Below are 57671 nucleotides of genomic sequence, written 5' to 3'. Positions count from 1 at the left end.
AATACTAATGACAATCAACTTATTGAATACATTAAAGAATCAGATTTTGCAAGTAAACAAATTGATGAAGGAAGAGATTATTGCTATTTTTTAGATAAAATTTATTACACAAGTGATGAGCAAAATAGTGAATATGCCTGCGTTGCCTATACTTTGAACGAACCTTCAAATCTGGAAAATGCATCTGTAATGGATGTTGTGGTGGAAGAAAATGAGACTTATATCATACACAGAATAAGCGTTTTAAGAGAAGGTGTTTTAATTGATAAAATTCCTGATACTAAAATTAAAGTGCTTGACAGTGAAAACCAAAGCGATGGCGGCGTTTTGAGCAGCAATAAAAAAATCAATATTACCATAAAAGATTTGCGCCTTTATGATGTTTTAATCATGGAGGATTCACGTGTAAAAGTTTTTACGGAACGTGACTTTTTGCGTAAGGAGTTTTCGAAGTTTGTTTGGGTTAGTCCAAGTACTTACTGGGCTTACGGAAGCTATAATTATACTTTTATCAATGATCGCAAAAATACGATTGCCTACAAAAAAACTTTTTTCAGAGATGAAGATGGAAATGTTTTGGCGCCGGAAATCAATTATTTAGAAAAAGGTCAAAGATTTACTATCCAAAAAGAAAACTATATCAATTTTGTAGACACCAATAGGGAAATTGCGCCTTTTATTGATTTTGCGACTAATAGTAACTGGATCGACTTATCAAATTATATTTCTCCTTTATATGAGGCTGTTTACAGCACATCATCTTTACAGGAATTCGCTCCTAATCTGGTTGAAAAACTGGATGCTATTACCAATAAAGATGAGCAGTTGCAATTTGCGATAGATTATGTGCAAAATCATGTTTATTACGTTTTTAATGCTGATGAAATGAATGGTCACAAACCGCAGGAACCAGCTATAACGTATCAAAATAAACAGGGAGACTGCAAAGCAAAATGTGTTTTACTGAAAGTGATTTTAGATTATATAAAGGTTGATTCATCTGTGGTTTTAGTGAATTTCAATACGGATCATTACCTTAAATATTATTTACCTTCATTATTGACTTTCAATCACGTAATTGTAAAAATTGATTATAAAGGTGAAACTTATTTTATTGACGCAACAAGTCGTGATGAATTTGGATTGATTGAAAATCGTGGATTTATTTATTTCATGCATTATCTGGAGGTGAAGCCAAATCAGGATTTACAAATTAAAAAAGCGCATAAATTTCCCTATTACGGTATTAATGAAAAAGCTGAATTTAACGTTGAAAATAATATCGGGAAGCTTTCATTAACGACAACTTACAAAGGAAATCGTGCCAATTATATGCGTAAGTATTTTAAAAACACGAACAAAAGAGAAATCATTGACAGCTGGAATAATTTCTTTTTTTATACGTTGAATTACAACAATGACAGAAACGGAACTGATGTTAGAAATATTTTCAAAGACGCAACAATTGAAACTGTAAGCGATGATAAACGATTGAATGAATACACAATTCAATATAAGTCAAATGTTGAAAACCCTTATTTTACAGATGCACAAAAGAATCGTTTTTTAATGTATTTTGATAGAAATGTAATTAAGAACAATGCACGTGATTTTTTACATACTGATATTGCTTTCTGGCACAATTTTGATAATGAAAAATATGAAATCAATCTTTATACCGATCAGAGAATTGATGTAGACGAAAAATATACGGTTCAGGAAAGCACAATCAAAAATCCGTATTTTGATTATACAAGCCGTAAAAAAGTAACTAAAAATGGTGCAACAATTAATGTTGATTTTACGCCTTTAGTCAATTTAGAAATTCCGCAAGCAGATTTTGAAGAATTCAGAAATGCGCATCATGAGGTTGCAGATAGTAATTTCGGACTTGGAATTGATATTATAGAACAAGGATTTATGAATTTGATGAAATTTAATTTCAAGAAACTGGTAAAGTAATTATACAAAAACGGAGCTAAAATTTAGCCCCGTTTTTTATTGTAAATTGTTTTTGCGATTATTTTCTAACACATAGAAACATAGATTTATATTCTTTAAAAAAGGCGTTTCACTTAGTTATAAGACTCATAGTTATATGTGAAAGAAATGTATTTCTTTTTGTATTACTGTTTACAACAATAATATCTATGTTTCTATGTGTTAGATATTTTTCTCGCAGATTTTGCAGATTGAGCAGATTTTTTTAAATCTACTAATTCTTTATTTGTGATTTTGGTTTAAAGCAATTCGAAATCAGATTTTAATTTGATATCTGCTGATGAAGCGCCAATCATCACTTCAAAATCTCCTGGTTCTGCAACAAATTCTAATTTATCATTGTAGAAAGAAAGTTTTTGTTTGTCAATTGTAAATTCAATTGTTTTAGATTCTCCTGCATTTAATTTTACTTTTTGGAAATCTCTTAATTCTAAAACGGGTCTTACCACAGATCCAAATTTATCTTTTAAATACAATTGCACCACATCTTCTCCGGCAACTTTCCCCACATTTGATAATTGAAAAGAAACTTTTATTGTTTCATTATTTTTCATTTTAACCGAAGACAATTTCAAACCTGAATAATCGAATTTCGTATAACTCAAACCATAACCGAAAGGGAATTTAGGAGAGTTTTTCAAGTCGATATAAGAAGAAACATATCCTGTTGAATTTTCGTTTGGAGCTGGTCTTCCTGTGCTAAAATGATTGTAATATATTGGCACTTGTCCCACTTCTCTCGGAAAAGTCATTGGCAATTTTCCTGACGGATTATAATCTCCAAATAATACATTTGCAATTGCATTTCCGGCTTCTGTGCCTAACCACCAGGTATATACAATTGCAGGAACATTATCTGCCGTCCAGTTAAAAATTAAAGGACGTCCGGCATTTACTAAAACCACAACGGGTTTTCCTGTTGCCTGAATTGCTTTTACCAGATCTTCCTGAACGCCTGGTAAACCAAGATTGCTGCGGCTTTTTGCTTCACCGCTCATGTCGCGTCTTTCACCAATACTTAAAATAACGACATCGGCTTGTTTTGCAGTTGCAACTGCTTCGGCAAAACCATCTTTATTGTCTCCATCCACTTCACAACCTTTGGCGTAAAGCAATTTTGTGTTTTTACCTACTTTATTTTGTAAACCATCCCATTGCGAAACTACCCATTTATCATAATCAACATCTGGTAATTCTACAGACCAAAATCCCATATTAGCTTTGTATTCTTTTACCATTGGTCCAATGAATGCAATAGTTTTCAGGTTTTTAGAAAGCGGTAATGTTTGGTTTTCATTCTTTAATAAAACAATACTTTTTTGCGCTACTTCAAGAGCTGCTTTTCTGTTTTCAGGATTACTCAACGCTTTTTCAGCTCGGTTTTCATCTGAATATTTATAAGGATCTTCAAATAATCCTAATTCATATTTTTTACGAAGAATTCTTTTTACGGCATCATCAATCAAAGTGACAGGTACTTTTCCTTCTTTCACCAATTCGGCTAAATGATATCGGTACGCATTACTTTCCATATCCATATCGCTTCCGGCTGTAATTGCAGAAAGTGAGGCCGCTTTAAGATCTTTAGAATATCCGTGCGCTACCATTTCACCAATCGATCCCCAATCTGAAACTACAAATCCCTGAAAATTCCATTTTCCTTTTAAGATATCACGTTGTAAATGTGCATTTCCGGTTGCAGGAATTCCGTTTAAATCATTAAATGAATTCATAAAAGTAGCTGCGCCGGCATCAAGAGCCGCTTTGAATGGTGGCAAATAGGTTTCCCACAACATTCTTTCGCTCATATCTACAGAGTTGTAATCTCTTCCGGCAACCGCTGCGCCATAAGCTGCAAAGTGTTTTACGCAAGCCATAACGGAATTTAAATCTCCCAGTTTATTTCCCTGAAAACCTTTTACTCTGGCATACGCAATTTTAGATCCCAGATACGTATCTTCTCCGGCACCTTCCATTACTCTTCCCCAACGAGGATCGCGACTAATATCAACCATTGGTGCAAATGTCCAGTGAATTCCGCTTGCAGAAGCTTCTGTTGCTGCAACTCTTGCCGCCAGTTCTATCGCTGCTAAATCCCAACTCGCAGCTTCGGCTAACGGAATTGGAAATGTAGTTTTGTAACCGTGTATAACGTCCTGACCAAATAACAACGGAATTTTTAAACGAGATTGCATCGCTAATTCCTGATATTGCCTGGTGTATTTTGTACCAACAATATTAAGCATTGAACCTACAATTCCGGCTTTTATTTCGGCTTGTTTATTTGGATTAATTGTGATTGGTCCGGTTGCAGAATTATCTCCTGTATATTGATTAAGCTGACCTATTTTTTCTTCGATAGTCATTTTTTTCAATAGAGCATTGACTTTCTGGTCTATTGTTTCTTGTTGTGCAATCGCAAAAAAGGACACCATCAACAAGGTTAATGTGGTTAATTTTTTCATTCTTTTTTAATTAATTTCTATTAAAACTGGTAAGTGATCTGATGGATATTTTAAATCTTTTGAATCACTTAAAACGGCATGTTTTTGAATTGTTAGTCCGCTATTTTTAGAGATAAAAATATAGTCTAATAACAAAGTCACTGGTTTATTATGTTTAAAATTATTGAATGTTCCTGATGGTCCAAAAGGTTTTTCTTTCGAAACTTCTTTAGTATCATCCATTACTTTTTTTATTGCAACAATTTGTTTTGTCTCAGGTTCTGAATTAAAATCTCCCATTAAAAAAACAGGATATTTTTTAGTGTTTATTTCGGATATTTTCGAAAGAACCAATTCTACTCCTTTTACTCTTGCCACTTCACCCATATGATCGAGATGCAGGTTAAAAACCCAAAATGTTTTTTTTGTTTTTAAATCTTTAAACAAACCATACGTACAAATTCTATTGCACGCTGCATCCCAGCCTTTTGAAACTATGTTTGGAGTTTCTGATAACCAAAATGTATTGGTTTCCTCTACCTCAAAACGATCTTTTTTATAGTAAATCGCACAAGCTTCTCCTGTTCCGTTTTCTTCTCTGCCAATCCCGAATTTATTATAATCCGGCAAAGCCAATGCGATATCAATAACCTGACCTGGTGTTGCTTCCTGAACTCCTAAAATATCCGGACTATAAAATTGTATTTGTGAATTAAAATAATCTTTGCGTTTTGGCCAGGCATTTTCTCCATCTGACGCAACATCCAAACGAACATTATAAGTCATGATTTTCAAATTCTGACCGTAAAATGGAGTACTAATAAAAAGCATTATTACCACTAAAAAAATTATATTTATCTTTTTCATTTTTAAAAAATTTAATTCTGTAAAGCTACGATTTCATTAGCCTCAAAGAAAAAAATTAACTTTAAAACAATGTTACTATATACGCGATTATTGTCAATATTAAGTTCATCATATTTATTAATCTTACCAACTTGTGTTAAATGAAACTTTATTTTTTACCTTATTTTTTAATTTCCGAAAAATCTAAATAATTCAAATTGAATCCTCCCTTTTCAAAAACAACTTTAATTTTATTGGTTCCTGCATTTAATGCTACGCCAGATAAAATAATGGTTTTCCATTTGTCATTTCCTCCGGTTACAGGAAGTGTAATTGCTTCAGATTTTTTTCCGCTTTCTGTTTCTAAGTGAATTTTTCCTTCAAGAGTTTCGCTTGAATACCGAATTGCAACTTTGTACGTTTTCTGTTTTGCAACTTCTGTTGTAAATTGTAACCATTCGCCATCTTCAATAAAGGAAACCTGATATCCGTTTGATCCTGCGTCTTTACATGGCAAAATATCTACACCATCATTTCGCATGGTATTTCCTTTGTTCCACTCATCAAATTTTCCGGTTTCAACTCGGTAGTTTATAAAATCTTTATCGAGATAAGCATATCCATTTGTTCCTAAATCATATTGTGTTGCCGCAATTTTTCCCGGAATTAAATGTTTTTTATATGGTTTTGTATCATTGGTTTTTACTTGCCTGAACATTGCATCAATTACATCTGGTTTAACGATTACGTTTTCCATTTTATAATTATCCGCTATTTTCATTAATGTTTTTTTCGCAAATTCAGCCGATGGTTTTTGACCGCCATCTTTCCAGTATTTTAATAAAATATCATATTCCGGAATTTTGGTTACTGATGTTACGCCGGCAATATTTTCAATTTTTTTCATTGGCCAGAAAGCCCAGCCTATATTATTAGTTTCAACCAATGTCAGCGCATCTTTGAACCAGACATTTGAGTTTTCTCCACTTTCCCCCAACCAAATTGGCACGTTGTATTTTGTTCTGTAATCCAGCATTTTCCGGATTGATTCTGTAGTATTATAATTCCAGTATTTATGAAAACTCAATGCCATATTTTCATCCCATAAAGGAAAAATTCCGTTGTAATTGTTTCCCCAGCAATTACCTTCAATAAAAATTAAATGATTAGTATCGACTTCGCGGATGGCTTTTGTAACCTTAACCATTAAATCTCTTAAAGGTCCGTTTGAGTTTTCGTCGCAGCCATTTTTATTAGTTCCTGTAAAATTCCAGTTGGGTTCGTTGATAATGTCGTAAGCACCAATCCAGGGATTATCTCTGTAACGAGAAGCGAGTTTTTGCCATAATGCAATCATTTTTTTCTGATTGGCATCACTTTCCCAAAGCGATGGTTTTGTGGTGTCATAATCAGAAATTGCCGCATCATTTCCTTGTCCGCCCGGAGCCGCATGCAAATCTAAAATTAGGTACATTTTATTTTCAGCACACCATTTCAGCAAATTATCTGTCATGGTAAAACCTTCTTCTATCCAGGTAATTTCTCCATTTTTTTCTTCCTGAATTGCTGGCGTGTAGAGATTATAATGCATTGGTAAACGAATAGAATTGAATCCCCATTTTGCCAGGGAATCAACATCTCTTTTGATTATTCCGTTTGCTTTATAAGCAGCATAAAATTCTTTTGTTCCTTGTTCTCCAATTACTTCTTCAATCTTTTGTCTGATGATATATTGCGGACTTGCAAAGGGTTGTGTTTGTAGCATATATCCTTCCTGAACCATCCAACCACCAACGCCTAATCCTCTTAATATTACGTTTTTTCCGTTGCCGTCAACAATGTTTTGTCCGTCCCTGTGCAGAAACACTTGTGCAGAAGCAGCTATTGAAAGCAACAATTGGAATATAATTACTAATTTTTTCATGCTGTTTTTTCTAAACTTAATCAACTTTCCTAAACTAAAAATTCCTGCAAGGTTTTCAAAACCTTCCAGGAATGAGTACTGTTTATCTTAATAGAAAATCTTTCTTTTGATTTGCTATCTGAATTGTGAATGTTCCTTTTTCAGCAATCCATTTTAGATCTTCGTTTACAAATTGAAGGTCTTTTTGGTTTAAAGTAAATTTTATTGTTTTGGTTTCGTTTGGCTCTAAACTGATTTTTTGGAATCTTTTTAAAGATTTAAATTCCGGTGTTATTGAAGCAAAATTGTCTGACAGATATAACAAAACAGATTCTTTTCCGGCTCTTTTTCCTGAATTTGTAACATCTACAGAAACGTTTATTTCATCTGTATTGTTGATTTCTGTTTTATCAATTTTTAGATTTGAATAAGAAAAAGTGGTATATGATAATCCGGTTCCAAACTCAAATTGCGGTAAATAACTTTTCTCGTAAGTTGCATCGTTATTTTGTTCTCCTTCAGAAATGCTTTCGGTATATTTTCTATTGTATTTTTCTAATGAATTTGGATATCTTGGATAATTATAAGGCAATCTTCCGCTTGGGTTTACATCTCCATACAAAATATCTACTAATGCTCTTCCACCTTCATTTCCTGGCAAATAGCATTGTACAACAGCACTCATTTTATCTTCAAAATCGCTAATTAATCTTGGTCTTCCTTCATTTAAAATCAGGATAATAGGTTTATTTAATTTTGATAAGGCCAAAGCTAATTTTATTTGAGACGGACTCATGTAAAGATTGCTGATGTCACCCGGAGTTTCGGTATAATTTTTCTCTCCTAAACACAAAACAATTTTTGAGGCATCTTTTGCCAGATCAACTGCTTTCTGAATTTCGGCATCATCTTCTTTTTCTAAATCGGCTCCGGCAGTGTACAATACATTTTCTTTGCCTAATTTATTTTGAAAAGCTTCAAGAATTGTCGATTTATCTGCGGCATAAGTATCTGAGTTTTCTCCTTGCCAGTTATAAGACCAGCCTCCGTTTAGGTATTTCATGCTATTTGCAGTTGCGCCTGTAACCAGAATTTTTTCAGTTTTGTTTAATGGTAAAACAGCTTCTTTATTTTTTAATAAAGTGATCGATTCAGCCGCTGTATTATAAGCTTCCTGAATGTGTTCTGCAGAACCAAATTTTGGATAATCTTTTAAATCTGCTACTGTATTCTGGAATAAATTCAACTCAAATTTCATTCTCAAAATTCTCGTTACCGCATCATCAATTCTGGACATTGGTACTTCACCACTTTGAACTAAATCTACTAAATCAGTATAAAAAGAAAATTCTTCTGGAACCATACTCATGTCAATTCCGGCCATAACTGCAATACGAACGGCGTCTCTTTTTGTTTCCGCTACTTTATGTCTCGTATTTAAATAGATAATATCTTTCCAGTCTGTTACTACCACTCCCTTAAAACCCAATTCTTTTTTAAGGATATCTGTAATTAAGTGTTTGCTTGCGTGTACGGGAGTTCCGTTTATTTCACCAGAACTTACCATTACACTTTTTGCTCCGGCTTTTATTGCTGCCTGATAAATGGTAAGGTCATATTGCCTTAAAACACGTTCAGGAATGATACTTGGTGTTCTGTCTTTTCCTGTTGTGGTGCTGCCATAACCAATGTAATGTTTCATGCAAGAAGCCACGCTGTATTTTGAACCTACATTGTTATTTCCTTCAAAACCGTTTACTAAAGCAACTGCCATTTGTGATGATAAATAAGCATCTTCTCCAAAAGATTCCCACATTCTTGACCATGCCGGATTTCTTGGAAAATCTAAATCAGGAGAAAAAACCCATGGAATTGAGGATGCTCTGGTTTCATAAGCTGAAATCTCGGCTCCGCGTTTTACTAAATTAGTATTGAAAGTTGCGGCTAATCCTATTTGCTGTGGAAACAATGTTGCGCCGGCGGTATAACTTGCGCCATGAATGGCATCTATACCATATAAAACCGGAATTTTAAGCCTGGATTTATTGGCTTCGTTAGAAATTGCTGTTAATGTTTCCTGCCATCTTTTTAGTGTTGGTGCTCCGGGATTTGGCACATTCAAAATAGAACCTATATGATAATCCTGAATTCCTTTTTTTAGTTTTGCAGCATCAAAATAACCGGGTTTTGAAGGATCTTCAAATATGGTTACGGTAATTTGAGTCATTTGACCTACTTTTTCTTCAAGGGTCATTTTAGATAACAGTTCATAAACTTTAGCATCAATATCTGATTTCTTATTCTTTGTTTCCTGACTCGATGCTGCTCCACAAATTAGGAAAGCAAGCATTAGCAATTTGGTCTTTTTCATTTTTAACTTTAATTTAAATTTCATAATTCAAACTCTAATATACAAGAGTCTGCATGGCGTGTGCCGGTATTGTTATGGTTGTTTTTTGGCTATTATTGGTGATGCTGTAAATCACTTCCTTATCAGATGAATTCATGATAATGGTGGCAATTTTTCCATCGGTATTTTTGAACGAAGTACTTAGCAATGTTTTATCGCTGATGATTGCTTCGATTCGTTTGGCATTTGGTCTGATGAATTTTGACAAATGACCAATATAGAAATACATAGGTGTGTAGATTAATTCGTCTTTTGAAGTATCAGCTTGAATGGGTGCAAAACAGAAATTACCAACATGGTTTGGACCTCCGTCTTGATCCAATAAGATGTTCCAATCTGTCCAGGCAACTGTTCCATTGTTGAAATCATTGATCATATTCAGTCCGTAACGTTCTGCATTTCCCCAGAACTGAAATTTAGTTGCGTCAAATTTTTCGATACAACCTTCGGTAAATATTAAGTTTTTGTCCGGAAAAGCTTTGTGAACCTCTCCAACCGACTCGAATTTTGGTGTTCCGCCATTCCAGGTTTCATACCAGTGAAATCCAATTCCCCATGCATATTTTGCAACTTCGGGATCTGAGAAAACAAGATTGGCCCGTTTTACTAACATATCTCCGCGATTGTGGTCCCAGATAATTATTTTTTTAGAACCAAGCCCTTCTTTTTCTAATGTTGGACCAAGAAAGTTTTTCAGGAAATCTCTTTCTGCTTCAGGTGTATAAATGCAGGATTCCCATCTTTGACTTGCCATTGGTTCGTTTTGAATGGTTAATCCCCAAATTGGAATTCCTTCTTTCTCGTAAGTTTTAATAAATTTCGCATAATAATTTGCCCATGATTGCGCAAATTCAGGCAATAAAACGCCGCCGTGCAAAATATCATTATTGTCTTTCATGAAAGCTGGGGGACTCCACGGACTAACAAATAAAGTTAATTTTCCGCCGGCTGTTTTAATTGCTTTTTTGATAAGTGGAATTCGGTATTTCTTATCGTGGTCAATATTGAAGGTTTTTAAATCTTTGTCGCCTTCCTGAATATAAGTATAACTTTCGCTGCTAAAATCACAGCTATGAATGTTGGTTCTAGCTAATGAATAACCAATTCCTTTGTTTTTATCGTAATAAGCGTTCAGAAATTCTTGTTGCTTTTTTAAAGATAATTTAGCAAATACTTCTGCGCTTGCATCTGTAATAGCACCTCCAATCCCCAGAAAAGTCTGGTATGTTTTTTTGGGATCTACGGTTATAGATACTGTCGAATTTATTTGTTTTGAAGCTACGATTAAATCATTAGATAGTGATAATCTTAAAGTAGTATTTTCGGCAGTTGTGTAAACATTTATTTTTGAATTTACTTTGGATTTTGCAACACCGGACTGCGCTGCAACCTTTGATGAAGAACAACTTAAGTGCAGAATTAATATTGGAATTATTAAAATTTTATGGGCTGATTTCATTGTGTTTTTAAATACTATTAAAAAAATAAGGGCTAAATAAATAGCCCTTAACTACTAAAAAAATAAATTAATACACTAGGGTTTGAATCGCGTGTGCCGGTATTTTTACTACTGTTTTTTGAGTAGCAATTATTAAATTATAAGTGATTTCGTTATCAGTATGATTCATGACTACGGTTGACATTTTGCCATCAGTATTTAAAAACGATGTGCTTTGTAAATAACTTCGGCTAACTGCTGTACTTACACGAACTGCATTTGGACGAATGAATTTTGAAAAATGTCCAATATAATAATACGACGGAGTATAAATTAATTCTCCGGTTGTAGTATCTGCGTGTATTGGAGCAAAACAAAAATTACCTACGTGATTTGGTCCTCCAAATTGGTCTAAAAGAATATTCCAGTCTGTCCAGGCAACGGTTCCGTTATTAAAATCGTTGATCATTGAGGTTCCGTATCTTTCGGCATTTGCCCAAAATTGATATTTGGCAGCATCAAATCTTTCTATACAACCTTCGGTAAACATAAGATTCTTGTCCGGATAAGCTTCATGAACTCTGGCAACATTATCAAACATTGGCTGTGCTCCTGTCCAGGTTTCGTACCAGTGAAATCCTATTCCCCAAACATATTTTGATGCTTCAGGATCTGAGAATATTACATTTGCTCTTTGTACCATTAAATCACGATTATGATCCCATGCAATAATTTTTATTCTTTCTAAACCTTCTTTTTTAAGTGTAGGTCCAAGATAGTTTTTCAGGAAATCTCTTTCATCTTCGGCTGTGTACAAACAAGATTCCCAGGTTTGTGTTGCCATTGGCTCATTTTGAACAGAAGTTCCCCAAATTGGGATTCCTTCTTTTTCATACGCTTTAATAAATTTTGCATAGAAGTTCGCCCAGGGCTGATAAAATTCCGGTAATAATGTTCCGCCTTTGAGAACGCTTTTATTGCTTTTCATAAAAGCATTTGGCGACCATGGTGTTGCATAAGTAACTAATTTTCCTCCAGCTGTTTTTATTGCTTGTTTTATTAACGGAATACGATATTGCCTGTCATGTTCTATCGAGAAAGTTTTTAAATCCTTATCACCTTCTTGTATATAGGAATAGCTGGCACTGCTAAAATCTGAACTTTGAATGGTTGTTCTTAGTAATGTGTATCCAATTCCTTTTTGAGTATCATAATAAGCATTTAAAAATTCGGCTTGTTTTTCTTTTGATAGTTTAGCAAAAATTTCAGCACTTGCATCTGTAACTGCGCCACCGATTCCCATAAAAGTCTGGAATTTTTTTGCCGGCTCAACAAAAACCGATATTTCAGTTTCTACTGGTTGTTTTGATGCTGTAAAAGATAGATTATCTGTAGGGGTTAACCTTAATTTTGTATTGTCAGCAGTAGTGTATACCGTGATCTTTTTGTTATTTGTAGTAAATGCCTGTTTTTGATTTTTCTGCTGTGAAAAAACAGCTATTGAAAAACATAAACAAGTAATAATAAAGCCGTTTTTTTTCATTGTATGTGTTTTAATAATTAAAACTATTCTGCAACTCCACTCAAAATGATTGATTTAAAAATAGCCCATAATCATAGTGAACATGGGCTATTTGACAACCAAACTTAACTTAAACTTACTTTAATATTCATTTGTTTAAAAGACTAAGATTTTGATCTTAGCCTTTCTAAAACAAATGCTAATTTTATTTTTACAGATTAATTGTAACCTGGATTTTGAACGATTTTTGTGTTATTGAATTCACTGTACGGAATTGGGAAAGCTTCGTTTTTACCTGCAGTAAATCCTTTGAAAGCTAATTTACTGGCAGCTTGACCAGTTCTTACTAAGTCGTACCAACGATGACCTTCTCCGGCAAGTTCTAATCTTCTTTCATTTTGAATAGCATCTAAAGAAACGGGAACAGATGGTAATCCTGCTCTTGTTCTTACAGCGTCTAAAAGTGCCTGGGCTCTTGCTCCTGTTCCTCCTAATGCTTCAGCTTCTAACAAATAAGTATCAGCCAAGCGAATGATATAGGTATTGATAGAAAAATTCAAGAAAGGATTTGCTGCTTTAATATCAGCATTAACAGGCATATATTTAATAAAATGGTATCCTGTCTCTTGATAACTATCTGTATAAGTTAAGTTGCCAGCAGCTTTTTGAGCTTTAACATCAATTATAGTAGAAGCAAAACGAGGATCACCTTGCAATGCAGTAGCTAATTGTGTAGTTACAACACAAAAACCCCATCCATTAATATAATCTGGTAACAGTGCTGCAATTCCAGCATCTGTTCTATGATAATCTCTTACTCCCATTAATTGAGCCGCTACGTTTCCTTCATCATTTCCAGTATTAAAATTACCCCAATCAGCATTTGATTTATCTGAATAACTAATTTCGAAAATAGACTCACTATTAAATTTGTTAGCATGATTCCACAAATCTGCAAAATGTGGCATCAATTTGTAACCAAAACTACTTGTACCACCCGGTGTTCCATTAACTAAAGCCAATTGTGTCACAGCTTCAGCTTTTTTGTTATCATACAAATAAACTTTACCCAAAAGTGCGGTTGCAGCACCTTTTGTAAAACGTCCTAATTCACTTGTTTGCAATGTAACTGGTAAATCATTGATTGCTTCTGCTAAATCTTTTTCGATTTGTGTATACACTAATCCAGGTGCCACTTGCAAGACATTTGGAACTTCAGACGCAGTTAGCGGTACTAATATCAACGGAATGTTCTTGAACATTCTAACAGCATCAAAATAGTAATAAGCTCTTAATGCTTTAACTTCGGCCGTAAATCTTGCCTTCTTAGCCTCATCCATTGGTACATTTGTAAGCTTTTGTAACATGATATTACATCTGAAAATACCTTGATAATAATTACTCCAAAATTCTGGCGGAATATTAGTAGGAGTTACACTGTAGTTTGATGCAACCTGAAGACCTGGTTGATCTCCTGATGTTGAACCACCTGCGTAGAAATCATCTGATGCAGAGTTTAAAAACAATAGTGCGCTTTGTGGATATGTTCCTGCAAATGTCCCTATTTTATCATATGCTGCTACTAAACCTGAATAGGCTTCTGTTTCATTTCTGTAAAAATTATTTTCCAGTACTACTCCATCACCTTTTACGTCTAATTTTTCATCGGTATCGCACGACCCAAGTGTAAATAACACTCCCAAGACGATTACTGACTGTTTAAAACTTATAAGTTTCATAATATTTTATTTTTTTGATTAAAATTGCAAATTAACTCCTAACATGTATGATTTAGCCTGAGGATAATAACCTCTGTCAACACCTTGCACGTTGTTTGCACCCGCAGTAGTTGTTCCTCCAATTTCTGGATCAAAACCTGAATATTTTGTGATAGTAAACATATTTTCTCCAGTTACATACAATCTTACTTTTTCTAATGAAATACTTTGTATCCATTCTTTTGGAAATGAATATCCAAGTTGAATTGTCTTGAATCTAAAATAATCACCTTTTTCTAAATTAAAATCAGATGGATTACTAAAGTTTTGATTACTATCTTGTGTTGTAACTCTTGGATAGCTATTAGTTGAACCTGGTCCGGTCCAACGGTCTAAAACACTTGTTTGATAATTTGCATTTACAATATCTAATCTTCTTAAACCTTGATAAATCATATTTCCACCAGCACCCTGACCAAAAACCAGTAAATCAAATCCTTTATAATCTAAGTTAATAGTAAGACCATAAGTGAATTTTGGTAATGAACTTCCAAGAAATTGTCTGTCATTTCCATCGATTTTTCCATCTGCATTTGTATCTGTCCAACGGAAATCACCTGGTTTTGCACCTGGCTGAATTACAGTACCAGTAGCACTTTTGTAATTATCAACATCTGCTTGTGTTTGAAAAATTCCATTTGTTTTAAAACCATAAAATGAGTTGTAAGCATGACCTACTTCTGTTCTGTTGATTTCATAAGCAGTTGACTGAACTTTTTCTGATCCGGGAAGATAACTAGTTGAAGGAGCCAGATAAGTAATTTCATTTTCTATATGTGAAAAATTACCATTTACAGAAAGATTTAATGCACCAATTTTTTTACGATATCCTAATTCAATATCAAAACCTTTATTTTGCATACTTGCCAAGTTAGCATAAGAACTTCCAGTTGCTCCAACATAACCAGGATTAGGAACCGGCATAATAATACCTTCTGTTTTTTTGTTGAATAAATCGAAACTTAAATTAAAGTCATGGAATAAGCCCATTTCAAAACCAACATTTGCTTGTTTTGTTTCTTCCCATTTTAAATCCGGGTTAGGAAGCGCATTTGGACTTTGTCCAGGAGTTGGCTCTCCACCAATGGTATAGTTTCTTTTGTTTCCAACAGTAGAAGCAAATAAAAAGTCTGGAGAAGAATCATTTCCTGTTACTCCGTAACCTCCTCTAATTTTTAAAGTGTTTACTATATCATTTTCTTTCCAGAAGCTTTCTTTTGAAGGTACCCATCCTAAAGATGCTGAAGGGAAAGTTCCGTATTTTTGATTTTCACCAAATCTTGTAGAACCGTCTCTACGAATAATTCCTGTAAAGATGTATTTTTCTTTATAATCGTAGTTTAATCTTGCAAATAAAGATTCAATTCTATGCTCATATGCCAAAGAATTGTAAGCATTAGCAATTTTATCAGCAATTGGCACATCCACATTAAATGAAGCTTCACTATGCGTCGTTGCAGGAACTCCATTGTAAGTAATATCATTACCAGATGTAATATTATCAACATACGTACCTTTACCTATCAAAACACTAAAACTATGATCTCCAAGTTTTTTGGTATAATTCAAAGTATTTTCCCAATTCCAGCTTAACGATTTTTGATAAGATCTGAATAATGAATTTTTATCTCTTTTTGTAGCTCCATTTAAGTAGTATACAGGAGTAAAAGTATCTGAGCCAAAGTAGGCCATTTTACCACCAAAAGCAGATTTAAATTTTAAACCCGGTAAAATTTCAGCTTCTAAATAAATATTTCCAACAAAATTGTCTGCGAAATTATTATTCCCTAATTGGGTTTTAGTGTAAGCCAATGGATTTGTTTCCTCCTGAGTTACATTAGTTGAAATTCCGTAGTAATTTCCGTTAGCATCTTTAATTGTATTAGGATTGCTTGCATAAATAGAACCCGGACCCGTTTTAGTAGGATCAGTTTCAACAACTGGTGTTAGTGGATCTAAATTAATTGCAGAAGATAATGGACCACCAAACTCGTTATTTGTATTACCAATACCAATCGTTTTTTCATGTGAGTAACCAAAAGTCTGTCCAACTTTAATATACTTTCCTAATTTGTGCGTTGAGTTTAATCGGAAGTTTTTTCTGGTATAGTTAGAAATATCAGTTGTAACAATACCTTCCTGGTCTAATAAACCGAAAGACATGTAAAATGTTGAAACATCATTACCACCGTTTAAACTAAATTCATGAGAAGATCTCTGTGCGTTATTATTAAAAATAGCATCTTGCCAGTTTGTACCTTTTCCATAATTTATTGGATTACCGTTAACATCTTTTGTAGCAAATTTTTCACCTGTTCCACCACCATTTTTGAAAGCTTCATTCATAATAGTTACATATTGAGAAGCATCTAACAAATCAAGTTTTTTAGCAGCCTGAGAGGTTCCGGCATAACCTGTATAACTAACAGATATTTTGCCAGATTTACCTTTTTTAGTTGTTACCAGAATAACCCCTGCAGCAGCACGAGAACCATATATTGCTCCAGAAGCACCATCTTTCAATACCTCAATAGACTCAATATCTGATTGATTTAAATATCCAATTCCTCCATTATCTACTATCACTCCATCAACAACCCATAAAGGATCATTATTGTTTAAAGTAGTAAAACCACGAATACGAATTGTAGAAGCTGAACCTGGTTGTCCAGCATTTGCAGCAATAGAAACACCGGAAACTCTACCTTGTAATGATTGCTCAATTCTTGTAACCGGAAGATTCTCTAAATCCTTAGCTTTAACACTGGAAATAGAACCTGTTACAACACTTTTCTTTTGAGTACCATATCCTACAACCACAACCTCATTTAAGGATTGAGATTCAGGACGCAATTTGATTTCAAGTTTTGTTCTTCCGTTTACTGGTTCCTGTACAGTTACGTATCCTACAAAGCTTACAGTTAATGTTCCGTTGGTTGGAACTGTTATTTGAAACTTACCGTCAAAGTCAGAAGCTGTCGCTTTACTTGTGCCCTTAATTAAAATTGTTGCCCCAGGGACGGGTAATCCACTTTCATCATTAATTGTTCCGTTCACCGTAACATCCTGTGCCATCGCGATAACTGAAAACAGTAGAGACGAAATACAAAAAATAAGTAATTTTGTTAATTTCATTTTTCTAAAAATTTTGGTTAATTAATTAGTAATTTGATGCAATAATAAAGTTAAATTTTTACTATTTGCAATAAATTTTCATTACAAAAACACATCAAAGCTTATTTTAATACTCTACAAAAACACATCAAATATTTTTTAAATCATTATGATACATTGCTTTACGTTAAATAATATATTGTTAGAGAAATGTTAAGTATAAAAATAAACACTACATTTATAAAATAATAACAATTTGATCATATATTCAAAAATATTGAAGTATTCGATCAAATTGCAAATAAATAATTAAAAAATAAAAGCGTTTATAAAACATTTCTAACAAAAATACATTATAAATTTTATGAAATTCATAAATACATTTTTTTTATCAATTATATTTATTTTCCTACAAAACAATATTTCGTCACAAGTAAAGAATATTGGATTGCCCGGAATTAAAAATTATAAAAGGGCAGATTACAGAGGCGGAACCCAAAACTGGAGTATAGATCAGGATAAAAACGGAAATATGTACTTTGCCAATAACAATGGACTGATTCAATTTGATGGTTCAAGCTGGCATAAATTTTCTCTTCCGACACAAACTGAAATCAGAAGTTTAAAAATTGATTCATCAGGAAAAATTTTTGTTGGAGGTAATAATGAGTTTGGATATTTTCAAAGTGATGAAAAAGGAAATCTGAAATATCATTCCGTTTCTGATTTAGTAGACAAAAAAGACAAACTCAACATAAACCTGATATGGAGGATACATATATTTAAAGGAGAAGTAATATTTCAATCGTTTACAAAGGTTTTTTTCTTAAAAAACAACAAACTCCGGTTTATTAATGCTCCCACAAAATTTCAATTCTCTTTTTTAGTCAATAATCATCTTTACTTTCAGGACAAATCTTTGGGAATTCTTGAATATAAAAATCAAAAGCTTCAACAAATAAAAGGAACAACTGTTTTCAACGATAAGGAGATCTGGTCCGTGTTTCCTCTTCCTCACAATAAAATGTTATTAGCAACTTTAGAAAAGGGATTATTTATATCTGATGGTAAAACTGTTCAGCCGTGGGAAACCGAAGCGAATGTCTTTATCAGAAAAAATACATCACTTGGAGGCTCTATAATAAAAGGAAGATTTATTGTTCTGAATTCCGTTTTAGACGGCGTTATTATTTGTGATTTGAATGGTAAAATAATTCAGCATTTAAATCGCCAAAAAGGACTACAAAATAACACTATATTAACGTCATTTATTGACAATAAAAACAACATTTGGCTGGGGCTTGATAATGGAATTACATTTATTAATGAAAACTCCCCTTTCTCTTATTTTGATTACAGTTATAATATAGGTACCGTTTATGCCTCGACTGTTTATAACGGAAATTTGTATGTAGCTACAAATCAGGGATTATTTTATCATTCCTGGAACAAACCTTTTACAGACAGTCCTTTTACAAGAGTTGAAGGAACGATTTCGCAAGCCTGGAATATTCAGGTTTTAAACGGAACGCTTATTTGCGCCAGTAATAGTGGCGCATTAGTAATTGACCAAAATAAAGTTTCTAAAAAATTGGACACAAAAGGATATTTTGGTTTTAAGAAAATTCCAAATCATGAAAATTACATTATCGGAGAAAGTTATAATGGTTTTTCGATATTTAAAAAAACAGCTTCCGGTTTTGAATATTCGCATCAGGTAGACGGATTTGATGCAACTACGAACACCTTCTCCATAGAGTTAGATGAAAATTATTTATGGCTTAAAAAAGATCGTTTTTTATATCAAATGAAATTATCTGATGATTTAAAAAAGTTTGTTTATATAAAAAAACACAAAGACATTTCTTCAAAATATTCCGGTATTGGAAGTTTACAAAATATAAACGGAAAAGTCTATTTTCAGACTAAAAATCATTTTTACAGATTTTCGAAAGAACAGGGAACATTTTTTGAAGACAAAAAGATAACCAATCTCTTTAAAGGTATTCTAGTAATTAATACTTTAATCGAAGATTCTGAAGGAAGTCTTTGGTATGCCTATAATGAATCCCTAGGTGTTTTAACAAAGAATCAAAACGGAACTTTCACCAAGAAAGAAGCTCCATTTTCTAATTTATCAGGCAATCTGGTAAACAATTACATCTCTGTAAATACGATAGATCCTCAAAACATTTTTATAGGATTAACGGATGGATTGACGCATTACGATTCTAAAATATCGCATACTTTTATAACGAAACCCAAAGTTTTTGTAGAAAGTTTCTCTTTTCCGGGTGATACTATATTAACGGGTAATATCACTAATAATCAACAGATATTTACTGTTCCTTATAGTTCAAATCACGTAAAATTTACGTTTTCTTCTCCTACTTATGAAAATCAGGAAAATGTAACGTATTCATACAAACTGGAACCCTTTGAAGAAAACTGGCGCAGTTGGTCTTCGCTTTCTATAAAAGAATATACGAATTTAAGAGAAGGTACTTATGTCATGAAACTTAAGGCTAAAAACAGTTACGGAATTGAATCTGACATTTCTGAAATTACATTTACAGTTTCCCCGCCATGGTACAGACATTTTTTAGCTTATCTCATTTATTTTATTTTTCTGATAACCGCAGTATATATTATTTCTAACAGAATCAAGCTGAAAATTAGAAAAAACAGGTATTATGAAACGATTGAACAAAGACGATTATATCTTGAAAAAGAATCAAAAATCAGACATGAACAACACGAACTTGAAAAAGAAATTGAAAAATTAAAAAGTGATAAACTGCAAATAAAAATTTTAGCAAAGGATAAAGAATTAGTAAATAACTCTTTGCAGGTTGTTAAGAAAAACAAGGTTTTAAACGGAATTATTCATAAACTAAAAGATATTGATACCAATATTTTAGATGATTCAACTAAATTTGAGTTTAACAAACTGCATAAAAGCATTGTAAAAGAAGTTAACACAGATAAAAGCTGGAAGGATCTTGAAAAACACATCAAAAATGTGCATTTTGAATTCCTGAAAAGATTAAAAGAAAAATATCCAACAATTTCTCCAAGAGAACTCGATTTATCGACTTACTTATTAATGAATATGTCGACAAAAGAAATAGCTGAGATTATGAACATTTCAACCGGCGGTGTGGAATTAGCAAGGTACCGATTACGAAAAAAACTTGGACTCAATAAAAAAGAAAACCTAATTGGTTTTTTAATGAGTATCTAAATAAAGCAAAAAATCCATCCGCCGCGGCGGATGGATTTTTTTGCTATTTAATATATTCTAATGTTCGTTCTAATGCCATTCCTCGGGAGCCTTTTATTAGAATGGTATTGTCTTTAAAGGTGATTGTTTTAATAAATGCTACAAAATCATCAAATGTTTCAAAAAACTTAACATAGTCTTTGTCAACCTTATTTTCATAAAAATACTTTCCAATCAAGTAACATACTGATTTGTCCTGATCTGATAAAGATTCAATAATTAGCTTGTGTTCCTGATGACTTTCATCACCAAGCTCAAACATATCACCTAAAATCATCACTTTATTTAGGTTTTCTAATTGCAGAAAATTAGTAATTGCAACTGCCATACTACTTGGATTCGCATTGTAAGCATCCAGAATAATCTGATTAGAGTCAATTCTCAGTAATTGCGATCTGTTATTTTCCGGTATATAATTTTCAATTGCCTGCTTTATATCTTCCTGATCAACTTTAAAATAATGCCCGATTGCTACAGCCGCATTAATATTATTTGCGTTGTAAAGACCAATTAAATGCGATTCTACACTAAATTTATCATATTGTATCGCAACAAAAGGATTTGCTTTTATATCCTTGATATTGATATCAGCTGTATTATTATTTACACCAAAAGTAAAAGATTTAATTCCTTTAGATTTCTCAAATTGTATCGAATCTTCAAGATTTACAAAAGCTACTTTATCATTCTTGGCAAGATATTGATACATTTCGCTTTTACCCTGAATTACACCTTCAACACCACCAAAACCTTCTAAATGTGCTTTTCCAAAATTGGTAATATAACCATAATCAGGCTGCGCAATTTCACATAAAAATTCAATTTCTTTTTTATGATTTGCTCCCATTTCTACAATTCCAATTTCCGTTTCTTTTGTAAAAGACAATAAGGTTAACGGAACTCCTATATGGTTGTTTAAATTTCCAACTGTAGCTTTAGTTTTGTATTTTTTAGAGATAACAACGTTAATAAGTTCCTTAGTTGTGGTTTTACCATTGCTTCCTGTAAGTGCAATAATTGGTAACTTTAAATATGCACGATGAAATTTTGCTAATTCCTGCAGTGTTTCTAAACTATTTTCAACCAGAATGGTTCTCTCGTCAACAGCAAAAGAGGCATTATCAATGATAACATATAGAGCACCTAATTCAAGTGCTTTAGCGGCAAATGTATTGGCATCGAAATTTTCACCTTTAATCGCAAAAAACATTGAATCCTTTTCGATTTTTCTTGTATCTATCGAAACTGATTTACATTGCAAAAACAAGTTATGAATGTCCTGAATATTCATTTATAAATTTATTTAAAATTAAAAACACAACAAAAAAAATTCCAAATTCCAAAAGCTGAATATTCAGTATGGAATTTGGAATTTTTTTGTTGATTTTATTAAAACTTAGTTTCTTGGTGATTTTCTTTTTTCAGCTTTAGCACCTACTCTAGACATTGCACATCTAAATCCTATATAATCTGTTGCCATATCTTGAGGGAAATATCTTCTTTGAGCAGGATCTAACCAATATGCTCTATCTCTCCAAGAACCACCTTTGTAAACTCTTACGTTATCATCGATAAACGTTGTACGTTTACTAGAGTTGTCATATTTTCTAACCATTTGACCTAAACTGTCTGTTGTTACATTATGCTTAGGAGAATTGTACATTGACTGATCTGTTTTTGATCCACCTTCCGGATCTCCAAAATCAAAATATTTAGAAGATTGTTTATCACCATCTCTATAATTGATATTATCACTTGTACTGAAATTTTGTCTCAAATAAGTTTCGTTTTCGTCCACTGGAACCTGAGCAATTTCTCCCGGTAAGCTTGTAGCAACTTTTTTACCGTTACTTAAAGTTTTGTATTGAATATTATCTTTCGTTACAATTTCAACTTTACCATCTTTACCAATTTTGTTTTTAGCATATTGATTTCCTCTAAAGTAGTTGAAATCATTTGCTTCATTATCAATAATAGGTCTGTAAACATCGGCAACCCATTCGGCTACGTTTCCAGCCATATCATATAATCCAAAATCATTGGCAGCATAGCTTTTTACAGCATTTGTAATATCTGCACCATCATCAGACCAACCTGCAATTCCACCGTAATCACCGTTTCCTTGTTTAAAGTTAGCCAATTGATCTCCTTTGTTTTTACGTTTAGATGAACGGGTATAATCTCCGGACCAAGGATATTTCTTTTGTCCTTTATATATATTGTATTCTCTTTGTCCAACATCAGCTGCAGCAGCATATTCCCATTCTGCTTCAGTAGGAAGTCTGTATTCTGGCAAGATAACTCCTGAAGAACGTTGTGCATAAACATTCTTTTCTTCCGGAACTACACCGTCTTTACCTGCTTTTGGTCTTTTCCCATTAGGATTTTTCTTCAATACAATTTCTTCGTTACCACCATAAGTAGTACTTGGAGAAGCAACATAAGCTTCTGTATTAAACAAACTTTCAGCACTAACGTCTTGTGTTTTAGCACCTTTTTTAAGATATCCGTTTTTTTCTAAAACTGCTTCGTTCACACGGTCAGTTCTCCATTTACTAAATTCAACTGCCTGAATCCAGTTAACACCCACTACTGGGTAGTTAGCATAAGATGGGTGTCTTAAATAGTTATTAGTCATCGTTTCGTTGTAACCTAAACGATTTCTCCATACTAAGGTATCCGGAGATGCTCCTTCGTAAATGTTTTTGTAATTTTCTTCAGTTGGAGGAAAAACCTTTTTCAACCACTCCAGGTATTCTAAGTACATACCATTTGTAACTTCGGTTTCATCCATATAGAATGATTGAACGTGCTGTTGAGTAGGTGTGTTATTCCAATCGTGCATAACATCATCTTGTACTTTACCCATAGTAAATGTACCTCCTTCAACAAAAACTAAACCAGGACCAGCCTGTTGTTTTTTTCCTGCATTTCTGGCAGCAGTTCCATTTTGACTATCTACATCCCAACCAGTAGCTCTGGAAGCGTGACTGGAACTCGATTTTTTGCTACAACTAGCCGTGCCTAACATCAATACCATTGACATCATTAATTGCAAGACTACAATTTTGTTTACTTTCATACTCATTCTTAGGTGATAAATTTAGGTGCTGCAATATAATAATTAACATTTAATTAGCAACATCTGTTCTAATAATTTTATTTAGCTGTTTTTTACCAGAAAATAACCTATAGTTACGAACGCAAAAATATACTTTTTATTATTTACTATAACATGAAATACTATATTTTTACTTACTAAAATAATTTTAATTTAAAACCGTTTTTTCAACTGATGAAACAAGTCATAATCTTCTATCTTTTTTTAACCTCTTTTATCTCATTTTCGCAGGTAAACAGGGACTTTACAATAGATTGGCAAAATAAAAAAGAGATGAGTTTCGGAACCTCAAAAATAAAAATCCCTTATTTCTCAGGAAGCGGTTTTAGATACGATACTACAAAAAAAAGCATAACATTGCTCCTTAACCTTAACGAATCTGGCTTTTCGAACAATAATTCTATTCAAATTACGAATGTGATTTACGAATCTGTATCAATAAGTGAATTAGGAGATTTGTTACTGGAAAACATTCCTGAAAAACCAAACGAAACGTTAAAAACGACTACTTCAAGAGATAAAAGGCAATTTTTTTTGTATTTGTCACCTATAATTAAGGAAGGAAACAGCTTTAAAAGAATAAGATCATTTTCTTACTCTACAACTATTTCAACAACACAAAATAACAGCTCATCTTCTTTCCAAAAATCTAATTTGGTGTCCAATTCTGTTTTAGCCTCAGGAGATTGGTACCGTTTTTACGTCGAAAAATCCGGTGTGTATAAAATTTCAAAGTCTTTTTTGCAAAGTCTGGGATTTGATCCTTCAAAAACAGATCCAAGAAGAATCAAGATTTATGGTAACGGCGGCAAAATGCTTCCATTAGCAAATAATACTTATTATCCTGAAGATTTAGCAGAAAATGCTATTCAGATTGTTGGTGAAAGTGACGGAGTTTTTAATAACGAAGATTATATTCTTTTTTATGGTGAAGGAGTTGAAAACTGGAGTGCTGAAAGTCAGACCAATCTTAATTTATATGATACTAAATCATATTATTACGTAACGGTTGTAGGCAATGAAGGAAAAAGAATTTCAAATATCAATCAGCCTTCCGGAAACAGTACTTTGGAGCTAACCACTTTTGACGACTATCAATTTCACGAAGTTGACAAAACTAACATTGCTCATTTAGGACGCCAATGGTATGGAGAATCCTTTGACATCACGCAGGAGCAGGAATTTGAATTTAATTTCCCCAACATTGATGCATCAACTCCTGTAAAAATAGAATTAAACGCTGCCTCTGCCGCCTTCACTCCTACTTCATTTGCAGTTGCTGCAAACGGACAAAACATTGGAACCATCAATTTCCAGACATTGTCAACAAGTTCTGACGAAAAATTCTACGACAGAAAACTGGCACCAAACAGCTCGTTTACAGGAGCCGAAAACATAAAAATAAAGCTTACCTATAATAATAATGGTGTTCCGGGATCAAAAGGATATCTGGATTACATTAATTTAATTGCCAAAAGAAAGCTTTTAGGAACGGGCAAACAATTTAAATTTCAATACAATTTAGCCGGTTCAACAGCAGGAATTGTAAATTATAGTATTGGTAACGCTGCAGGAATATCTCAAATTTGGGATGTTACAGACCTATATAATGTATCCAAAATAGAAAACAGCAATCAAAGTACTTTTAACTTTAAAGCCTCATTAGGTGAAATTAGAAAATATATCGCAATTGATGCCAGTGATTATTTTAATCCTTTAAAGGAAAGCCAGTCAAAAATTACGAATCAAAACTTAAAAGGAACTATTTTTAAAAACACCCAAAACAGCTTTCAGGATATTGATTATGTAATTGTAACGCCTAAAATTTTAGTTGCTCAGGCCGAAAAACTGGCAAATTTTCACAGAACATATTCAAACCTTAATGTAAAAGTAATTTCGTTAGAAAATATCTATCAGGAATTCTCTTCAGGAAAGCAAGACATAGCAGCTATTCGAAATTGCATTAAATACATTTATGACAATGCTTCTTCATCAGATAAAAGAATAAAATACCTGAATTTATTTGGAGATGCTTCGTTTGATTACAAAAACAGAATTACGAATAACAATAATATTGTACCTATATATCAATCTGTAATTAGCAACACAACCGGAGAAGCTTCATTTGCATCTGATGATTTTTACGGATTAATGGATTCAAACGAAGGCGTTGTGGTTTACCCTTATGGAGGAATTGATATTGCTGTGGGCAGAATGTTAGTTTCAGATAATGCGCAGGCTGCAGAAATGGTCAATAAAGTATTGGAATACCATGATACTAAATCATATGGAAACTGGCGAAATAACATTGTAATGGTAAGTGATGATTCTGATAAAGCATCAGATGCAACATTACAAACCTATCAAAACAATCTGGCGGATAATATATCAGCTCAAAAACCTTTTTTTAATATTGAAAAAATCATAATGGATTCCTATACGCAGGAAGCTTCTGCCGGAGGATCAAGATATCCTAAAGCCAGAACTGATTTATTTAATGCTTTTGAAAAAGGCGCTTTAATATTCAATTATTTAGGACATGGTGGTGAAGATGGTTTGGCAGCCGAAAGAATCTGGGAAAAATCAGATGGTCAAAACCTTAACAATCAATACAAATATCCTTTATTTATTACTATTACATGTGAATTTTCGCGTTTTGATGACCCAACAAGACCAACAGCGGGTGAATATACTTTCTGGAACCCAAAAGGCGGTGCAATTTCAATGTTGACCACAATTCGCGCCATCGGACAATTTAATGCGGAAGATTTTAATGACAGCCTTAGCAAAAACCTCCTTTCATTTGGATCAAACCAATATACAACTATTGCCGAAGCGCTTCGGATTTCTAAAAACGAAAATCCCAGTTCTGCCAGTAATGTTATTTTTTATTTAGGAGATCCTGCTTTAATGTTAGCAATCCCGAAACCGCGAATTAATTTAACAAAAATAAATGATATTGCAATTTCCCAAGCTATTCCGGATTTTAAATCTTTAGCAAAAATTAAAATTACCGGTGAAATTACAGATGAGAATAATACTCTTTTAAGCAATTATAATGGAGAATTAGCAACCGCAATTTTTGACAAATTCATCACTACCACAACCTTAAATAATGATGGATATAGTCCTGCAATGTCATTTAAAATTCTGGGAGAAACCATATTTAGAGGAAATGCTTCAGTAACAAATGGTCAATTTGAATTTAGTTTTGTGGTTCCCAGAGACATTCGCGTTCCTGTTGATTATGGACGAATTAGTTTTTATGCTAAAAAAAACCAGCTTTTTGAAAATCAATCCGGCCACAATACTGCCATTAAAATAGGTGGAATAAATGAAAATGCACCTCAGGACAATATAAGTCCGAAAGTTAAGTTATATATGAACGATGAAACTTTTGTATCAGGTGGAATTACAAACGAATCGCCATTTTTATTAGCGTTTCTTGAAGATGAAAACGGGATCAATACAGCAAGCGGAATCGGGCATGACATTGTAGCTATACTTGACGGAGACGTTAGTAATCCTTACGTTTTAAATGATTATTATCAGACAAAACTAGACGATTATACTAACGGAAATTTACGTTTTCCGTTAAGAAGTTTAGCCCCGGGAATGCACACAATAAGTTTTACGGCATGGGATGTTTATAATAATCCTGTCACCAGTGAAATACAATTTATAGTAGTTGGAGATGAATCGTTGACATTAACACACGTTCTTAATTACCCAAATCCTTTCTCGACTTATACACAATTCTGGTTTTCACACAACAGACCTTATGAACCCTTAGATGTTCAGGTTCAGGTGATGACCATTACCGGAAAAGTAGTCTGGACAAAAAATCAGGTCGTTACAACCGAAGGTTTTCTATCAAGAGAAATCACCTGGAACGGAAAAGACGATTTTGGAGACAGAATAGGAAAAGGGGTTTATATTTATAAACTTACGGTCAGATCTAATTTGACAAATAAAAAGGCAGAAAAATATGAAAAGCTTGTCATATTATAATAATATATATATTTGTATCACCAAAACAATTAAGTTCCATAAATGAAAAAAATATCACTACTTTTAATTTGTTCTTTTATTCTTTTTAAAGTACAGGCTCAGGAAAGTCGGCCAATTACGACAGGCGTTCCATTTCTATTAGTTGCAGCAGATGCCAGAGCAGCAGGTTTAGCTGATCAGGGTGTCGCAACATCAGCCGATGCATTCTCACAACAGTGGAATCCCGCAAAATATGCTTTTTCAGTAGACAAGCAAGGATTTTCAATCAGCTACACTCCTTATCTAACAGACTTAGCCAATGATATTTCTCTTGGACAAGTAACCTATTACAACAAAATTAATGACCGAAGTGCCTTTGCAGGAACTTTTCGTTATTTTGGATTTGGAGATATCGAATTGCGCACAACAGGCGATCCTAATGAAGCAGCAAGAATTGTATCCCCAAATGAATTTGCATTCGACGGATCCTATTCTTTAAAGTTAAGCGAAAAATTCTCGATGGCAGTTGCTGCGAGATATATTCGTTCAAATTTAAAAATTGCTTCAGAAGATGTTGACGCTTCAGCTGCCAGTACTTTTGCAGTAGATATCGCAGGTTTTTACCAATCTGAAGAAATTGCGTACTCAGACTTTAACGGAAGATGGAGAGGTGGTTTCAACATGCAAAACCTGGGTCAGAAGATAAGCTATGACAATGATGATTTAAGTTCTAACTTTTTACCTGCAAATCTTAGATTAGGTGGAGGATTTGATTTCATTTTAGACGATTATAATAAAGTAGCACTTAGCGTTGAATTTACTAAACTTTTAGTACCAACTCCTCCGGGACCCGGAACTCCGGTTGATGCTAATGGCGACGGTGATTATACTGATGTAGGCGATATTTCTCAAGAACAGGCAAATGCTACAAACTACAAAAACTACAACGAAATTGGCTGGGTATCGGGAATTTTCAAATCTTTTGGAGATGCACCGGGCGGTTTCAGCGAAGAATTAAAAGAAATCACTTATAGCGCAGCTGCTGAATATATGTACCAGGATGCTTTTGCTTTAAGAGCCGGATATTTTCACGAAAGCCCTGAAAAAGGAGCAAGACAATTTTTCTCTTTAGGAGCAGGATTTAAATATAACATTGTAAAAGTGGATGTTTCTTATTTATTTTCGACATCAAAAGTTAAAAATCCGTTAGAAAACACGCTTCGTTTTTCTTTAACCTTTAACTTTGGCGATAAATACGAAGTTTACTAGACAGAATCAAATAATAAAACAATACAATCCAAATTTCTATTTCTATAGGAATTTGGATTTTTTTTCCCTTAAAAAGAATGAAAGAAATAAGCATTACATCAACATTTACAACTTACGACACGCTACAAGAACTTTCGCAAGACATTCAGTACTTAATGAATCAGGCAGTAGAAGTTCGTAAAAACGCATACGCACCCTATTCTCAATTTAGAGTTGGCGCAGCATTATTATTAGATAACGGAAAAATTGTTTTAGGATCAAATCAGGAAAACGCTGCTTATCCATCAGGATTATGCGCAGAACGCGTCGCTATTTTTCACGCCGGAAGTATTTATCCTGAAGCCAAAATTTTAAAAATGGCTATTACAGCAGCTTCAAATACAAATCAAACTACAGCACCAATTCCGCCTTGTGGTTCTTGCAGACAATCTATTGCAGAATATGAAATCAAACAGGAAACCCCTATTGAAATCTTTTTTATGGGAGAAATAGGTGAAGTTTACAAATCAGCATCCCTGAAAAATTTGCTTCCTTTTATGTTTGATAAAAAGTTCTTGTAAAAAAAAGCCAAAAAGTCACGTTTAAATTTTACTTCTTAATAGGAATGTCTTATTTTTGCATCCCGACCTTTCGGGCGCAAATTTGTGGGAGGAAACTATTTTGCGTTATAGGCAACAATTGATAACACAAACAAACTTTAGCAAAAGAAAGAATTCAGATGAAAGAAGTTACAAAAGAAGTATATTTAAAGTGGTACGAAGACATGCTACTTTGGAGAAAGTTTGAAGACAAACTTGCAGCATTATACATTCAACAAAAAGTTAGAGGTTTTCTACACTTATATAATGGACAGGAAGCTGTATTAGCGGGTGCATTGCACGCTATGGACCTGACTAAAGATAAAATGATTACTGCTTACAGAAACCACGTACAGCCAATTGGTATGGGAGTTGATCCCAGACGAGTTATGGCTGAACTATTAGGAAAGGCAACAGGAACTTCTAAAGGTATGGGAGGTTCTATGCACATTTTCTCTAAAGAACACCGTTTTTATGGTGGACACGGTATTGTAGGTGGACAAATTCCGGTAGGAGCTGGTTTAGCTTTTGCTGATAAATATTTTGAAACTGGCGGAGTAACTATGACTTACTTTGGTGATGGTGCTGCCAGACAAGGTTCATTACACGAAGCTTTTAACATGGCTATGCTATGGAAATTGCCAGTAGTATTTATCGTTGAAAATAACGGTTATGCAATGGGAACTTCTGTTGAAAGAACTGCAAATCACACTGACATCTGGAAACTTGGTTTAGGATATGAAATGCCTTGTGGACCAGTTGACGGAATGAATCCTGTAAAAGTTGCCGAAGCTATGACTGAAGCAATTGACAGAGCACGTCGTGGAGACGGACCAACTTTCCTTGAAATGAAAACGTACCGTTACAGAGGACACTCTATGTCTGATGCACAATTATACCGTTCTAAAGAAGAGGTTGAAGAATACAAAAAAATTGACCCTATTACTCAGGTTTTAGATGTAATTAAGGATCAAAAATATGCTACAGACGAGGAAATTGAAGCAATTGACCAAAGAGTAAAAGATTTGGTTGAAGAATGTGTGAAATTCGCTGAAGAATCTCCATATCCTGAATTACAACAATTATATGATGTAGTATACGCACAAGAAGACTATCCATTTACACCTCATAAACTATAACATTATTATGGCGATAAAAGTAACAATGCCTCGTTTGAGCGATACTATGACGGAAGGAACGGTAGCGACTTGGTTAAAAAAAGTAGGCGACAAAATTAGCGAAGGTGATATCCTTGCTGAAATTGAAACAGATAAAGCAACAATGGAATTTGAGTCTTTCAACGAAGGAACTCTTTTACACATAGGAATCCAGGCTGGAGAAACTGCTCCGGTTGATTCATTATTAGCCATCATTGGTAACGAAGGAGAAGATATTTCTGCTCTTTTAGCTGGTGGTGATGCTCCTGCTGAAGCTCCAAAAGCTGATGCGGCTCCTGCTGCTGAAGCAAAAATAGAAGAAACTAAAACAGAAACTCCCGCTCCTGCTGCAAAAGCTGCAACTGAATTACCTAAAGGTGTCATAGTTGTAACTATGCCACGTTTGAGCGATACAATGACAGAAGGAACAGTAGCAACCTGGTTGAAAAAAGAAGGTGATGCTGTTGCAGAAGGTGATATTCTTGCTGAAATTGAAACTGACAAAGCGACTATGGAGTTTGAGTCTTTCAATGAAGGAACATTATTATACATAGGAATTCAGGAAGGAAACACAGCACCTGTTGATAGTTTATTAGCTATTATAGGACCTGCAGGAACTGATATTTCCGGAATTGCTGATAATTATACTTCCGGAGGAACTGCAACTGCAAGTGCTCCAGCAACCGAAGAAAAAGCTGCTCCTGCTGCTGAAAAAGCAACTGAAACTGTAGCTGAAACTTCAAACGGAGGAAGAATTTTAGCTTCGCCATTAGCGAAAAAAATTGCTTCTGACAAAGGAATCCAATTAACTCAGGTTAAAGGTTCTGGCGAAAACGGACGTATCGTAAAAAGCGATATTGAAAACTTTACTCCAGCTGCACAGGCAAAACCTGCTGCAACAACTACTGCTGCCGAAGCTCCAAAAGCTGACGCTGCACCTGCTGCGCCAAAAGTATTTGTTCCTGCCGGAGAAGTTTTCACAGAAGAGATCAAAAATTCTCAAATGCGTAAAATCATTGCAAAACGTCTTGCTGAATCATTGTTTACAGCGCCTCACTACAACTTAGTGATCGAAGTAAGCATGGACGATGCAATGGCTGCAAGAGCAACAATCAATAGCGTTCCGGATACAAAAGTATCTTTTAACGATATGGTAATTAAAGCTTGTGCTTTAGCATTGAAAAAACACCCGAAAATTAATTCTCAGTGGAAAGAAGATGTTATCATCATCAACCACCACGTTAACATTGGTGTTGCCGTAGCTGTTGAAGACGGATTAGTAGTTCCTGTATTGAAATTTACAGACGCTATGAGTTTATCTCAAATTGGTACTGCAGTAAGAGATCTTGCAGGAAGAGCAAAAAATAAAAAATTAGGACCACAGGAAATGGAAGGAAGTACTTTTACAGTATCTAACCTTGGAATGTTTGGTATTACTGAATTCAATTCAATTATCAACCAGCCAAACTCTGCTATCCTTTCTGTAGGTGCAATTGTTGAGAAACCGGTAGTTAAAAACGGCCAGATTGTAGTAGGAAACACAATGATGTTATCATTAGCGTGTGACCACAGAACGATTGATGGTGCAACCGGAGCTCAATTTTTACAAACATTAAAACAATACATCGAAAGCCCGGTTACAATGTTGGCATAATTTCGACGTTTATCCTGAGCGAAGTCGAAGCATCAGCCAGAACCAAGCTAAAGGTTACTTATAATAAAATCCCGTTTTGTTTATTCAAAACGGGATTTTTTGTTTAATTTTCCTCCACTAATTCAATATTCATAAAATGAAAAAACTAATCCTTGTGACTTTATTCCTGACAGCAATTGCCTGCCAGAAAAAAGATCAGACCGAGAAACCTACAACTGTTGCTGATGAACACACTTTTTCTAAAGCAAATTTAGCTGTTGTAAAACATTTAGATCTTGACATCAAAGTCGATTTTGATACACAAACTATTTCAGGAAAAGCCTCTTGGCAAATTGACAATATCAGCAAAGGGAACGAAATTATCTTTGACGAAAATACACTTGAAATCACTAAAGTAACTTTAGGTGATGACGAAAAAGAAACTAAATTCAAATTAGGCAATGAAGTTGAATTTCACGGAAAACCCCTTCATATTACTATTGAACCTAATACTACCAAGGTTAATATTTATTACAAAACTACCAAAGATGCAGTTGCATTACAATGGTTAACGCCACAACAAACCGCTGACAAAAAGAAACCTTTCTTGTTCTCACAAGGCGAAAGCGTTTGGTCCCGTACATGGATTCCGTGTCAGGATTCACCGGCAATTCGTTTTACTTATAATGCAAAAGTTACCGTTCCTAAAGATTTATTAGCCGTAATGAGTGCTGTAAATCCGCAAACTAAAAATAATACCGGAGTTTACACATTCAAACAAGACAAAGCAATTCCGTCTTATTTAATGGCAATTGCAGTTGGAGATATTGAATTTCAAGCTATTGATAACAGAACCGGAGTTTACGCAGAACCATCGATGCTAAAAAAATCGGCTTGGGAATTTGCTGAACTTGGAAAAATGGTTGTAGCTGCCGAAAAACTATATGGACCTTATCGTTGGGGACGTTATGATGTATTGGTTTTACCTCCAAGTTTCCCTTATGGCGGAATGGAAAATCCAAACTTAACATTCCTGACACCGGGAGTTATTGCAGGAGATCGTTCTTTAACGAGTTTATTGGCACACGAATTAGGTCACAGCTGGAGCGGAAATTTAGTTACAAACGCAACCTGGGATGATATCTGGTTAAACGAAGGTTTTACTACTTATGTAGAACACAGAATTGGTGAAGCAATTTTCGGCAAGAAAGAATTTGAAATGCAAAACGTAATTACACGTAAAGAATTAACAGACAATGTAGCCGAATTAGGAAATACAAATCCTGATACCCGCCTAAAAGTATCATTAACAGGAAGAAATCCAGATGACGGAATCAGCATGATTCCTTATGTAAAAGGATATGCTTTTTTAAGAGTAATTGAAAATGCTGTTGGACGCGAAAAATTTGATGTTTTCATTAAAAACTATTTTGACGCACACGCGTTTAAATCTATTACAACAGAAGATTTTGTAAAATACATTAATGAAAACCTTATCAAAGGAGACAAAACCCTTGCTGATAAGATAAAATTAGAAGACTGGATTTACAAACCGGGAATCCCATCAAATATAACTACAGTAAATTCTGCAGATTTTGATGCAATTGATAAAATCCAAAAAAGCTGGCGAGAAACCGGCGTTAAAGGTTTGAGTCAAAAAGTGACAACAACCAGCGAAAAACAATATTTTATTGATCATCTTCCAACGGATATTACACCAAAAGAAATGGAAGCTCTTGACACAGAATTTAATTTTACAAAAGGTGGTAATTTCATTATCAAACGCCAATGGTTTATTCCTTCTATTCGTTATAAATACACAGCTGCCTATCCTGCAATTGAACAATTTTTAATTTCAACGAGCAGAACTGGATCTGTAATGATGCTATATAAAGAAATGGCAAAAACTTCGGAAGGAAAAGTTTGGGCAAATAAAATCTTTGATAAAGCAAAATCTGGTTATCACGCTACAACCGTTCAGGCTGTTGAAGGTATTTTGAAATAGTTTTTAGTCGCAGTTTTCAGTCTCAGTCTCAGTCTCAGTTGACAGTTGCAGTAAACAGTTTGTGATTTTACAGTTAAGATCCCCGATTATCAGATAGATAAATCGGGGATTTTTTTATCCCGTAGGGGTTACAATAGGAATACTCCTCTATTCAAAAAATACCTCGGGAAAATTGTCCATCACATAGCGTTAATCCTCCATGTTATAAGATCTGTAATCGTCGCATCTTTGTAATGTCAAAAGACAATAACTATAATTAACATTAAAAATTAAATAAGATGACAAGATTAACAGCATTAAACCCGGAAGAAGTAACAGGAAAAACTAAAGATTTATTCAACGCTGTACAAGCTAAATTAGGAGTTGTTCCTAATATGATGAGAACAATGGGAAATTCTCCAGCGGTTCTTGAAGGATACTTACATTTAAGCGGCGCTTTGAGCCACGGAAAATTAAGTGCAAAAACCGGCGAATTATTAGCCTTAACAATTTCAGAAAAAAATTCTTGTGATTATTGCGTAGCAGCCCACACTTATATTGGAGAAAAATTATTAAAAGCAGACGCGCAAGTTTTACACGATGCAAGAACAGGAAATTCTGCAGATGCAAAAACTGAAGCTATTTTACAATTTGCTAAAACATTAGTTTCTAAAAACGGTTTAGTTAGCGATGAGGATGTAAACTCAGTTAAAAATGCAGGAGTTTCAGATGCTGAAATTGCAGAAACCGTAGCTCATGTAGCCTTGAATGTTTTAACCAATTATTTTAATAATACTGCTAATACAGAAATTGATTTTCCTGCAGTTCAAAGTTTAGAATTACAGAACTAATTTCAACAAAACAAGCTATAAAGATAGTTGTGAATCTCATTCATGACTATCTTTATATTTTAAAAAACCAGCCTTATTATGAGCAATCAAAATGTTTATACATTAATTAATCCGCAAACCGGGAATCTGGCTTTCAAACTGCTTCCGTTTGATAACAATAGCCATTTTGATCATTTGCAGCGTAATAATTATTTTTCATTAATTTGGGTAACCAAAGGAAAAGGGAAAGTAAAAGCTGATTTTGCCGAACATCAATTTGAGGAAAACTCGCTCCTCGCCTTTTCTCCCTATCAGCCTTTTATGCTTTGTGTAAACGAACCAATTGAAGGAATTGCAATTCATTTTCATCCTGATTTTTACTGTATTCATTATCATCAAAAGGAAGTTTCCTGCAATGGTGTTTTATTCAATAATGTATATCAACCACCATATACAATAATTCCAGAAGAAGCCGCATCAACTTTCAAAATGGTTGTGGACCAAATGAAAACCGAAATTCAAAATGCAGAATTAGCTCAATATGAATTATTGATTTCCTATTTAAAAATATTCCTGATCACCGCTTCGAGATTAAAAAATCAGCAATTAGAAGAAATGAAATCAATTCCGGATTCTAAAGAACCTTTTATCCTTCAAAACCTGAAAGATGCGATTGAACTTAATTTCAAGGTCAAACATTCTGCGGGACATTATGCAGAAATGCTTAATATTTCGGCGAAAGCCTTAGCCAAATTATCGAAGAATTATTTCAATAAAACCTTAACAGATTTAATTGCCGAAAGAATTATTATCGAAGCCAAAAGAGAATTATATATGACCAACAAAACGGTTAAAGAAATCGCTTATGAATTGGGTTATGATGATGAACACTACTTTAGCCGGTTTTTTAAAACCAACGCTGATGTTTCGCCACAATTATATCGTGAAACCGTAGGATTTGGAAAAATGGAAGCTTAATTTTTATTTTTAGCTTCAATCCATTTTGCCATATATTTTGTGCTTTTTACAGTGTGATACTGGAGTAGACTTCCCATAAAATTATGTAAACGATGATTTTCAGAATCATTCATTAACGAATTAATTCTTTCGATTAACAGTACCGAATATTTACTTTTTTGAAAACATTCATTTACAATTGTAATTCCGTTTTTTTGAGATTCTTTCCAGAGATTTTCATTCTGATATAAAGAAATTGCTTTTGTTGTAAATTCCTGAATATCATCTGTAATAAAACCGTTCCATGGTAAATTAGCATGCATGGCTTCAGAACCAATTGATGTAGTTACGCTTGGTGTTCCGCATTGCATAGCTTCTAATAATTTACCTTTTAAGCCTGCTCCAAAACGAATGGGAGCCACAACAACCCGTGAATTCTTAACTATTTCGTCAGCATCTACAGCCCTTCCCATAATAAAAAACCCATTTTTAGGCTGATGCAATTGCAGCACTTTTTGTGAAGGATATGCACCGTAAACTTCTAAAACAGCTTCGGGAAATTGCTTTTTAAGCAAAGGCCAAATCGTTTCTTTTAAATATTGAACAGTATTCCAATTGGGTTCATGAAGAAAATTTCCGATGAAAACAAAATTTTTCCTTTCTTCATAAGACGGCAATTTTTCTAAATCATTTTCACTCATTTCATCAACAAGAAATGGCAAATAATACAATAAACCCAAATCGATTTTGAAAACATCATTTAGAATTTTCATTTCAAATTCAGAAATAATGAAAGACAAATCACATCTTAAAACACTGGCAATCTCTCGTTTTGCCACTTCTTCAGATAATAAATTCCTGAATTCAAAATCTCTATTTTCTTTAAATGCTTTTTGTCGTGCCGTTCTCAAACAATGCAAATCTTCGGTATCTAATAATCTAATCGCTTTTGGGCAATTTTCAGAAACACGCCAGCCAAATTGTTCTTCGATCATGAAACGATCAAACAAAACGACATCAGGATTAAGATCTATTATAAAATCGTCAAAACTGGAATTATTCAGTTCAATTGATGTTTTCGTCACCCCAAATTCAGATAAGTCAACCATAAAATCACTGTCCAGAGCCGGACTTGCAAATGTGATTTCAAATCCATTTTCTCTAAAAATAGAAATCAGCTGCATCATCCTTCCGCCTGCTGCGGACGAATTTGGTTCAGGCCAGACAAAGCCTATAATTAGAAGTTTTTTTATCTGATTCATTTGATTTGTTTCAAGTTACAAAATAATACTATTTTGGGCGCATTTGCACCATATTTCCTGACTTTCAGCGATAAAAAACACTAATTTTGCAGTTAACTTTTTTCTATAAAAATTATGTTAGGATTAAAATTAGCCACAGACCCGCGTTGGGTAAATATAGTAGAGTCAAATATTGAAGAAATCTTGACTGATCACGCTTGGTGCGAGCAAAAAGCAGCTTCAAATGCGATTAGTTTAGTTACTTATAATTCTGAATTAGAAGAGTTAGTGACTGAAATGCTTGTGATTGCAAGAGAAGAATTAGAGCATTTACAAATGGTTCACGATATTATCAAAAAAAGAGGCCTGACTTTAGGACGCGAAAGAAAAGACCATTATGTAAATGAGCTTTTTAAATTTATGAAAAAAGACGGAAGCCGAAAAGATGCTCTTTGTGATCGTTTATTATTTTCTGCCATGATCGAAGCCAGAAGTTGTGAGCGTTTTAAAGTACTTTCGGAAAATATAAAAGACGAAGAATTAGCGAAATTCTACCGTGATTTAATGATTTCTGAAGCAGGTCATTATACTACATTTCTAGGATTTGCACGAAAATATACGGACAATATCGACATTGACAAGCGATGGAAAGAATGGATTGAATATGAAGGTTCAATTATTACCAATTATGGTAAAAACGAAACTGTTCACGGATAATTTATCCCTTAAATTCTATTTCATATTACTATAAATACCAAAATTGGTCATGTCAAAAAATAAAACGAAATCCATTTTAATAAAAACGGCTAAATACCTGGGAATAACTTTTGCCGTTATTATGGGATTATTGTTTTTGACTCCTATTGTTTTTGCAGATAAAATAAAGGAGCAGATTAAAAAAACAGCAAACGAAAAACTAAGCGCAGAATTGAATTATTCAGATGTTTCGGTTTCGTTTTTTCATCACTTTCCTTCATTAACCTTAACCTTAAATGATTTAAGTTTAAACGGATCAGCTCCGTATAAAAACGAGAAATTTATCACGGCAAAAGAGGTTTCTTTTGGAATCAACATTGCAAGTTTAATTTTTAGTAAAGAGGTAAAAATTGATCAGATTTATTTATCTGATTCCTTTATCAATGTAAAAGTAAACGCAAAAGGAGAGGCAAATTACAATGTTTACAAATCATCACAAGCTTCAGAATCTAAAGACAGCACAGAAACTGCCTTAAAACTGGAACGAATAGAAATTTTGAACAGTAAAATAATTTATGACGATTTATCCACTAAAGTTCATTTTGATGCTCTTGGATTTGATTATCTAGGAAAAGGAGACCTGAACAAAGCCGTTTTTGATTTGTATTCAAAAGCTAAAATCGAAAAATTAAATATTGTTTATGATGGCGAACCTTATTTAATGAATAAAAAAATCGATGCGGATTTGATTACCAAGGTAAACGTAAACTCATTATCTTTTTATTTCCAGCAAAACAACTTGAAAATCAATCAGCTTTTGGTAGATTTCAAAGGTAAGTTTGATTTCCTGAAAGAAGGTTATAATATGGATTTTGTCATTAAATCTGACAATAGTAATTTATACGATGTCTTTACAGCCTTTCCTCCCAAATACATTACATGGCTTTCTAAAACAGAATTAAAAGGGAATACAAATTTACTTTTCACTTTAAAAGGTGATTATATTGCTTCACAAAATATCGCTCCGGACCTTAATCTGGATATAAAAATAGATAACGGTTTTGTCAACTATGATAAAAGTGCTTTCCCTGTTTCAAACTTAAATCTGGATATTAAAACAAAAGTTCCATCTTTAAATCCTGATCTTTTAATTGTTGATGCTCAAAATGTTTCGTTAAACATCAACAAGGATTATTTAAAATCTAAGTTCTATGTCAAAGGAGCAAATACACCAGATATCAATGCAGATTTTAAAGCGAAAATTGATCTTGAAAAATTAACAAAAGCCTTGGGAATTCCTGATATTGTATTAAAAGGAAGCCTGACCGGAGATGTAAAAGCAAACGGAAAATTTGATCAGAAAAATAAACTTTTTCCGGTAACAAAAGGAATTATTGATTTAGAAAATGGTTATTTAAAAACCAAATATTATCCAAATCCTATTACGAATATTATTATCAAATCTAAAATTGACAACCAAAAAGGAACTTTTGATGACTTAAAAGTGAGCCTGAAACCAACTCAGTTTACATTTGAAGGAAAACCGGTTTTTGTAACAGCAGATCTTAGCAACTTTAATGATTTGACTTATGACATTACAGCAAAAGGAGAACTTGATGTCAATAAAATCTATAAAGTTTTCTCTCAAAAAGGACTTGATTTAGATGGTTTCGTCAAAGCCGATTTAGTTTTAAAAGGAAAACAAAGTGATGCCGAAAAAGGAAATTACAGTAAACTTTATAATAAAGGAACACTGGAACTGAGAAACATTGGTATTGCATCAGAATATTTACCTAAAAAATTCATCATCAAAGAAGGAATCTTTAAAATCAATCAGGATAAAATGTCGTTCAATAACTTTTTAGCGGCTTATGGAGAATCAGATTTTAAAATGAATGGATATTTGCAAAACGTTTTTAATTACGCCACCACTAATACAGGGATTTTAAGAGGTTCTTTTAAAGTCGCATCTCAATATATTAATGTGGATGAATTCATGTCAAGCACTCCTGCAAATACATCTGTAACATCAACTAAAACACAAACTTCAGCTCCCAAAACCGAAGCAAAACAATCTGGTGTTATCATCATTCCTGCCAATTTGAATTTGCACTTTATGGCAAATGCTCAAAAAGTAAATTTTGACAAATTGAATCTTCAAAATGCAACCGGAAATTTAAGCATGAACAAAGGTAAATTAACCATGCAAAATACCGGATTTAATTTAATTGGCTGTAAAGTGGGCATGAACGCAAATTATCAGGCAGTTACTCCACAGAAAGCTAATTTTGATTTCAGCCTTAAGGCATCTGATTTTGATATTAAAAAAGCATACAATGAAATTGAAGTATTCAGAAAAATGGCCAGCGCAGCTGAAAAAGCGCAAGGAATTGTTTCTGTAAATTATCAATTAAAAGGTCGCTTGAACGGAAACATGGATCCTGTTTATCCATCGCTTGTTGGTGGCGGAACACTTTCTGTTAAAGATGTAAAAATAAGAGGATTGAAAATGTTTAATGCAGTAAGCAAAGAAACAAATTCTGAATCAATGAAAAATCCGGATGTTTCAAAAGTTGACATTAAAACTACAATCAAGAATAATATAATGACTGTAGAGCGTTTTAAATTTAAGTTTGCGGGCTTTAGACCCAGAATCGAAGGCACAACAAGCTTAGACGGAAAACTGAACTTAAAAATGCGCTTAGGCTTACCTCCTCTTGGCATCTTCGGGATTCCGTTAACCGTTACCGGAACACAGAATAGCCCTAAAGTAAAAGTAGGAAGAAAAACAGAAGATCTTGAAGAAACTAAAGATGCTGAATAAATAAATTCCAAATTTTAAAATTCAAAATTCAAAAAGACACTTTCTGTGTCATTTCGACGAAGTAGAAATCGTATCCAGATAGCGACGTACTCCATGTCTTCGCTTTATGTAATTTCTCCTTCGTCGAAATGACAAGATCTTGGTTATTATCTTCAGACACTAAACATACAACAACGACGAAACATACAAAATACCTTTGGCCAAAATCCACAATAAAACTGCCATTCCTAAAAATCCCCAAGCTGATAATCTGCTTCTTTTCCAGCTAATAAAGAATGTTGGAATTTCCCAATATTTAATTATAATATAAACACTGATCCCGATTAAAGATGCCCAAACCATTTCGCCGGAATGAACATAAAAACTATAATACAAAGTAAACGAAAGAAAAGCAATTGTAATAAATTGTAAATAATAGTAATTCTTATAATTGTATTTAAAATTATGTTTAAGCGACAAAAGCAAAAACGAAATTATCAGCATACTATTCAAGGCAATTATAACATAAGAAAAAACAGGATTGTGCTGCCCTATTAAAAAACCATCAATTAGTAAAGCTATTACAGTGCAGGCAGCCAGCGAATAAATACTTCGTTCAACATTATCATCTTTAAAAGGAATAAGAATTGGAGAAATATATTTTTCTAAAATACGCCAGAAAGGCAAGGCGCAAATAACCGCCATAACAAATACAACTATTTCATAATTATATACTGTATCAGCAGGAACTTTATACAACACATACAAAAGAGCTACGGTCACAATGATAGCAGGAAGACAAATTGTTTTCACTGTTTCCCAGCTATTGCTTCCCCAAAAATTATTCTTTATTTCAAAAATGTATCGTTTGACTAAATATTTACGGGTAAAAATAGCCGTTGACTGGCTCCATAACAAAAACAAACCTGTATGAATTACTACGGTTCGCAAAGTCATTTCTTCGATATAACACCCGAAGAAAATACATGCTGCACCAATTAAAAATAATTCGTAGGTCAATAAAATTGCAGAGAATAAAAGCCTGAATATGGGCGCAAATTGCCTTATAAGAATATCAATAAGCAAACCCCAATAATTGCGCAACAAACCAATTACCGCACATATTGCAATAAATGCAGCCAGATACAACATCCAGTTAGTGAGCGATTGTGTTTGCATCCATAAAGAAACCGCAGAATCTTTTGCAGGAGTATATTCAACTTTTGAATTGTTATAGATTTCGTTTGCCAGTTGATTTCTTACTGTGTCATTAATTGCACTAAATTGATTTTTATGCTGTTGCCAATAAACATTAGCACCAGAACCACTTTTTTGCAGAACAGCAAATTCATATAAAATCTTTTTTTGATTTTCGTTTAGCGATACGATTTGTTCAGCGGGATTGATTTCTTTTCCAAAAAGGCTGGTACAGAAAAGAAATAAAAGGAAAACTATTTTTTTCAAAATTGGGTAGGTTTATCCATCCAAAAATACAAATAATACATTGGAAAAAATCAAAAATTAAAATCCCAAATTCCAATAATAAGAACGCTTTATGTAATTCAACAAAGATTTACGACTTTAGGTTTGGAGTTTCTTGGGATCAGGACTAAATGTTGTGGAAAAACATAAAAGAGATTAGTAGTTAATTGAAGTTGCTCGTTTAATAATTCAATAAATAAATTGGCTTAAAAAGTTTAATCCCTACGGGATATTTTTCTGGTTGATTTTTATCCTACCAATATTAAACTCCTAACGGAGTAAAAAAAATATCCCGAAGAGATTACATTTATACTGGATGATTTTTACCGCAAAGCTCGCAAAGTTTTTTATTATAGAGTGTGTTGACAAACACAAATTTCACAAAGCTTTGTGTTGACATAGCTTTGTGAACTTTGTGTTTATATCCATCTTGCTTAGTAAATAATCTTTGAGTGCTCTGTAGTAATTTTTTTCTCTCTCCACAGGTTTTCGTGTTGATGGGTTTCTTGTGCGATTTCTCTCTTCTGTCGAAATTGACAAAAAAATGAGCCACTATAAAACACTTCAAAACAGTAACTTAAATTGTCTTATATAACTTATATGGTTTAAATAGAAAACAAAAAACCCGTCCTTTTCAGAACGGGTTTTGTAATAAGTAATCTAATGATTATGCTTCGAATGGAAGGATAGATACATAAGATTTGTTATCTCTTTTCTTTTGGAACTTAACAACTCCAGCTACTCTTGCGTGTAGTGTGTGATCTTTACTAATGTAAACATTTTCACCTGGATTATGTTTTGAACCTCTTTGTCTAACGATGATGTTCCCAGCAATAGCAGCTTGACCTCCAAAAATCTTAACGCCTAAACGTTTTGATTCTGATTCTCTACCATTCTTCGAACTACCGACACCTTTCTTGTGAGCCATGACGTATGAGTTTAAATATTGTTATTATTCTTTAGTAGCTTCTTTTTTTGCTTTTGGAGCTGCTGCTTTTTTTGCTTTTGGAGCTGCTTCAACTTCAGTTGCCGGAGCATCTTCAGCTACAACTGCTTTTTTAGCTGCTGCTTTTTTAGTTCCGCCTGCTGCAGTAATACCTTCAATTACAATTTGAGTAAGATATTGTCTGTGACCATTTCTCTTTTTGTAACCTTTTCTTCTTTTCTTTTTGAAAACGATTACTTTATCTCCTTTTAAGTGTTGTAACACTTTAGCTTCTACTGAAGCACCTTCTATAGCTGGGGCGCCTAAAGTTACGCTACCGTTATCGTCTAATAAAAGAACTTTGTCAAATGAAATACTTGAACCTTCTTCGTTAGACAAACGGTTAACATAAACCTTTAAGTCTTTGCTTACTTTAAATTGTTGCCCTGCTATCTCTACGATTGCATACATACCAAATTGATTTATTGATTTTTAAGGTTGCAAATATACAATTAATAATTTAGTATGCAATCTCTTGTTCTAAAAATATTTATTTACTTTGAAAGTCTGTTTTTCAAGGCTTTTCGCCCTTCAAACAGAAACATTTACCCACAAAACACTGTTAAAGTATGACCAAAATAGCACTTAAAGATTAATTCATCATTAAAAAAAGTTATTTTTGGTGTAACGATAATTAACTCTTGGCTACCTACATATTAGGTAAATATAAATTTATTAATCTTTATGAAAAATTCAATAATGATGTTAAGTGCAGTACTAATGCTCGGCGGAGTGGCTCATGCTCAAAAGGTAGCTTTTGAAGAATATAATTTAGATAACGGCATGCATGTTATTTTACACAATGACCCATCAGCTCCGGTTGTGATAACCTCTGTAATGTATCATGTGGGATCAAAAGATGAACGTCCGGACCGAACTGGTTTTGCACATTTCTTTGAGCATTTATTATTTGAAGGAACTCAAAATATAAAACGTGGCGAATGGATGAAAATCGTTACTGCAAATGGCGGAGTAAACAACGCCAACACATCTGATGACAGAACTTATTATTATGAAGTTTTCCCGTCAAACAGTCTGGAACTTGGTTTATGGATGGAATCTGAACGATTAATGCATCCTATTATCAATAAAATTGGTGTTGACACACAAAACGAAGTTGTAAAAGAAGAAAAAAGAATGCGTTACGACAATCAGCCTTACGGAAACATACTTCCTGAGGTAAAAAAGAATATGTTCAAAAACCATCCCTATCGCTGGACCACTATTGGTTCTATGAAAGATCTGGATGCTGCAACTCTTGAAGAATTTCAGGCTTTTAATAAAAAATTCTATACACCTAATAATGCTGTTTTAGTGGTTGCGGGTGATTTTGACAAAACAAAAACCAAAGAATGGATTCAGAAATATTTTGCCCCGATTCCGCGTGGAGAAGAGGTTAAAAAACAAACTTTTGTTGAAGAACCCATCAACCAAACAATAAAAGCAACTTATGAGGATCCTAATATTCAGATTCCGATGATTGTGGCTTCATACAGAACTCCATCAATGAAAACAAGAGATGCAAGAGTGCTGGACTTAATCTCTTCTTATTTAAGCGACGGAAAAAGTTCAAAATTGTACAAAAAAATAGTCGATGACAAAAAAATGGCTCTTCAAATTGGAGCTGTTGGTTTTAGCCAGGAAGATTACGGAATGTACATTTTATACGGTTTGCCAATGGCGCCAAACACAACAGCCGACATCTTAAAAGAAATGGATGAAGAAATCGTAAAAATCCAAACCGACTTAATTTCTGAAAAAGACTATGAAAAATTACAGAATAAATTCGATAATAACTTTGTGAACGCAAATGCAAGTGTAGAAGGAATTGCTGAAAACCTGGCTTCTTATTACCTGCTTTATGGAGACGTAAACCTGATTAATACTGAAATTGATCTTTACCACTCTATTACCAGAGAAGAAATCAGAGAAGTAGCTAAAAAGTATTTAAACCCTAACCAGCGTTTAATTTTAGACTACATTCCTTCAACTAAAGTTCAAAACTAAGCTATCGAATCATGAAAAAAGTACATACATTTTTAATCCTTTTATTCCTCACTGGAATTATGCAAGCACAAGATCGTCCACAACCCAAACCAGGCGCTTCGCCCGTAGTCAACATCAAAAAACCGCAAACTTTTGTTCTGGCAAACGGCATGAAAGTTTTAGTGGTTGAAAATCATAAATTACCAAGAGTAAGTTTTAGTTTAACTTTAGACAATCCTCCTTTTACAGAAGGAAATAAAAAAGGCGTTGATGAATTAACAAGCAGTTTAATTGGTAACGGAACTAAAAAAACAACTAAAGAAGCCTTTAACGAAGAAATAGATTTTTATGGGGCAAATATTAATTTCTCCTCATCTGGCGCTTATGCAAGTGCACTTTCTAAATATTCAGGACGTGTTTTAGAGCTTTTAGCCGAAGGTGCTTTGCAGCCTAATTTCACCCAAACTGAATTTGATAAGGAAAAATCAAAATTAATTGAAGGGCTTAAAGCCGATGAAAAAAGCGTTCCGGCAATTGCAAGCCGCGTTGTTGATGTTTTAGCTTTTGGAAAAAATCATCCTTCAGGAGAATATATTTCTGAAGAAACAGTAAAAAACGTAACTCTTGCTGATGTTCAGGCAAATTACGCCACTTATTTTGTTCCTGAAAATGCTTATTTAGTAATCATAGGCGATATTAAATTTAAGGAAACCAAAGCCGCAGTTGAAAAACTTTTTAGCGGATGGAAAAAACAAGCTGCTCCTAAAAACACCTATCCAAATCCTGAGAATGTTGCCAAACTTCAAATTGATTTTGTAGATGTGCCAAACGCCGTTCAATCTGAAATTTCATTGGTGAATACCGTGAATTTAAAAATGAGCGATCCTGACTTTTTCCCTGCTGTAATTGCAAATCAAATTTTAGGAGGAGATTTCAACAGTTACCTAAACATGAATTTACGTGAGGAAAATGCCTGGACTTACGGCGCAAGTTCAAGCATTGGAGCCGGAAAATATGTAACGAAATTCAAAGCTTCATCTGCCGTTAGAAATACGGTTACAGATAGTGCAGTAGTTCAATTTATAAAAGAAGTGAAAAGAATCAGAACCGAAAAAGTTTCTGAAGATGTGCTGAAAAATGTAAAAGCAGGATATATTGGACGATTTGTTATGCAGGTTGAAAAACCTCAGACTGTTGCCCGATATGCCTTAAATATCGAAACAGAAAAGCTTCCGGCTGATTTCTACGAAAAATACATTCAAACCATAAATAGTGTTACGGCTGACGATATTTATCGTGTTGCCAATAAATATTTTTTATTAGATAATATCCGAATTGTAATTGCAGGAAAAGGTTCTGATGTAATTACTGGCTTAGAAAAATTACAAATTCCGATTTACTATTTTGATAAATACGGAAATCCTGTTGAAAAACCTGTCGCCAATAAAGAAGCTCCGGCTGGAATTACTGCAAAAACGGTTTTTGAGAATTACCTTAAAGCAATTGGCGGAGAAAAAGCAGTTTCGGCTGTAAAAACCTTGGCAATGACAGGAACTACAACCGTTCCTCAGGCTCCGGGACCTTTAACTTTTACGTCTAAATTAGATTCAAAAGGAAAAATGATGGTTTCGCTTGCAATGGGAACGATGAATTTAATGAAACAAGTTGTAAACGAAAAAGGGGCTTATATCGAACAACAAGGACAACGCAAAAACCTTGAAGGAGCTGATCTTGCAGACATGAAGGCAAACGCTGCTCCTTTTGAAGAATTACAACTCGCAAAAAGAACAGATTTGAAAGTTGACCGAATTGAACCTATCAATAACAGCGATGCTTATGCGATAATTGATGGAAAAACAACGTATTTCTATGATGTAAAATCAGGCCTAAAAGTAGCAGAATCTAAAGTTCGTGAACAAGGCGGAAAATCATCGGCACAAATAACAAACTTCAACGATTATAAGGAAGTAAAAGGTATTAAAGTTCCTTTTAACCTGGTTCAGAATGTTGGTTTTGAATTGGATATTAAAATGTCTGACATTAAGATTAACGAAGGAGTTTCTGAGAAAGATTTTTTATAGGAAGGTTCAAAGGTGCAGAGGTTCAGAGGTACAAAGGTTTTGAACTCTAAATTTTAAAAGCTTTGTCAGAGTTTACGCTTTGACAAAGCTTTTTTTATGCATTGCAATTTATTTGTCACGCTGAACGGATTCGAAATCCCGTTACAATGGATCGCGCAGGTGTAATCCCTACGGGATAAAAATTTTTGGTCGTTTGATAAAATTCTACCCAGATATAATCTCTCCGAGATAGAAAAGCAGGAATAAATGTTTGATGGAACAAAAAATACCAATATATAATTTCTTCGAATACAACAACATGAATTAAATATTGAAAAAATCCATTTTCTACTCCGTTAGGAGTTTAATATTGGTAGAAAAAATGAATTTGAAAATAAAAAAATGTCCCGTAGGGACTAAACGATGTTTGGTGGCTTAATGATATTCTACCAATATATAATCTCTCCGAGATAGAAAAGCAGGAATAAATGTTTGATGGAACAAAAAATACCAATATATAATTTCTTCGAATACAAAAACATGAATTAAATATTGAAAAAATCCATTTTGTACTCCGTTAGGAGTTAAATGTTGGTAAAAAAAAACGAAAATAAAATTATTACAAATCCAATCCGTTTTTATCCGCGTTTTTACGAAGTAAATCTGTTTTATCCGCGTCAAAATTAGACGCTGATTCGCTAAAGCGAAAACGCTGATAAAAACAGATTTTCTAATTACAAACCTGAATTTTTTAAAAAGCAAGAAAGGCTGTCAATTACGACAGCCTTTCTTGTTTAATTACTCAACATCTAAATAAGGATTTAAAATTTCGGCTAATTCGTTTAACCAATAAAAACCATTTTCGAGACTTGTTTTTTCTGTTTCCAGTGTTTCACAATCTCGCATTAAGCTTAAGGCAAGCATGTAATTGACTTGTCTGATTGTTTTAGCCATAAGTTGCGGATCAATTGAATTGTTGAAAAAATCAGCCAATCTCAATTCCATTTCTTTTGAAAGCGTGTTTGTACTCATAATTTTGACGGTTAAGGAGTAAAAAACCCGCATGGCTTAGATGTCCTACGCCGTCAAAGCGCGCTACGGTTGTTTCCAATACCGTCACCATACCACACGGGCAAAATTTCTTTGAACTCATAATTATTGACTATTTAGGATCGCGAAGATACCTAAAACTTTTTAAATAAGTAAGAATTTTCAATCAATAATTATAAAATTATAAAACCCGCATAGTTAAGCTGTCCTACGCTGTTCAAGGCGTTGCAGTTGTTTCCAATACTACCAACTACATACAGGTATTGTACAAAATATGTCATTTCGACGAAGGAGAAATCGCACTAGAAACTCCGTGCCCAAAATCGTCAATCTTTGTCGAATATCTGATGTGATTTCTCCTTCGTCGAAATGACAAAACTACATGTTCATTGAAATGACAAACTTAACAAAAATATCCTTATGAAAATGATTGTCATAGCCCCGATAGAAGTGGAAATCCTTTTATGGCGGGGTTCGCCATAAAAGATTGGAACGAATTGCTTCGCCAGTTCGCACTTTCAGGCTCGGGTGCGGGATTAGCTCCTAAAAAATCCAAAATAACATTTCAAAAAAAACTTTATTTCTTAGCCGATAAATAAACTCCAATTAAAATTATAAACGCTCCAAAAAACTGAATTGGGGTTAGCATTTCGTTATCTAATAATCCCCAGAAAAATGCCACTATCGGAATCAAATAGGTTACCGATGTTGCAAATACGGGCGATGACATTTGGATTAATTTAAAAAAAACAACATTTGCAATTCCGGTTCCTAAAACGCCCAGAATCATGACGAAATAAATGGAATGTTGCGTGATATCAATATTTATTCGTTGCGAAATATCGGTTGTGCTTAAAATAATTAATGCGGGTATAAGCAAAACTGCGAAGTTTCCTGTGGTGATACTCAATGAATTTAAATCGGATAAATATTTCTTGATTAAATTGACATTTATGGCATAACAAAGCGTTGCAATTACAACTAAAACCACATAATAATAGTTTTGTCCGGGATGTGCTGATGCTCCGCTTAAAACCAAAAGCAAACACCCTATCAAACCTACAAAAACGCCTAAAACCTGTCGTTTTTGAAACTGGATCCCAAAAGCAATTATCCCAAGAACTAAAGTATTTAAAGGTGTAAGCGAATTTAGGATGGCGACAATGGAACTATCTACTTCGGTTTCGGCAATGGCGAAAAGATAAGCGGGCGTAAAAGTTCCAAAAAGGGAGGTTATGGCGACAAATTTCCATTGACGGCGCGAAATTTTCTTGAGGCTTTTAAAACCTACAATCAATAGAAATAAAGCTGCAAAAATAATTCGGAACGAACCTACCTGAAGGGCTGTCAAACCAACTAAACCTCTTTTTATCAATATAAAAGAACTTCCCCAAATAAGGGAAAGGACAAATAAATAAGCCCACTTTAATTGCTTTGCATCCATAAATACTATTTTGATGCAAATTTGTAATAATTTTATGGACTGACCGCTTCCTTTTTATTAATTTTGCAAGGAACACAACTATCAATTAAAAATAACATACAATGAAATTTACAAAAATTATAGCAACATTCGCAATGGCAAGTTTAGTTTTAGTAAGCTGCAAAAAAGAAGAAGATAAAAATCTGGCTAATATAAAACCTGTTGAAACAGCAGCAAAAGAACAAAAAGCAATTGCTGCGGAAAATGTTCAAACGGCAAGTTTCAAGATTGAAGGTATGACTTGCGCAATGGGTTGTGCCAAAACAATTGAAAAAGAATTAGCTGACTTAGACGGCGTAGAAAAAGCAACTGTTGATTTTGATAAAAAAACGGCGACTGTTGTATTTGATAAAACAGTTCAAAACCAAGATAACTTAACTAAAGTAGTTCAGGCAACCGGAGACGGAAAAACTTATAAAGTTCTGAATTTCAAATCGTAATTACGAAATATAAGATATAGAAAAAGGGCGCTCAAATTGAACGCCCTTTTTTATGTTTTGGATTTTTTTTACTTCCATTTTAATGTTTCCATCAATCTTTGCATGTCGTTTTTGATATAACTTGCCGCCGGCATAATGGAATCGAAGTTTGGTTTTGCATAAAAATAAACTGATCCTGTTATAAAATGTTTCGTACTGTCTGTGACGTAAAACTGGGAGTTTGTAGCTGCGTTTCCGTCAACTTGATAAAACATTCCGTAAACCTTTTTTTGAGGGTTTAAATATGGCTGTTCTAATATATCATCGGCTTTTATAACATGCTCATACGTTAGTTTTTGAGCATCCTTCAATAATTTCTCAATATTGCCATTTACAGGTTTGTAAGTCAGGTAAATTGTGGCTTTCATTTTAGGATAAGTAATCGCAAATCCGCAATCTTTTTCGCCTTTAATAACCGCTGCTTCGTTCATTTCAAAGGCAAACGGGCAATTATTTTCAAAACTAACATATTTTGCTTCCGGATAATCTAAACGCAGAAAACCTGAAGGTTTTGGCACTACATCATCTTTACAACTTAAAACAGTCAATGCCAGTAAAATTGTTGCTATTGAAATTGTTTTTTTTAACATTTAATCTATTGTTACTTTTATTTGTTTTACACGCTTTTTATCAACTGTTTCTATGGTGAAAATGCAGTTTTCGAAAGCTACTTTTTGATCTTTTTTAGGGAAATTACCCAAAATTTCCAGAATAAAACCGGCTAATGTTTCGGCTTCACCTTTGTGGGATTCAAAAATATCTTCATTAACATCAACAATTCTGTAAAAATCCTTCATGTTTATTTTTCCTTCAAACAGAAAATTCTTTTCGTCTATTTGAGAATAATTCAAATTTTCGTCATCAAATTCATCGCTTATATCGCCTACTATTTCCTCAATAACATCCTCTAAAGATACTAATCCGGAAGTTCCGCCATATTCGTCGACCACAATTGCAAGATGGCTTTTAAGGCTCTGGAAATCTTTTAATAAATTGTCCAGTTTCTTATTTTCGGGAACAAAAAAGGCTTCTCTTATTAAGGATGACCAGTCAAACTCTTCATTATCAATATAGGGCAATAAATCTTTAACAAACAAAACGCCTTCGATCTGATCGATATTATCGCGATAAACCGGAATTCTTGAAAATCCTTTTTCGATTATTTTCGGGCAAATGGTTCCAAATGATTCTGATATTTCTAATGCAAAAATATCAATCCTGGGACTCATTACTTGTTTTGTATCAGTGTTCCCGAAAGAAACAATTCCTTCCAGAATTTTTTGTTCTTCGCTTGATGTTCCTTCAGAATCTGTAAGTTCTAAGGCTTGCGAAAGCTGATTGATTGAAAAACTATTTTTTTGTTTCCCCAATTTGTTGTGCAAATATAGCGTAACGCTTCGCATAGGCAAACTTATTGGCGAGAGTAATGTATCCAGAACTGCAATAGGATATGCAACTCGTTTTGCGAATTTTATATTGTTACGGCTGGCGTAAACTTTAGGCAAAACTTCTCCAAATAATAAAATCAGGAAAGTAACCAGGATTATTTCGAGGATAAACTTAAAAACCGGAGAACTAATAGCAGCAAAAATATTTTGTCCTATAAAGGAGAATAAAATAACAACTCCTATATTAAAGAAATTATTGGCTACTAATAATGTGGCTAAGAGTTTTTTGGGTTTGTCTAAAAGCCTGGAAATAATTTTTCCTTTCGGATTATTATGCTGTAAAGTTTCATCAATGTCTTTTTGGGATAAAGAAAAAAGTGCTACTTCGGCACCTGAAACAATTGCCGATAAAAACAATAGAATAAATATTCCGACAAAACCAATTATTAAATTGATGTCTAATGTTTTAAGAAATAAACTGGGCTCCGGGTCCAAATTAAAAAAGATTAGTTAAACAATCAAAAAGGTAAATCATTTATAGGTAAACCTTCGTTTGTGGCATCAAAGTTAGTGTTTTTTGCTGGTTCTGGTTCCTGATGTGGCTTATGATTTCCAGTTTCTTTTTTGGTAGTCAGGAAGGTAAATTCGGTTACCTGAATCTCTGTTGTGTATTTTGTAGTTCCGTCTTCTGCCTGCCACTGACGTGATTTTATACGTCCTTCAATATATATTTTATCTCCTTTAGAAAGGTATTTTTCACAAATTTCTGCTGCTTTATTACGTACAACTAAATTGTGCCATTCTGTAGAAGTTATTTTTTCGTTAGTCGTTTTATTGATATAAACCTCATTGGTCGCCAGCTGAAAACGCCCTATGCAATTTCCACCATCAAAATAGTGCATTTTTACATCGTCGCCTAAATGACCAATTAGCATAACCTTATTTAATGTTCCGTTCATAGTGTATTATATGGTATTTATCCCAAAGATACATTTTTTTAGCAAATTATTTCCTGCTTTTCTATAAAATTATAAATCACAACTGGAAAAGGAAAAGTCTTTAATTTACTGGCATTCAATCCATTTTCGATTGTTTCTGCAATTTTAACTTTCCAAAACTGAATATGTAGATGCTGGTGCGAAAGTTTATGAATTACAGTGGTTTCAGTACATTCTTCAATACTTAAAATAGTATAAGACGGAAAAATGGTGTTTTGAACTGCATTTGAAACAATATCAAAACCCACAATTTCAGTAGTTTCAAAAAGTGGAAACTCATATAAGTTATGCCAAATTTCTTTTGCTGTTCTTTTTTGAATTAGAGTATTTCCTAAAGGATCTTCTAAAATTAAATAATTAAAGAATCTATTTGTCACTTTCAGCTTTTTAGACTTTACGGGCAAAACCGAAACTTTCTTTTTTTGAAGCGCGAGGCAACTATCATTAAAAACACAAATACTACAATCAGGACTTTTAGGAACGCATTGCAAAGCGCCAAACTCCATAATGGCCTGATTAAAAATTGCAGGGTTATCTTTTGGCATTAATTCACGGGCAAGCTCTGTAAATTCTTTTTTAGTTGCCGGCAACGAAATATCAGATTCAATATCAAAATAGCGGGAAAGTACCCGAAACACATTTCCGTCAACAACCGGAACGGCTTCATTATATGAAAAAGAGGCAATTGCTGCTGCGGTATATTCACCAACTCCTTTTAATTTTAATAAGTCATTATAGGATTCAGGAAAAATTCCGTTTAACTCATTTGCGACATATTGAGCCGTTTTATGCAAATTTCTGGCGCGTGAATAATACCCTAAACCCTGCCAAAGTTTCAAAACCTGCTCTTCTGAGGCATTTGCCAGATCAAATACAGTAGGAAATTCCTTTGTAAAAGAGAAAAAATAAGGTGTTCCTTGCGCAACTCTAGTCTGTTGCAACATTATTTCTGATAGCCAAATATGGTAAGGATTGGTGGTTTTTCGCCATGGTAAATCACGTTTGTTTTGTAAATACCAATTTATCAATATGTTAGGAAAATTCATTGCAAAATACTTAGAATACAAAAGTAAATGTTTATGTAATTAAAATTTAACGAATTAGCTTGATTAATTATTTTTTTAATTCCTATATTTGCAAACTCAAAAAAATAGTACACCATTTATAAAAATAAAATAGGAAAGAAAATGACGAAAGCAGATATCGTAGCGAAAATTTCAGAGAAACTAGGTCTTGAAAAAGGAGATGTTCAAGCAACAGTAGAAACTTTTATGGAAGAAGTTAAAACTTCATTAGAAACTGGAGACAATGTTTACCTAAGAGGTTTTGGAAGTTTTATCGTAAAAACAAGAGCTGAAAAAACAGGTAGAAACATTTCTAAAAACACCACTATCAAAATTCCAGCACACAACATTCCTGCATTCAAACCTGCAAAAGTTTTTGTAGAAGGAGTAAAAACGAATAACGAAGCAAAATAATACATTAATTAATCATAAAATCGACACGATATGCCAAGTGGTAAAAAAAGAAAGAGACATAAGGTAGCTACGCACAAAAGAAAAAAAAGAGCGAGAGCTAACCGTCACAAAAAGAAAAAGTAGTTTTAAACTACTTTTTTCTTTTTAAACGTTCATTGAAATTGGAATTCAGTCTCAGTAAACCGTCACAGTTTGCAGCTTAAAACTGCTAACTGATACCGGGAACTGCTTACTAAAATTCCCCCGGGTTCAATACCTGTTAAAAATATTGTTTAATCCATCCTTACAATTCAGTTATGAGTTATAAGTTATGAGTTATGAGTTGCAAAACTTGAAACTTGAAACTTAAAAACCTGAAACTAAAAGTCTGGATAAAAATTTACAGTGTGAATAAAGAATTAATCATTAGATCTAGTTCTGAAGCCGTAGATTTTGCCTTATTAAAAGATGGAAAACTAATTGAATTACACAAGGAAGAAGAGAAAAGCAACTTTCAGGTTGGTGATATTTTTATTGCCAAAATACGAAAACCAGTTGCCGGACTTAATGCTGCTTTTGTAAATGTAGGCTTCGAAAAAGATGCCTTTTTACATTATCACGATTTAGGACCTAACTTAGCTTCCCAACTGAAATTCATAAAACTTGTAAGCGCAGGTAAAATAAAAGATTTCTCCCTAAAAACCTTTCAGTTTGAAAAAGAGATTGACAAAGATGGCATCATTACTGATATTTTAAGTGCCAATCAATCTGTTTTAGTTCAAGTTGTAAAAGAACCTATATCTACCAAAGGTCCAAGAATAAGCGCTGAGCTTTCATTGGCAGGAAGATTTATTGTTCTCGTTCCGTTTTCTGACCGCGTTTCTATTTCTCAAAAAATAGAAGACAAAAAGGAAAAGGATCGTCTAAAAAAACTTGTCCTATCTATCAAACCAAAAGGATTTGGTGTTATTGTTCGCACAGTAGCCGAAGGCAAAAACGTAGCCGAATTAGAAAAAGATTTGCAGAACCTGCTTAGCAGATGGACTGCAATGTGTAAAAAATTACCAACTGCTCATCATCCTTCAAAAGTATTGGGAGAACTCAACAGAGCTTCCTCAATATTAAGAGATGTATTCAATGATACCTTTAGTGGTATCCAGATAGATGACGAAGAGTTGTTCCACCAAACGAAGGAATATCTGCAAGAAATTGCACCTTCAAAACAATCGATTGTTAAGTTTTATCAATCAAATGACACTCCAATTTTCGAGAAATACAATATAGAGAGACAAATCAAAACTTCATTTGGACGTACCGTTTCCATGAGTAAAGGCGCATATCTTATTATTGAACACACTGAAGCTCTTCACGTTATAGACGTAAATAGCGGAAACCGTTCAAATAAGGCGACCAATCAGGAAGATACAGCCATGGAAGTGAATATGATTGCTGCCGCTGAAATTGCCAGACAACTTCGTTTGCGTGATATGGGCGGAATAATCGTAGTTGATTTTATCGATATGTCTAATCCTGAAAACAGGAAAGTCTTGTTCGACTTCTTGCGAGAAGAAATGAGCGACGATAAAGCAAAACATAAAATCTTACCGCCTAGTAAATTTGGTTTAGTTCAAATTACCAGACAACGCGTAAGACCAGAAGTTAATATTAAAACTAGAGAAGAAGATCCTAACAATGAACATGGCGAAATTGAAGCGCCAATTTTAATCATTGATAAAATCGCATCTGATTTAGACCGAATTTTAAAAATCCGCAAAGATGTTGTACTTAATGTACATCCGTTTGTGGCTGCATACCTCAGTAAAGGTTTTCCATCATTACGTTCAAAATGGTTTTTTGAACATAAAAAATGGGTGAAAATCATACCTCGTGACGCTTACACGTACTTAGAATATCATTTCTACGATAAAAAAGGAAATGTTATTTCAGAATAAAAATCAAAACCGCCTCTCGTCCCGATATTATCGGGAGATTGGCGGTTTTTTTGTGCGTCATTGTGAAAAAAGAAACAATCTCACTTTACATTTTTAATTTTTGGAATTTAAAATATTGGAATTTGTTTTTTTTAGGAGCAATTTCCAGCTATCCGTTTCAATCTTTTGTTTTTTAAAGAAAAAAACAAAAGGATTTCCACTTCTATCTGGGCTAGACATCAGTTTTCAAAATTAAATTATATAAACTTTGTTCCTAAATACTTTCTTACATTTGATAAAATTATATACCCGTACAAAATGCTATTAAATATATCTCAGCCCTGTTTTAAAAATAAATATCATTATTTACTTCTTATTTTAACCTTTTTTACAATTAAATCCTCAGCTCAAAATGATACGGTTTATTTTGACCAAAATTGGAAAAACACCCTGAAAAATTCTGCCATGTATTACAGAATTAAACCTTTAAAAATAAAAACAAAAAAGGCGGTGGGATACAATATCAAGTCTTTAGATTCACTTTACGTAATAAAAGATTATTATTTAAAAAATAATAAACCTCAGTTCGAAGGTTATTCTGAAGATAAAGAAGGGGAATATCTTGTAGGAAATGCAAAATGGTACAATGAAAACAACATTCTTTTAGATTCAAGAGATTTCAATTATAAAGAAAATACTAAAAGCAAATTTGCATTCCCAAAATGGCCTATTCTATATATAGATTATAAAATTGCAACCAAAAGCCAATTTATCGGAGGAATAGAATTATGTCTGGATTGTGAAAACAAAAACAAACTTTTTTTAGGATTGGGTTTTGGAGTCACATCTTACAATGACACTAATTATGGCTTACCTGATTTGCATTTATCCTATAATACAGCAAAGTTTTTATTTGTTAAGGGCGGAATATCAGACAAACACGCGTATGGTTTAGCAGGAATGACGGTTTTAAATCTTTTAGATCTAGGCTTCGGATATTCACAACCCTTTAATAATAATAAAATTCCCGTAATTAAAGGGTTTACTTTTGGGGCTACTTTCAGATTTTCAAGCAATCAAAAAGCATATACTCAAATTAGAATCATGTAATAAAACCACCTACCACTTATTGCCTCAAAACTTCTATTTTAAGAAACGATCAGGTTTGGAATTTGGACCCGAGCGTTAGCGAACAGGCGAAGCAATTTCAAAAAATCATTCCCTGATAATTTCAATCTTTCTTCTAATTTCATTCCCAAAAGCATCTACAACCGTAATATAATGTATTCCTGAAGTTGGCGTAATAGGCAGTTCATGAAATGTTTTTGTCGTTGCTTTATAAACATTATCAACATACCAAAACAATTCACGATC

The 57671-nt window shown here is 33.6% G+C and carries 39 protein-coding genes (2 of these 39 running past the window's edge); 18 read left to right on the top strand and 21 right to left on the bottom strand.

The features are described 5' to 3' along the window. On the top strand, positions 1-1962 hold the 3' portion of the coding sequence (locus tag ACHRVX_RS10770; RefSeq protein ID WP_395332036.1) for a DUF3857 domain-containing protein. Its footprint begins 60 nt before the window's first position; only the last 1962 of its 2022 coding nucleotides appear in the window; the start codon falls outside the window, past its left edge; the stop codon is at positions 1960-1962. A 278-nt stretch (positions 1963-2240) separates the two neighbouring features. On the opposite strand, the gene ACHRVX_RS10765 is transcribed toward ACHRVX_RS10770, so the two are convergent. The 8 genes from ACHRVX_RS10765 to ACHRVX_RS10730 all read right to left on the bottom strand — a co-directional run bounded on the left by ACHRVX_RS10765 (position 2241) and on the right by ACHRVX_RS10730 (position 17477). Further along, positions 2241-4466 (bottom strand): glycoside hydrolase family 3 N-terminal domain-containing protein, encoded by a 2226-nt coding sequence (locus tag ACHRVX_RS10765; protein ID WP_395332034.1) that lies wholly within the window; start codon positions 4464-4466, stop codon positions 2241-2243. 6 nt (positions 4467-4472) lie between these two features. Next, entirely contained in the window at positions 4473-5312 is an 840-nt protein-coding gene (locus ACHRVX_RS10760; RefSeq protein ID WP_395332032.1) for an endonuclease/exonuclease/phosphatase family protein, read from the bottom strand. Between the two features lie 160 nt (positions 5313-5472). Next, the gene (locus tag ACHRVX_RS10755) at positions 5473-7215 is read right to left on the bottom strand and encodes a cellulase family glycosylhydrolase (protein ID WP_395332030.1); all 1743 of its coding nucleotides are present in this window, start codon (positions 7213-7215) and stop codon (positions 5473-5475) included. Positions 7216-7297: 82 nt separating this feature from the next. Next, on the bottom strand, positions 7298-9565 hold the full coding sequence (locus ACHRVX_RS10750) for a glycoside hydrolase family 3 N-terminal domain-containing protein (RefSeq protein ID WP_395332028.1): 2268 nt from the start codon (positions 9563-9565) through the stop codon (positions 7298-7300). A 34-nt stretch (positions 9566-9599) separates the two neighbouring features. Then, a complete protein-coding gene (locus ACHRVX_RS10745; protein WP_395332026.1) occupies positions 9600-11063 on the bottom strand; it encodes a glycoside hydrolase family 30 beta sandwich domain-containing protein in 1464 nt (487 codons plus the stop codon). A 67-nt stretch (positions 11064-11130) separates the two neighbouring features. Continuing rightward, positions 11131-12585 carry a glycoside hydrolase family 30 beta sandwich domain-containing protein gene (locus tag ACHRVX_RS10740; RefSeq protein WP_395332024.1) on the bottom strand — a complete coding sequence of 485 codons (1455 nt, stop codon included), beginning with the start codon at positions 12583-12585 and terminating at the stop codon, positions 11131-11133. Positions 12586-12782: 197 nt separating this feature from the next. After that, positions 12783-14303 carry a RagB/SusD family nutrient uptake outer membrane protein gene (locus tag ACHRVX_RS10735; RefSeq protein WP_395332022.1) on the bottom strand — a complete coding sequence of 507 codons (1521 nt, stop codon included), beginning with the start codon at positions 14301-14303 and terminating at the stop codon, positions 12783-12785. Positions 14304-14321: 18 nt separating this feature from the next. Continuing rightward, complete coding sequence (locus tag ACHRVX_RS10730) at positions 14322-17477, bottom strand: SusC/RagA family TonB-linked outer membrane protein (RefSeq protein ID WP_395332020.1); 3156 nt, start codon at positions 17475-17477, stop codon at positions 14322-14324. Between the two features lie 343 nt (positions 17478-17820). Here ACHRVX_RS10730 and ACHRVX_RS10725 point away from each other — a divergent pair, with 343 nt between their 5' ends. Further along, the gene (locus tag ACHRVX_RS10725; RefSeq protein WP_395332018.1) at positions 17821-20700 is read left to right on the top strand and encodes a triple tyrosine motif-containing protein; all 2880 of its coding nucleotides are present in this window, start codon (positions 17821-17823) and stop codon (positions 20698-20700) included. Between the two features lie 43 nt (positions 20701-20743). On the opposite strand, the gene murF is transcribed toward ACHRVX_RS10725, so the two are convergent. Continuing rightward, positions 20744-22030 (bottom strand): UDP-N-acetylmuramoyl-tripeptide--D-alanyl-D-alanine ligase, encoded by a 1287-nt coding sequence (gene murF / locus ACHRVX_RS10720; protein WP_395332016.1) that lies wholly within the window; start codon positions 22028-22030, stop codon positions 20744-20746. 105 nt (positions 22031-22135) lie between these two features. Beyond that, positions 22136-23821 (bottom strand): gliding motility lipoprotein GldJ, encoded by a 1686-nt coding sequence (gldJ, locus tag ACHRVX_RS10715; RefSeq protein WP_395332886.1) that lies wholly within the window; start codon positions 23819-23821, stop codon positions 22136-22138. A 213-nt stretch (positions 23822-24034) separates the two neighbouring features. On the opposite strand from gldJ, the gene porU reads away from it, so the two are divergent. The 8 genes from porU to ACHRVX_RS10675 all read left to right on the top strand — a co-directional run bounded on the left by porU (position 24035) and on the right by ACHRVX_RS10675 (position 36279). Then, positions 24035-27871 (top strand): type IX secretion system sortase PorU, encoded by a 3837-nt coding sequence (porU, locus tag ACHRVX_RS10710; protein ID WP_395332014.1) that lies wholly within the window; start codon positions 24035-24037, stop codon positions 27869-27871. 42 nt (positions 27872-27913) lie between these two features. Further along, positions 27914-29119 carry a type IX secretion system outer membrane channel protein PorV gene (gene porV, locus ACHRVX_RS10705; protein ID WP_213295116.1) on the top strand — a complete coding sequence of 402 codons (1206 nt, stop codon included), beginning with the start codon at positions 27914-27916 and terminating at the stop codon, positions 29117-29119. Between the two features lie 77 nt (positions 29120-29196). Continuing rightward, on the top strand, positions 29197-29679 hold the full coding sequence (gene cdd, locus ACHRVX_RS10700; protein WP_395332012.1) for a cytidine deaminase: 483 nt from the start codon (positions 29197-29199) through the stop codon (positions 29677-29679). 158 nt (positions 29680-29837) lie between these two features. Next, on the top strand, positions 29838-30836 hold the full coding sequence (gene pdhA, locus ACHRVX_RS10695) for a pyruvate dehydrogenase (acetyl-transferring) E1 component subunit alpha (RefSeq protein WP_395332010.1): 999 nt from the start codon (positions 29838-29840) through the stop codon (positions 30834-30836). A 7-nt stretch (positions 30837-30843) separates the two neighbouring features. Beyond that, positions 30844-32508: a 2-oxo acid dehydrogenase subunit E2 gene (locus tag ACHRVX_RS10690; protein WP_395332008.1), complete on the top strand. Its 1665-nt coding sequence runs from the start codon at positions 30844-30846 to the stop codon at positions 32506-32508. A gap of 136 nt (positions 32509-32644) precedes the next feature. Continuing rightward, positions 32645-34492 (top strand): leukotriene A4 hydrolase C-terminal domain-containing protein, encoded by a 1848-nt coding sequence (locus ACHRVX_RS10685; RefSeq protein ID WP_395332006.1) that lies wholly within the window; start codon positions 32645-32647, stop codon positions 34490-34492. 278 nt (positions 34493-34770) lie between these two features. Beyond that, on the top strand, positions 34771-35322 hold the full coding sequence (locus tag ACHRVX_RS10680; RefSeq protein WP_395332004.1) for a carboxymuconolactone decarboxylase family protein: 552 nt from the start codon (positions 34771-34773) through the stop codon (positions 35320-35322). Between the two features lie 78 nt (positions 35323-35400). Then, on the top strand, positions 35401-36279 hold the full coding sequence (locus ACHRVX_RS10675; protein ID WP_395332002.1) for a helix-turn-helix domain-containing protein: 879 nt from the start codon (positions 35401-35403) through the stop codon (positions 36277-36279). Here ACHRVX_RS10675 and ACHRVX_RS10670 read toward each other — a convergent pair. Further along, complete coding sequence (locus ACHRVX_RS10670; RefSeq protein ID WP_395332000.1) at positions 36276-37520, bottom strand: glycosyltransferase; 1245 nt, start codon at positions 37518-37520, stop codon at positions 36276-36278. The two genes, ACHRVX_RS10675 and ACHRVX_RS10670, sit on opposite strands and share 4 nt — an antisense overlap. A 114-nt stretch (positions 37521-37634) precedes the next feature. Between ACHRVX_RS10670 and ACHRVX_RS10665 the strand changes: the two genes are divergently transcribed. Both ACHRVX_RS10665 and ACHRVX_RS10660 read left to right on the top strand, forming a co-directional pair. After that, the gene (locus tag ACHRVX_RS10665) at positions 37635-38216 is read left to right on the top strand and encodes a tRNA-(ms[2]io[6]A)-hydroxylase (protein WP_230712008.1); all 582 of its coding nucleotides are present in this window, start codon (positions 37635-37637) and stop codon (positions 38214-38216) included. Positions 38217-38265: 49 nt separating this feature from the next. Further along, positions 38266-41019: an AsmA-like C-terminal region-containing protein gene (locus ACHRVX_RS10660; RefSeq protein WP_395331998.1), complete on the top strand. Its 2754-nt coding sequence runs from the start codon at positions 38266-38268 to the stop codon at positions 41017-41019. 159 nt (positions 41020-41178) lie between these two features. Here the strand turns inward: ACHRVX_RS10660 and ACHRVX_RS10655 are convergent, their stop codons facing one another. The 3 genes from ACHRVX_RS10655 to rplU all read right to left on the bottom strand — a co-directional run bounded on the left by ACHRVX_RS10655 (position 41179) and on the right by rplU (position 43876). After that, complete coding sequence (locus tag ACHRVX_RS10655; RefSeq protein ID WP_395331996.1) at positions 41179-42462, bottom strand: hypothetical protein; 1284 nt, start codon at positions 42460-42462, stop codon at positions 41179-41181. A gap of 685 nt (positions 42463-43147) precedes the next feature. After that, positions 43148-43408 (bottom strand): 50S ribosomal protein L27, encoded by a 261-nt coding sequence (gene rpmA / locus ACHRVX_RS10650; protein WP_035685981.1) that lies wholly within the window; start codon positions 43406-43408, stop codon positions 43148-43150. A 24-nt stretch (positions 43409-43432) separates the two neighbouring features. Further along, on the bottom strand, positions 43433-43876 hold the full coding sequence (gene rplU / locus ACHRVX_RS10645) for a 50S ribosomal protein L21 (RefSeq protein WP_065448104.1): 444 nt from the start codon (positions 43874-43876) through the stop codon (positions 43433-43435). A 273-nt stretch (positions 43877-44149) separates the two neighbouring features. Here rplU and ACHRVX_RS10640 point away from each other — a divergent pair, with 273 nt between their 5' ends. After that, positions 44150-45472 (top strand): M16 family metallopeptidase, encoded by a 1323-nt coding sequence (locus tag ACHRVX_RS10640; RefSeq protein WP_395331993.1) that lies wholly within the window; start codon positions 44150-44152, stop codon positions 45470-45472. Between the two features lie 11 nt (positions 45473-45483). Beyond that, positions 45484-47532 (top strand): M16 family metallopeptidase, encoded by a 2049-nt coding sequence (locus ACHRVX_RS10635; protein ID WP_395331991.1) that lies wholly within the window; start codon positions 45484-45486, stop codon positions 47530-47532. A gap of 777 nt (positions 47533-48309) precedes the next feature. Here ACHRVX_RS10635 and ACHRVX_RS10630 read toward each other — a convergent pair. Together ACHRVX_RS10630 and ACHRVX_RS10625 are read right to left on the bottom strand one after the other, a co-directional pair. Next, a complete protein-coding gene (locus ACHRVX_RS10630; RefSeq protein ID WP_395331989.1) occupies positions 48310-48543 on the bottom strand; it encodes a hypothetical protein in 234 nt (77 codons plus the stop codon). Positions 48544-49138: 595 nt separating this feature from the next. Next, the gene (locus ACHRVX_RS10625) at positions 49139-50005 is read right to left on the bottom strand and encodes a DMT family transporter (RefSeq protein ID WP_395331987.1); all 867 of its coding nucleotides are present in this window, start codon (positions 50003-50005) and stop codon (positions 49139-49141) included. A gap of 101 nt (positions 50006-50106) precedes the next feature. On the opposite strand from ACHRVX_RS10625, the gene ACHRVX_RS10620 reads away from it, so the two are divergent. Further along, complete coding sequence (locus ACHRVX_RS10620) at positions 50107-50484, top strand: heavy-metal-associated domain-containing protein (RefSeq protein WP_395331985.1); 378 nt, start codon at positions 50107-50109, stop codon at positions 50482-50484. A 68-nt stretch (positions 50485-50552) separates the two neighbouring features. Here the strand turns inward: ACHRVX_RS10620 and gldD are convergent, their stop codons facing one another. From gldD to mutY, 4 genes are read right to left on the bottom strand one after another with little or no spacing between them, the layout of a single operon-like run. Next, the gene (gldD, locus tag ACHRVX_RS10615) at positions 50553-51113 is read right to left on the bottom strand and encodes a gliding motility lipoprotein GldD (protein WP_121322462.1); all 561 of its coding nucleotides are present in this window, start codon (positions 51111-51113) and stop codon (positions 50553-50555) included. Further along, positions 51114-52406 (bottom strand): gliding motility-associated protein GldE, encoded by a 1293-nt coding sequence (locus tag ACHRVX_RS10610; protein WP_395331982.1) that lies wholly within the window; start codon positions 52404-52406, stop codon positions 51114-51116. 23 nt (positions 52407-52429) lie between these two features. Beyond that, the gene (locus ACHRVX_RS10605; RefSeq protein ID WP_213295037.1) at positions 52430-52870 is read right to left on the bottom strand and encodes a single-stranded DNA-binding protein; all 441 of its coding nucleotides are present in this window, start codon (positions 52868-52870) and stop codon (positions 52430-52432) included. A gap of 38 nt (positions 52871-52908) precedes the next feature. Continuing rightward, positions 52909-53955, bottom strand: coding sequence for an A/G-specific adenine glycosylase (gene mutY, locus ACHRVX_RS10600; protein ID WP_395331980.1), 1047 nt, complete (start codon positions 53953-53955; stop codon positions 52909-52911). A gap of 141 nt (positions 53956-54096) precedes the next feature. Here mutY and ACHRVX_RS10595 point away from each other — a divergent pair, with 141 nt between their 5' ends. From ACHRVX_RS10595 to ACHRVX_RS10585, 3 genes are all read left to right on the top strand, one after another. Continuing rightward, entirely contained in the window at positions 54097-54387 is a 291-nt protein-coding gene (locus ACHRVX_RS10595; protein WP_007805026.1) for an HU family DNA-binding protein, read from the top strand. A 386-nt stretch (positions 54388-54773) separates the two neighbouring features. Then, positions 54774-56318 (top strand): Rne/Rng family ribonuclease, encoded by a 1545-nt coding sequence (locus ACHRVX_RS10590; protein ID WP_395331978.1) that lies wholly within the window; start codon positions 54774-54776, stop codon positions 56316-56318. A 444-nt stretch (positions 56319-56762) separates the two neighbouring features. Further along, positions 56763-57407 carry a hypothetical protein gene (locus ACHRVX_RS10585; protein WP_395331976.1) on the top strand — a complete coding sequence of 215 codons (645 nt, stop codon included), beginning with the start codon at positions 56763-56765 and terminating at the stop codon, positions 57405-57407. Positions 57408-57512: 105 nt separating this feature from the next. Here the strand turns inward: ACHRVX_RS10585 and pbpC are convergent, their stop codons facing one another. Further along, on the bottom strand, positions 57513-57671 hold the 3' end of the coding sequence (gene pbpC, locus ACHRVX_RS10580) for a penicillin-binding protein 1C (protein ID WP_395331974.1). 2217 nt of this gene lie beyond the right edge of the window; the window shows 159 of its 2376 coding nt (coding positions 2218-2376); its start codon lies off the right edge, out of view — the gene reads right to left on this strand; the stop codon is at positions 57513-57515.

Source organism: Flavobacterium sp. FlaQc-47, assembly GCF_044006475.1.
In the GTDB taxonomy this organism is placed as follows: domain Bacteria; phylum Bacteroidota; class Bacteroidia; order Flavobacteriales; family Flavobacteriaceae; genus Flavobacterium.
Note: the sequence above shows the minus strand (reverse complement) of the source record. Positions and strands in the feature narration are given on the sequence as shown.

Bases quoted from the DNA above. Each gene is read 5' to 3' on its own strand.
- ACHRVX_RS10765 (WP_395332034.1), bottom strand. From the start codon at position 4,466: ATGAAAAAATTAACCACATTAACCTTGTTGATGGTGTCCTTTTTTGCG.
- ACHRVX_RS10760 (WP_395332032.1), bottom strand. From the start codon at position 5,312: ATGAAAAAGATAAATATAATTTTTTTAGTGGTAATAATGCTTTTTATT.
- ACHRVX_RS10755 (WP_395332030.1), bottom strand. From the start codon at position 7,215: ATGAAAAAATTAGTAATTATATTCCAATTGTTGCTTTCAATAGCTGCT.
- ACHRVX_RS10750 (WP_395332028.1), bottom strand. From the start codon at position 9,565: ATGAAAAAGACCAAATTGCTAATGCTTGCTTTCCTAATTTGTGGAGCA.
- ACHRVX_RS10745 (WP_395332026.1), bottom strand. From the start codon at position 11,063: ATGAAATCAGCCCATAAAATTTTAATAATTCCAATATTAATTCTGCAC.
- ACHRVX_RS10740 (WP_395332024.1), bottom strand. From the start codon at position 12,585: ATGAAAAAAAACGGCTTTATTATTACTTGTTTATGTTTTTCAATAGCT.
- ACHRVX_RS10735 (WP_395332022.1), bottom strand. From the start codon at position 14,303: ATGAAACTTATAAGTTTTAAACAGTCAGTAATCGTCTTGGGAGTGTTA.
- ACHRVX_RS10730 (WP_395332020.1), bottom strand. From the start codon at position 17,477: ATGAAATTAACAAAATTACTTATTTTTTGTATTTCGTCTCTACTGTTT.
- ACHRVX_RS10725 (WP_395332018.1), top strand. From the start codon at position 17,821: ATGAAATTCATAAATACATTTTTTTTATCAATTATATTTATTTTCCTA.
- murF (WP_395332016.1), bottom strand. From the start codon at position 22,030: ATGAATATTCAGGACATTCATAACTTGTTTTTGCAATGTAAATCAGTT.
- gldJ (WP_395332886.1), bottom strand. From the start codon at position 23,821: ATGAAAGTAAACAAAATTGTAGTCTTGCAATTAATGATGTCAATGGTA.
- porU (WP_395332014.1), top strand. From the start codon at position 24,035: ATGAAACAAGTCATAATCTTCTATCTTTTTTTAACCTCTTTTATCTCA.
- porV (WP_213295116.1), top strand. From the start codon at position 27,914: ATGAAAAAAATATCACTACTTTTAATTTGTTCTTTTATTCTTTTTAAA.
- cdd (WP_395332012.1), top strand. From the start codon at position 29,197: ATGAAAGAAATAAGCATTACATCAACATTTACAACTTACGACACGCTA.
- pdhA (WP_395332010.1), top strand. From the start codon at position 29,838: ATGAAAGAAGTTACAAAAGAAGTATATTTAAAGTGGTACGAAGACATG.
- ACHRVX_RS10690 (WP_395332008.1), top strand. From the start codon at position 30,844: ATGGCGATAAAAGTAACAATGCCTCGTTTGAGCGATACTATGACGGAA.
- ACHRVX_RS10685 (WP_395332006.1), top strand. From the start codon at position 32,645: ATGAAAAAACTAATCCTTGTGACTTTATTCCTGACAGCAATTGCCTGC.
- ACHRVX_RS10680 (WP_395332004.1), top strand. From the start codon at position 34,771: ATGACAAGATTAACAGCATTAAACCCGGAAGAAGTAACAGGAAAAACT.
- ACHRVX_RS10675 (WP_395332002.1), top strand. From the start codon at position 35,401: ATGAGCAATCAAAATGTTTATACATTAATTAATCCGCAAACCGGGAAT.
- ACHRVX_RS10670 (WP_395332000.1), bottom strand. From the start codon at position 37,520: ATGAATCAGATAAAAAAACTTCTAATTATAGGCTTTGTCTGGCCTGAA.
- ACHRVX_RS10665 (WP_230712008.1), top strand. From the start codon at position 37,635: ATGTTAGGATTAAAATTAGCCACAGACCCGCGTTGGGTAAATATAGTA.
- ACHRVX_RS10660 (WP_395331998.1), top strand. From the start codon at position 38,266: ATGTCAAAAAATAAAACGAAATCCATTTTAATAAAAACGGCTAAATAC.
- rpmA (WP_035685981.1), bottom strand. From the start codon at position 43,408: ATGGCTCACAAGAAAGGTGTCGGTAGTTCGAAGAATGGTAGAGAATCA.
- rplU (WP_065448104.1), bottom strand. From the start codon at position 43,876: ATGTATGCAATCGTAGAGATAGCAGGGCAACAATTTAAAGTAAGCAAA.
- ACHRVX_RS10640 (WP_395331993.1), top strand. From the start codon at position 44,150: ATGAAAAATTCAATAATGATGTTAAGTGCAGTACTAATGCTCGGCGGA.
- ACHRVX_RS10635 (WP_395331991.1), top strand. From the start codon at position 45,484: ATGAAAAAAGTACATACATTTTTAATCCTTTTATTCCTCACTGGAATT.
- ACHRVX_RS10630 (WP_395331989.1), bottom strand. From the start codon at position 48,543: ATGAGTACAAACACGCTTTCAAAAGAAATGGAATTGAGATTGGCTGAT.
- ACHRVX_RS10625 (WP_395331987.1), bottom strand. From the start codon at position 50,005: ATGGATGCAAAGCAATTAAAGTGGGCTTATTTATTTGTCCTTTCCCTT.
- ACHRVX_RS10620 (WP_395331985.1), top strand. From the start codon at position 50,107: ATGAAATTTACAAAAATTATAGCAACATTCGCAATGGCAAGTTTAGTT.
- gldD (WP_121322462.1), bottom strand. From the start codon at position 51,113: ATGTTAAAAAAAACAATTTCAATAGCAACAATTTTACTGGCATTGACT.
- ACHRVX_RS10605 (WP_213295037.1), bottom strand. From the start codon at position 52,870: ATGAACGGAACATTAAATAAGGTTATGCTAATTGGTCATTTAGGCGAC.
- mutY (WP_395331980.1), bottom strand. From the start codon at position 53,955: ATGAATTTTCCTAACATATTGATAAATTGGTATTTACAAAACAAACGT.
- ACHRVX_RS10595 (WP_007805026.1), top strand. From the start codon at position 54,097: ATGACGAAAGCAGATATCGTAGCGAAAATTTCAGAGAAACTAGGTCTT.
- ACHRVX_RS10585 (WP_395331976.1), top strand. From the start codon at position 56,763: ATGTATTACAGAATTAAACCTTTAAAAATAAAAACAAAAAAGGCGGTG.